Source organism: Arthrobacter sp. SAFR-044 (assembly GCF_051965175.1).
Taxonomy (GTDB): Bacteria; Actinomycetota; Actinomycetes; order Actinomycetales; family Micrococcaceae; genus Arthrobacter.
Genome location: NZ_JBQCMK010000020.1, coordinates 1 through 48,243, shown reverse-complemented (window position 1 = coordinate 48,243; position 48,243 = coordinate 1). Strand labels below are relative to the sequence as shown.

Below are 48,243 nucleotides of genomic sequence, written 5' to 3'. Positions count from 1 at the left end.
ACAAATTTGCAATCTTCGCAGCTTGATTCGGGTCCGGGTCGGTCGCCGTCAGGATAATGATGACAGTCTCCTCAGGCCTGGTGGCCGTGACTTTGCCTACGAGTGCCTGAGCTCCCCCACTCAAATCAAGTTCTTTGGCAACGGCTCCGAGCACCTTAGCGCTCGTTGCCAAGCTAACGTACGACGCAACCCGCTTTTCCGCAAAAGCATTGCTTTCGGACACGTCCGTCGCAGAGGCGGCCCCAATCACCGATAGGAAAAGCTGGGTTTTCGCCTGATATTGAGGGGTCTGCAGAAAAGTGTACCCCGCCGCTAGCGACAGCCCGATGAGGGTGGAGACCAGGATGGCGAGCCACCGCAGTCGAATGACATGTACCCAGTCTTTCAACTCCATCATTTCGCCAGCCTTGTCCGTCGCAAAAGCAACTCCGTTTCAACCGAAAGAAGCTGGACACCATCTCCGAATCGGAGTATGCCACATGGCAAGAATACCTACGACGGCCTCAGACGTCAGCTGTAATAATGCAGGTCGTCGGGACTGGGTACGTCTGGTCGGCGACGTGCGCTCCGCCCCTGGTGCCGTCGATCCCCCGGCTATTGCGCGGCGGGTTTGTTAAGTCTCAAGAAGTATCGGATTTGCTGGCCTCCGTATCTACAGAATGGGCAAGTTTGGTGCCGTCAACCCAGTATGCCGACACTCCTCGAGACTGCGCCGAATACGAACCTGCTGGAAGCTTGATAACTGGAACCGGATCCAAAATCCCCTACGTACCGGCGGGGCTCCGTAGAAGGCTGGCAAAGCCGACGTTTCCGCTTAAACTATTCGTCGAGGTTTTGATCGTGCCAGTCCCAAGCCTTAGGAGTGTGCCCACGTTCTTGCCGACGTTGTTCCGTACATTCAATTCCGAGGTGGCGCCAGTACCCGCAACCAGGATAAATGCGTCCTGTACCGTTCCGTTTTTGACGATACTGTTGTCGTCGACGGTAATTCGGTCGCCCACATTGATGTTGATGACGTAACCGGAGGATGTCCCGCAGTCTGCAAAGTTGTTACCCAAGATACTGACGTCTTTCATCGTGCCGGTATTTTCGTAGCCCAAACGAACAATTTCGCCGGGCCAAGAGCTAAAAGTGTTCCGTTCTATACGGACGCCGAGCAAGCCGTTCAGGATGAATCCGGGCCCGGTATTACCCGCGCCAGGGGCATTGATGATGTTGTCGTGGACGTGAATGTCGATGTAAGGGTCTGTGTCTGCAGCCCGGTGATCGTGCCACTCGAACTTAAAAGCCGCTGCTTTCGATCCGGAGAAGGTATTCCCAGCAACCTCCCAGCGCTTCGACGTGAAGGTGGGCGGCACCAGCGATACGCCGACATCGGCTGCGAAGCCGCCACAGTCCTTGAAGGTGTTGTTGATGATCCGGATGTCGTTGCAGATTGCCGTTGTGTCGAATACGTTCGGTTCCACGTCGATAGCACCAGGCATGGTCGGGGCCGCAAGCCGGGTAAAGGTGTTTCCTTCGATAAGAACGTTCTCACCGGCTATGACAGTTACTCCATTCCGTCCGGCGTAGTTCACGCCGTCAAACAGATTGTTGAAAATGCGCACGTCACGATTACGGACTCCGGTATCCGTTCCTCCGACGCCAGTGCGGGCGATGGTAATAGCATCGCCCTGCATGTTGAGGAACTGGCAATTGCTCACTACAAGTCCATTGACCGCGGACATGTGCAGAAGTGCCTGATTCTGGCTAAGCTTTCCAGCACCCACAAATATGAGGTCAGTGAAAGTAATTCCGCTGTCGTTTTCAGACGGGTTGGCGGTCAGATTCCAGCCGATAATGGGATCTACCTCGCCGGCGCCAGCGCGGTTGTAATGCAAAGTGGAGGCTCCTGGTACGCCTCGGAAGGTGACGTTCGATTTTCCTGTACCCACAACCTTGCGACACAGGTACGTTCCGGCAGGAAAGAAGACGGTAGTGCCAGGACCAGCGGCATTGAGAGCAGCCTGAATAGATGCGCTGTCATCAACCGCGCCGCCGCCCGTAGCGCCGTAGTTCTGGACGTTGAGCACGAGTTCGTCCTTGCCGGTAGGCACGGCATCCTCGTGCAAGGGTTTCCGTAAGGCGGCAACGCTTGCCACGGAGATGCCAGCGAAGGCCGCGGCTCCGGCAAGGATCACGCGGCGGGGGAGCCCTGACGACGGAGCGGTCGCTGAAGTGCGGTCTGGACGGTCCATCCTTCTCTCCTCTGGATTACAACTTCGGGGAACGCGACAGGGGAAGATACTCCTGGTTATGGAATTCGGCTTATCGCCACGTGTGGGGCGTGAGCGGCGGATGTCCGCGTACCAATATCGCTTGCCTTTCATGCTTAATTATCAAGGATGGCCAGTGCTTGGGCACCCCTAACTTGAGGATGTAGGGGACTAGCCCGTACCGCTGGCCTATCGGCGTTGAAGCCCGTACAGCACTAGGAATGCGCGCCGGTGCGTGATCACACGCTTGGTCGGGAGGCGTTTTACCGGAGGTTGCCGTCTTCGAGCGACTCCGTTATCGAGGAGCAACGCACTCAGACCCCCGGATACCTAACGTGGGTAGTAGGCTCTTCGTGGTTCGTGGGGAAATGGATTCCTGGAATGAGCGGCATGCCGCCACCGGACGGCACTTCTCAAGAGAATTAGCGATCTGAAGTTGGCGGCGTTGCGGTACCCGCGGGCGGTTCTCTTGATGTTCTTGATCGCTGTGTTGTTGGCCTCAACTTTTCCGGTCGTAGCCCGGTAATAATCAGCACCTCAATCTCTTTCAACCACCTGCAGACGGCGCGGTAGAGCCTGTTCGCCTCGGTCCGGGCTGCCGCCTTGACGAGCACCTCGAGCTTTGTCTTCGCTGCCGCGGCGTCCTCCAGAGAACCGGCGCGCAGGACCGGAGTAGTTTTTTGACCTTCCAGACCGCCCGAAGGGTGCAGGTCGGATCATCGACGGCGAAGACTTCCTCGAGCCTGGCCGCTGCCCTGCAGCTGAGCGTATCGCGACCAGGCAGCAGCATGGTCGGCCAGGGCGTATCGACGGCCCGACCGCGTCGGCCCTTGACCTGCTGGCAGAGATTCTGCCCGGTCTCCGTCACGGGCTGGTTAACCAGCGAGACCAGGTGGAAGTGATCAACCGCAACAGCAGTGCACGGAAGCCACATCCAGCGACGTTCCTTCCGTGGGGAGGCGTCGATACCGCAGCTCGGGCAGCCCAGTGGCTGGTCGGTTTCAATGACGACTTGCCGGCGGCCGGCGGTAATGCTGGTGGAAATTGACATGAAAGCCGGCAGGTTGAAGACGATAGTCGCAGCGTCGGCTGCAACCCCGGTAGGCTCGTTCAAAGGCTCGGGGTCTTGTTCGAAGTTGAATGCTAGACACACTCATCCCAGCAAGTCCACGCGCCCCATTGTCTTCAACGACACGAACTCATTTCCCCACCAACCACGAAGAGCAGGGCACGACGGCGAGCGCGCCCGTAGTGCTCCTCACGTTCTACGGCAGGATCAAACTGGTCCAACTACCTCGAGGGCGGACAGTCTAAATTCTCCCGGCGGGTTAGCTGAGCCGCGTTATGAAGCTGAGTTCATGCGGGCGTTAGGGAAAAGAAGGAAGAGGGCTTTGTGCCGCTGCCAGGGCCTCGCGGGCGGAACTACGGCAGCAGTCTTGGTAGTCCCTGTGGTCAAGACGACAGGTTGCCGCAGGCTTTCGTGCCAGCACAGGGAACTCCAACCGCGAAGCAGCACTAAGACGCGTCGGGTCCGTGTGCCCCTTCGATCAGGTTGCCATGGGTGGCACAAGCCGCCGGCGCTGCCCAACCCATAAAAGCTAACTCCCGTCCTTGAACTGACGGCAATTAGACTGCGCCGTCACCGATTCGATGTAGAAAGCGCGGAACTTGTCATCAAACGATCAACTTCGACATCGATCAGATCCCCGTCGAGCTCCGCCAGACCCCGGCCCAGTGGTCGAAACTGTACTTCTCGCTAATAACATCCCGCGCGTGTTTTCCTAACGCTGATCGGTCGGCATCCTCGGACGCAATGAGGTCTAGAAGAGCCTGCTCCCAATCCTGTTTTGTAGTGGCGTAGCGTCCGCCCATAGCTTCCAAGACTCCGCGATTCGCTCCCACAGGGCTTCCAACGGTGGGCAATCCTGACGCCCCGTACTGAAGCAGCTTGTAAGCGCACTTACCTCGAGCGTATAAGGAGTCGTCCAACGGCATGATGCCTATATCTGCTTGCGCCAGGACCGACCCGAAGCTCTGTGGTGACCAAGCCACCCGCTCGACAATTTTGTCTAGTTCACCAAGCGACCTACTTCCAGCGCTGACTACGAGCAGTCGTATACTTCTTTCAGAGTGAACCGCCAATAGGGGCTCAGTGATTTGCTGCAAATAGGGCTCAGTTGCAGGTGATCCCATCCAGACTAAGGTCGGCACCTCGGCCAGGGCATAGTCAGATTTCGGAACATAGTCTGGTGGATTCACGCAACTCGGGATAATGACGACGTCCGCGCGAAGCTTCGCCGCATGTTCGGCCAGATATTCGTTGCCGGCGATAACCACGTCGGCTGCTGTTATCGCGGCGGACCACACCTTTGCTTTGTTCCATAATTTTCTGGGTCCACGAGCATGAGTGTCAAAGATGGCGTCGTCGAAGTCGTAAATGCTACGACTAGCGCCCGTTAACAGAGATGATTCCAGTCCTCCATTGCTGAAAGGCGATGCCTCCCTACTCAGGAGAAGAGTCGACGTCTTTACTTCCCTGGCGAGCCTCCTCAAATTTAACTCGGCATGGACCAGTCTTGGAAGCCCTCGGATAATGCTCCGCAACCCGTTTTCGCCGCCACCTAGGTAGTCATGATGGACCGCCTCGATATCTAGGAAATGCAGCCAGTCATGAATTCGCACTCTAGCGCTACCACCGGTAACTCCATACGTGGCTACAGTAACAAGGGGGTTTCCGTCTTTTGTTGCCAACGCACTTTCCTTTCGAATGCAGTGCCTGCCGCTTGTCCCTCGAGCTGCCATGATAAACAATGACACTCGCCCAGGCGCCGGGACCTTATCCACCCGCAAATGTAAAATAAAACCGGCCCACTTACTTGAGAAAGCAATATGGCTACCCTTAGACAGCGATATATGCATACATGAAGAACCACATAGACGCTAAGAAATCCTTTTCTATTAGGCTAAGCCGGGAGGTGTCATTCGCACCGGTTACAGTTGCCCCCCCCCCCCCAATTTCTATGGTCAGCAAATCGACGCCAAAACACCGGGCCTGAAGTCTTTATGCCCCACGCAATAGCAGTCAGGACAACAGTCTCGTTCTGTCGCCTATGCCACTACCTGTTCCGACTGCGCCTGCGTGGCCATCAGAACCGGGGGCGAGAACCCGGCCGAATATGCTTGGGACCAGCTGGAGCCCTGACGCTTACGGTGGCGTCGCTGGTTATGAAGGGTGTCGATGCTTCGGTGGCCCCACCGAATTGTATGAACTGCCCCTTAGTTACAATTTTTCTATGTGGTCAAAACATAACTTGTTCTTGGTGTCGAGTAGGGGAAGATATGAAGAGGCTAACAAGGTCAAGTCGAGATCGTCGTGATCCGTGATGAGAACCGCAATGTCGGCCGCTGAGACTGCAGCCTCATCGAGGGCTACCTTTGTTACTCCTGGGGGCCAGCGGTGCGCCTCAATGTGCTCGTCCACTGCGATGAGTTTTGCCCCTGCGCCAAGAAGTAGTTCAATGAGGCGGAGGGAAGGGGCCTCGCGAATATCCCCGGTATTCTTCTTGTAAGCCAGTCCAATCAGCAGGACAGTAGATCCAGAAATGGAACGCTGATCGCTGTTGAGCATTAGCATCAGTCGCTGGACGACGTAGTCCGGCATATGGTCATTTACGTCGTTCGCAAGTTCGACGAACCGAAAGTTCTGTCCCAACTTGCGGCGGACCTGCCATGACAGATAGCTCGGGTCCACTGGCAGGCAGTGCCCTCCAACGCCGGGCCCAGGGGTAAACTTCATAAATCCGAATGGCTTTGACGACGCCGCTTCAATGGACTCCCAAATGTCCACGCCGAGCTGATGCGCGTAGATTGCCAACTCGTTCACCAAGGCTATGTTTACGTGCCTGAAGGTGTTTTCTAAGAGCTTTGTCAATTCGGCTTCCTTCGGACCGCGGACGGGAACTGTCTGATTGACAAGCCTTCCATAAAAAGCTTGAACTCTTTTTAACGACTGGGCATTAATACCCGAAACGACCTTCGGGGTTTCGACGAACCCCCAGCGTTTATTACCTGGGTCGATCCGCTCCGGGCTGTAGCCTACATAGAAGTCTTTTCCGGCTTCAAGCCCTGAGCCCTCCTCCAGTATCGGGACGAGAAGTTCTTCTGTTGTGCCTGGATACGTCGTGGACTCGAGAACGACAGTCGCGCCGGCCCGCACGAGAACGGCCAATGATCTCGCCGATTCTTCGATGAAAGTCAAGTCTGGAAGGTGCTCACGCAGAGGTGTGGGAACTGTGATCACGGCGATGTCGAAGCCAGCAGCCTCCCGATAGTCAGTAGTGGCTAAATAACGTCCGGATGCGAGCGCCGTCCGCAGTGTTTCCTCATTGATATCGTCAACGTACGAGCGACCGGCAGACAGCTGATCGATTCGGCGCTTGTCCACATCCACACCAACGACGTCGTAACCCACTTCGGTCGCCCGAATGGCCACAGGTAGGCCAACATAACCCTGACCGACTATAACGACTTTTTCCTGCTCGGTAGCCATAATTGATTTCCAATCAGTTTTGAATTATCGGTCTAAACAATTCCAGGCTACAAGTATTGGTCGCTGCTTTTGATGACACTTTTGTGTTTACAAGTGCAAATTTGCGGCCTGGTTACGGCGGCGGATTTATTGTTTTTTCAACGATAATGGCACCATTCGAGGGTGAAGCCGGCCTGGTCCTGCCCTCCAATGGCTTTTGCCACCTTGGGCGGGAACTGACGAAGGTGGCATCGGTTTTCGCCTTGAGTTGCGATGCAGATGTCTGAGGGGTGGCAAAATGGACTCGACTGCGGGTTCTCTAGCCACCCTCTTCATGCCCCCTCATGGGAAGAGGACCGCTTTTTTCAGGGAAAAGGTTGCGACTCTGGCTGGTCTCTTCTTGCTCTTCCAACCAGGCTTGAAACATGAGTATGGTCCACAACTGATGTTGGTGGTTGCGCTTGCCCCCAAGATGGTCCGACCATATGCCTCGGACTACTTCAGGGCGAAAGTATCCCTCCCGTCGCAATCGTTCCTCGTTAAGCAGCAACTCAGCCCAATCACGAAGCGGGCCCCTGAGCCAGCTGTCAAGGGGCAATCCAAACCCCATTTTGGGACGTTCGATAAGCCGTTTGGGTACGTGCCGGTAAAGCACTTGTCGAAGCAACCATTTCCCTTCTCCCCCCCTCACTTTCTTATCGATTGGCATACGCCACGCAAGCTCAATAACGGATGGGTCCAACATGGGTGCCCTCGACTCCAGGCTCACAGCCATGGACGCCCTATCAACTTTCACCAAAATGTCGTCGGGCAAGTACGTCAGCGTATCCATCGCCATCATCCACTCCACAAAGTCGGATTTTTGGGGCCACTGTCGTCTGTCGGTCATTATCGTCGCCGGTTCAGCACCGCCCAGAACAACCCTCGCCGGATCGTCCCAATGGCTGGTGAGCTGGCGGTAGTAGTTTGCCTCACTAGCGGTATTTAACACTCCGGCTAACTTCTGCGCTTTATCGCCTAGGGTGGTCATATGCAGCCGTTTGGGCAATAGGTTGCTGAATTTTTCAGAAAGCGAGTCCCACGCAGCGGGTGGGACTGTCGAGAGCCCAGCGGCAGTAACTCGCCGCAGGGGCGACGGGAGACGGGCGATACTCGACCACACCGTGCGAGCGGCCAAATAGCGGTTATAGCCGCCGAAGACTTCGTCGCCACCGTCGCCAGTTAGGACGACTTTCACGTGCTTGCTAGCGAGTTCACTGACTAAGAAGGTCGGGATTTGTGAGCTGTCGCTGAATGGTTCGCAATACATGGAAGGCAGTGCCGGAATAATGTTCAGACCATCTTCCGGCCGCAATATGAGCTCTGTATGGTCGGTACCCAAGTGCTGAGCCACAGCCTTCGCATGAAGGGACTCGTCGTACTGTGAACTGGACGAACCGATGGTGAATGTTTTGACCGGCCGCGCCCCCAAAGCCTGCATAAGTGCAACGACCGTGCTGCTATCCACACCCCCGCTCAGGAACGCGCCCAAGGGCACATCGGCAGCCATCTGCCGCAGCACACTGGCCCCTAAAACGGTTTCCAACGCATCCGTTGCCTGAGCATCACTACCAATGAATGGTTCAATCTGCCCCTGGCCAAGAAGTTCGCTGAACTGCCAGTATGGAACCGGCTCGGGTGACAGCAGCTCCTCTAGAGCAATGTGCGTCAGAGTCAGATAATGCCCTGGGCGAAGCTTATACACACCTCTGTAGATTGAATATGGAGCCGGGATGCAGTTATGCCGAAGCAGGAGACACAAGGAGTCTCGACTGACTTCATTTTCGAATGCGGGATGAGCTTTCAGCGCCTTCAATTCTGAACCAAAAAGAAACGTCTCTCTTTGCCAACCAAAGTAGAGAGGTTTCTCACCGAAACGATCGCGGGCCAGCGTCAAAGAACCACTTGATCTGTCCCAAAGGGCGAGTGCAAACATTCCCTCGCAAGCCCTCAGTGTCCGCTCAATTCCCCAAACGGCGAAGCACTCGAGAACTGTTTCCGTGTCCGAATGACCTCGCCATGCAATAGTCTTCTCGGCGTCCAACAAGGTGCGCAGATCAGCATGGTTGTAGACCTCGCCATTGAACACAATTACAAAGGCTCCGTCAGCAGAGACCATGGGTTGGGCACCTGCGTGGCTCAGATCCAGAATGGACAGCCTTTGGTGCCCCAGTGCGACGCCTGCCGCCTCATCCACCCAGACTCCGCTAGCATCCGGCCCCCGATGACGGATTCGTGCAGTCATTGCTGCTGCCACATCAGCCCTCGGTTGGACCGAGTATCTCTCGTAAAATCCGCTGATTCCGCACATCGCTGCCCTAAATCCTGCCTGTCTGTGTTATCGATTTTGCCTAGGGATCCCGTCGCCGCAGCCACCCGGCCGGCCATGGTTCATTACTGCCGCGGTCGGCGACACCAATTCGCATAGCCCGAAATTGTCGGACCCAACCGACGCCACCGCGGGTGCCCTCCTCCGCAGAGCCAGGCTGGCAAGATGAAGACACAGCCCAACTCTTGCCTTCTTCGTTGAACGCGAAAGCAACGTCCGGACTTGATTAGTCTGTGCCCGCGAGTACTTCCGGCTTTTCACGGGTGCGCAACCTCTAAACGAGTCGAGCTCGTTTACTGACACTGGCCGAAGTGTGGCGCCGTATTGCAATGGAACCAGAGGAGATCGTTGGGGTTCCCTCAATATTCAGCGCTCCTCAGGGTAGTTTCAACGTCGTCGGCCGGTTCTAAAAGAAGCGACCGGGCGTAAAACTCCTCCAGTAGGCCCCAAACAAGTGGCTGCCGAAAATAATCGTGAGCCCGTTGCCTGGCGGCTTCTCCCATCCTTTTCCGGAGGCTGGGATCTTCGATTAGCATGGCCAGGGCATCCGCCAACTCAAGCGCCGAGTCCATTTGGGTGATAATCCCAGTTTCGCCGTCTATAACTGAGTCGACCGCCCCAGTTGCATCGGTTGTTACTGTAGGGACGCCTGTGGCAGAAGCTTCCAAGACAACGTTGGGGAAGCCTTCCCTGCGGGTCGGCAAACACAAGAGGTCCATTAGACGGTAGTAGGGTGCGGTATCACGAACATAGCCCGTTAGGCTTGGATACCGGCCGCTACGCTCCAACGCTTGCAGAGCGGCTGGTGCCTCGGAATCGTCGACTCCTCCGACGATCAACAACTGGTGGTCTACTCCCCTGCTATGCAAAATGTCTCGAGCCTTGGCTAATTGCGCTAGACCTTTATCGACTGTCAACCGGCCGACAAATCCTATTACGGGGACGTTGAAGTCCAGCCCGAGCGTCATGGCGAGGCTATCCCTGTTCGCGCCACAACCGCGCTGTGTTTTAGGTTCTATTGACTTGAAATGAAGAAGATCCACGCCGTTGGAGCTTCCTGCACCTAGGACGATGACTTTCTCGGAGGGGACCAGACCCAGCCCGACGGCCCGGGCTCTTAAACTCTGGCTCACGGCCAGAGCCTTGTGGGCGGTAGCGAATGCTAATTTTTCCGGAAACATAAGCATCTTGAATTTGATGCCCTCAGCAGTCTCTAAACGAAGGCCGCGCAGCAGGTAGATACGAGTCGGGACTCGAGTGAGCCAGGCCGCGATTCCACCGAGAAGACCGGCCTTCGGAGTCCCCACAGAGGTAATGTCGGGCCTAATACGTTGCAAAAGAAGGACCCACCGACCTAAGGCTACGAGGTCCGCAATGGGTGCTGGCCTACGTGCCATCACGATGCGATGCGTGGTTATGCCTGGTTTGTCATCCAGCTCGTCCAATAGCGGGCCGGGCGAGCTAACGACATGGACGTCCCAACCGCGGCTGGAAAGATACTGCGGGAACCCGTCCATTAGACCGAGGGATATGTCGACGGTGACGCCAAGCAAAATCTTGCGTTTGTGTAGTGCCACTAACTCACCTGCTCGCCTTGAAACCATTGGATGGTCTTAGCAAGTCCCTCATCGAGGTCTACGGGAGTGATGGTCGGAAAGAGTTCCCTGATTCGCCGACCGTCGGACTGCGAGGCGCGTACATCTCCGGGTCTGGACTCAACGTGCTGCACGTCAATTTTGTGGCCTAATGCCACTTCCATGCGTCCAAGCAAATCCATAAGTGTGGTGTTAGTGCCAAAGGCAAGATTAACCGGATCCAGCGAGTAGATACCTCGCTGGACGGCGTCAAAAATAGTCGCGCATACGGTCCTGACGTAGGTAAAATCGCGGGACTGAAGCCCGTCCCCGTGCACAGTGACTGGTCGGCCGTTAATCGCTGCGTCCAAAAAGCGTGGAATGACCGCCGCGTAATCATGGTTTGCCGGCTGCCCAGGGCCAAAGACGTTGAAGAATCGGAACGCAAGGGTCTTCATCCCATATGAGAACCCATAGGCGATGGTGTAGCCCTCGGTTGCATGCTTGCTCACTGCATATGGGCTCATTGGCCGCGTCCAGTCAAACTCAGACTTGGGGAGAGCCTTGTTGCTGCCGTAAACCGAGCTCGAGGAAGCTACAGTCACCTGCGAGGTTCCACACTCACGAGCCACTTCAAGAACGTTTAGAGTACCAGTGGCATTGGCATCATGGCTCGGTCGGGGCGCATTTACGGAACGTGGAACACTTCCAATCGCCGCCAAGTGAATGACAGCGTCGACCCCGCGAGTGACATCACGGAGCAACTCGTAGTCAAGAATGGACCCTTTACTGAAGGTAGCCTCGAGACCATCCAAGTTTTCAATCCGGCCGGTACTCAGATCGTCGATCACACTCACCTCGATAGCAGGATCTCGGCGATTGAAGTAGGCCACAAGATTCGAACCAATGAAGCCCGCCCCGCCAGTGACTAGAACTTTCAACGCAGCTCCTGGGGAGTAACTTGCCTGTGCCGACGCCGAAGCCACGGACGTGCGCACTCATCCATGCAACTGCCCTAAGAACACGGAACGAATGTTCACCCGGAGAATCCTCATGGTGAAACGCTAGATTCCCCGAACTGAGACAAACCAGCGTAGGAACTACCCGTTTTCGGGACCCCCCACTACTCGGCGAGAGTCCGTTCGATTCACCGCCGCAAAACGCTTAATTGGTACCACCCTTTACCGAGTCGCCCTGCGACCATTAGGCGGCCATTGCACTGGCAAGCAGCAACGCCACCAGGTTGCTGAGGTGGAGAAACGACGATTTCGGACCAACGGATTCATCGCGCGATGGCGCGCAAGGTGCGGAAAATGATGAGCAGATCGACCCAAAAGCTGCGTTCGCGAACATAGCGAACGTAGTACTCAAGCTTGGCGGGCAGGATGGTATCGATGTAGGCCTGTTCGGGGTCCGGCGCCTGCCCAAGAATGGCGCTCTCATCCTTGTACAGAATCGATGCCCAGTCGGTCACGCCAGGCTTGACCGACAGCACCAGATCACGTTCGCGGGGCGGGTAGCAGGCAACATAGCGAGGCACTTCCGGTCGCGGGCCCACTAGGCTCATCGTACCGTGGACCACATTGAACAGCTGCGGCAATTCGTCGAGCTTGTACTTGCGCAGGAAGTGGCCGGCCCGTGTGATGCGCTTATCACATCCGACGGTCAGGAGGCGCTGCGGGGTTGGCTGCACCGACATCGTGCGGAACTTGAGTATGTGGAATAGCTTGCCGTGCCGCCCGACCCGAACTTGGCGGAACAGCACCGGTCCCGGCGAATCGAGCCGAATCCAGAGTGCGATCCCGGCTAGGAGCGGTGACAAGAACAGCACGCCGATCGTGGCCGTACACAAGTCGAAGACACGCTTGATCATGACAGCAGCGCACGAAGGGCATGGATGACGCGCTCCTGGTCGGCGTCCAGCATGCGGGTATAGAGCGGTAGGGTGAGCATCGCGCCAAAGGCGGCCTCCGCGACCGGGAAGCGTTCAGGTTCGGACGCGCAGTTCGCGCGCCAGTAGGGCTGGCGGTGCAGAGGGATAAAGTGCACGCTGGTGCCGATACCCAGTTCCGACAACCGCAGGATGAGCTCGTCGCGGCGCAGCGGCGCGACATCCAGCACGCGCACAACATACAGGTGCCAGGCGTGCGTGCTCGTGCCCTGTGGGCGGGGAGGCAGGACCAAAGGCAGCTGCTCCAGTGCAGCATCGTAGCGCGCCGCCAGGACCTGGCGCCGATCGAGGAACCTGTCGATCTTGCGCAATTGTTCGATGCCGATGGCCGCGGCGATGTCGGTCAGGTTGTACTTGAAACCGGCCGCCACGACCTCGTAGTACCAGGCCGGCGTCTTCGACACGTAGCGGTCGAATGCATCCTGGCTGATGCCGTGCAGCCGCATAAGGCGAATACGGCGCGCCAGCTCGGGATCGCGCACCACCACCATTCCACCTTCGCCAGTCGTCATGGTTTTGTTGGCATAGAAACTAAAGACTGTGATGTCGCTGTCCAGGGTGCCGACCAGCTGGCCCTGGTAGCGGGTTGGAAAGGCGTGTGCCGCGTCCTCGACTACGTGCAAATGAAAGTGCCGCGCCAGTGCAAGAATGGCGTCCATGTCGCAGGCCATGCCGGCATAATGGACGGGGACGATGGCGCGAGTGCGCGCAGTGATCGCGGATTCGACGGCCTTGGCGTCCATGTTCAGCGTAGAGCTGTCGACGTCGACCAGCACCGGCTGGGCGCCGAGGTAGCGCACCACCTCGGCGGTAGCGGTGAAGGTAAGGGTCGGCACGATGACCTCGTCGCCCGGCCCGATGCCGAGGCTCTCCAACGCCAGGTGCAGTCCTGCCGTGGCCGAGTTGACGGAAATCGCCTGAACGTTGGCACCGAGGTAGTCGCGAAAGGCCGTTTCGAAACGACGTGCAGTCGGACCGGTTGTGACCCAGCCCGAACGCAGGCAGTCGACCACGGCAGCAATTTCCTCATCACCGATGTCGGGCAAAGCGAAAGGGAGGAAAGGAGCAGCTGTTTCGCCAAGCTGGTGGTCATCCATGTTCGTCAATCTCCCGCACATCGGTCCGTAAGGGTTGTCCGAGTACCTGGTAGGTGAGGTGGTCGATCGTTGCCGCAAGCGAACGTGCGTTTTCGTGGGGGACTGTACGTCGCCATCGGTGCCCGACACGATGGATTGGGTCAGCTGGTAGGGCATGATGCCGAAGCGATGGAGCGGCTGGCGCTGACAAAGGGGAATACGGAACAACTCTCGATCCCGGTCGCGCACAAGAATCAGCGTCCAAGCGATCGCCTCCTTTGGCATCAGGGCTACACAAGTATCTTCCACAGCGGCAGCAATTGCTAGCGTGTTCATCAGTTCGTTCGCTAAACCTATTCATTCGGCTTAGGCGCGCTAAACGATCGGGCACTGGGATGACCTCTGGATCGTGGCTTGGGGATCCACCCTAATTTGCGGGTGGCCTCCAGGAAGCCTTTGAGCGTCATTAGCGACAACAACGGCACCGCTGGCGAGAAGCTGACGCGAGGCTTGTCCAATTTTGGATTCTGAGGGCAATCAGTCGTCGGTGCTCAACGAAGCCGCCTTCGGCCCCGCCTAAATGTCCGCCAGGAGCGACGCCGGGTTCTCGATGGCGTCGGCCACGAAGCGGAGGAAGCCGCCGGCCGTGCCACCGTCGCAGACCCGGTGGTCGAAAGTCAGGGTCAGTTCGGTGACCTTGCGTACAGCCAGCTCACCGTTGACCACCCACGGCTTGTCGATGATCCGGCCCACGCCGAGGATCCCCACCTCCGGGTGGTTGATGATCGCGGCTGAGCCGTCGACGCCGAACACGCCATAGTTGTTCAGCGTGAACGTTCCACTGCCCAGCTCAGCCGGGGTCGCCTTGCCGCCGCGGGCCACCTGCGTCAGCCGGCGGATCTCCGCGTCAAGCTCCCTGGCGCTGAGCTTTTCGGCCCCACGGACCGAGGGGACCACCAGGCCTCGGTCGGTCTGCGCCGCAAAACCCAGGTTGATGCCGTCGAATGCGACGATCTCCTGCGACCCGTCGTCTGCAGTCTCGATGCGGGTGTTCAGTTCCGGGTACTTCTTCAGCCCCGCCGTGACGAACCGGGCGATGAAGGCCAACAGACCGGGGACCTCGGCGCCGTTGGCTTTCAGTCCCTCGCGCAGCTCCATCAGCGCCGTGGCGTCCACGTCCACCCACACCGTTGCTTCCGGAATCTCGGACCGGCTGCGGGCCATGTTCGCGGCAACGGCCTTGCGCACCCCGCGGACCGGGGTGCGGGCGGAGACGGCAAGCCCCGTCCGCGCGTCGCGGCCCTGGGCTTCGGCTGATTCAACAGGACGCTTCGGCGTCTCAAGCGGCTTCGCCTCCGGCGCTGCCGCGGGCGCTGTCGCAGGCGCGGCTGCCGGCGATGCCGTCCCCAGGGCGGCCTCCACGTCACGGCGCATGATCAGCCCGTTGTCGCCGGAACCGGAGATGTCCCCCAAGTCCACGCCGTGCTCCCGCGCCATCCGCCGGACCAGCGGGGAGATCACAGCGCCAAGCTTCCCGGGCACGCGGGTGCGCAGGAGGGTGAGGTCATCCTCGACGGGCTTTGGTTCAGCGGGCTCAGCGAGGGCGACGGCGGTCTTCCGGGCACGGGTGCGCCGCGCCTGGCCGTGCCCACCGGGAGTACCGTAACCAATCAACACGTTCCCCGATCCAGCTTTTTCCTCTTCCCGATAGGTTTCGGCGGCCGCCGCCGACGCAGCCGGCGCGGATGATGCCGCCCCGGGAGTGGCATCGGGCCTGTCGGAGCCGGACGACATGCTGCTTGCAGCATGGTCGTCCGGCGAAGGGGCGGGGGCGGCATCTTCCGCGTCGGAAACCGGAGAACCCAGGGGCGTCACCGAAATCAACGGCTTCCCCACGTCCAGGGTCTCCCCCGGCTTCCCGTGCAGCTCGGCCACGATCCCGGCGTACGGAGACGGCACCTCCACCGCGGACTTGGCGGTTTCCACCTCGGCGATGGGCTGGTCGACGGCGATCTCGTCACCAACAGAGACATGCCAGGCCACCAGTTCGGCTTCGGTGAGGCCTTCGCCCAGGTCCGGCAACAAAAACACGCGTGGTTCGCTCATGGTCAGTTCTCCCACTGAAGGTCGTCAACGGCGTCGAGGATGCGGTCCACGCCGGGCAGGTAGTACTTTTCGAGTTTGGGTGCCGGGTACGGGACGTCGAATCCGGTGACGCGGCGGATGGGGGCGGCCAGATAGTGGAAGCAGCGCTCCTGGACCCGGGCCACGATTTCAGAGGACACGGACGCGAAACCGTGCGCCTCGGCGATCACCACTGCCCGCCCGGTCTTCCGGACGGACGCAGACACGGTCTCGTCGTCGAACGGGACGATGGTTCGCACGTCGATCACCTCCAGCGAGCGCCCTTCCAACGCAGCCGCTTCGGCAGCAGCCAACGCGGTGGGCACGGACGGACCGTACGCAATCAGCGTCGCGTCGGTGCCGGGACGGGCGACGGCGGCACGCCCCTCTGAGCCAAGTCCCGCCGTCGTACCTTCCTCATGGAGGCGCCGGAGTTCCGAAAGGTCCACCGAGTCCTTAGTCCAGTACATCTTCTTGGGCTCCATGAAGACCACCGGATCGTCCGAGTCGATGGCTTCGCGGAGCATCCGATAGCCGTCCGCCACGGTGGCCGGGGTGTAGACCTTCAGCCCGGCGGTGTGGGCGTAGTAGGACTCGGAGGAGTCGCAGTGGTGCTCCACTCCCCCGATGCCGCCGCCGTACGGGATGCGGATCACCATGGGCAGTTTGACCATCCCGCGGGTGCGGTTGTGCATCTTGGCCACGTGGCTGACGATCTGTTCGAAGGCCGGGTAGGCGAACGCGTCGAACTGCATCTCGATGACCGGCCGCATCCCGTTGATGGCCATGCCCACGGCCATGCCCACGATGCCGGATTCGGCCAGCGGGGTGTCGAAGCAGCGCTGCTCGCCGAAGGTCGCGGTCAGGCCGTCGGTGATCCGGAAGACGCCGCCCAGCATGCCCACGTCCTCTCCGAACACCAGGACGGAGGAGTCGGCGGACATGGCGTCGGCCAAGGCCGTATTCAGGGCTTTGGCCATGGTGACCGGCTGCGGCCCGGCGGCCTCGGCGGACGCGGCGGCCGAAGCTGCAGCACGGGCGGTGGCGGCAGAAACGTTGCCGTTGGCCTCGGACGAGGTGGTGATGGTGGGGCTCACTTGCCGGCCTCCTTCGAATCAGTAGCTGCTGCGTCGCGGGCCAGTTCGTCGGCGAGCATGGCGGACTGTTCCTTCAGCTGCGGGGTTTGCACCGCGAACACGTGGCGGAAGAGCTCCTGCGGGTCCACGGGGACGTCCTCGCCGAGGCCCTCGCGCAGCTGCGCGGCAACCGCTTCAGCGTGGGCGGCGATCCGGGACTCGCCGTCGTCGTCCAACAGCCCGCGCTCGGTCAGATACACCCGCATCCTGTTGACGGGGTCCTTGGCCCGCCACTCCGCGACCTCGGCGCTTTCCCGGTAGCGGGTGTCGTCGTCGGCATTGGTGTGGGCCTGCATGCGGTACGTGTTGGCTTCCACCAGCAGCGGCCCGGAACCTTCGCGGGCCAGTTTCACGGCGCGGTCCAGGACGGCGAGGAGCGCGACGACGTCATTGCCGTCCACGCGTTCGCCCGCCATGCCGTATCCCACGGCCTTGTGCGCGAGCGACGGCGCCACGGACTGGTGCGCCAGCGGCACCGAGATGGCGTACTTGTTGTTCTGCACGAAGAAGATAACGGGCAGATGGAAGACGGCGGCGAAGTTCAGGGCTTCGTGGAAGTCACCTTCACTGGTGGCGCCGTCGCCGCACATGGCCAGCACCACGGTGTCCTCGCCGCGGAGCTTGGCGGCGTGGGCCACGCCGACGGCGTGCAGCAGCTGGGTGGTCAGCGGGGTGCACTGGATGCCCACCTTGTACTTGAGGGGGTCGTACCCGCCGTGCCAGTCGCCGCGGAAGATGGTCATCACCTGCACGGGATCCACGCCGCGGGTCATCACAGCCACGGCGTCGCGGTAAGTGGGGAACATCCAGTCCCCGTCGGACAGGCACAGGGCGGCGGCCACCTGGCACGCTTCCTGGCCATGGCTGGAGGGGTAGACGGCCATGCGGCCCTGCCGGACCAGGGCGGAGTTCTGGTCGTTGACGCGGCGGCCGACGACGAGTTGTTCGTACGCTTCGAGCAGTTCCTTGTCGCCGGGCACGGGGTATTCGTGGCCGGGCTGGGTGCCCTGCTCGCCTTTGGGCTTGAGCCGGCCGTCCGGGTCCACCATCTGGATCTGGTGCCGGGCGGGGAGCATGTAGTCCTCCACCGTGATGCCGAACTTCTTCACAGCTTCCGTCAGCGCATTCTCTGGCGTTGCAGTGCTGGTGGTGTCCGGCGCGGTGTGGTCTGCGGAGATCGTCATTGGTCCGTCCTTCGGTAGCCACTATTCCCTCCCAGTATTGCCCTGAGGCAGGTTTCGTATCCAGCACCTGTGCGAATCGTGGAGAAGCTGCTCAGAAGTGCCTACTATGGGAGACGATTTGTAACTGTGACGTGGATTACCGACGGGAGCCGTGGACAAAATGCCGGGCAAGGCTGCCGCTGCCGAAGTTCCACTGGACGACATCGACCGGCGCATCATCGCCGAGCTGACCCGGGACGGCCGGATGTCCGTGACGCAGGTGGCCGAGAACGTGCACATTTCCAGGGCCCACGCGTACTCCCGGATTGCCCGGCTCACCGGCGACGGGGTGCTGACGCGGTTCACGGCGCTGGTGGATCCCATCAAGGCGGGCCTGAAGTCCTCCGCCTACGTGACGCTGAAGCTGAAGCAGGATTCCTGGCGGGAACTCCGCGACCAGCTGGGCGCCATCCCCGAGGTGCACCACATCGCGCTGGTTGGCGGCGACTTCGACGTAATCCTGCTGGTCCGCGCCGTGGACAACATCGATCTGCGCCGCGTCATCTTCGACCAACTGCAGACCATGCCCGGCGTGCTCGATACCCAGACGTTCCTTGTCTTCGAGGACGTGGACACGCGGTAGGAGCGGGGTCCGGGGGCAGGACTCATTCGGGATATTGGACGCTAAAGGTACTCAAGATTTGCTCAATGTGAGCGCTCCACAGTAGTACCCGAAGCCAGCGGGGACTACTACTTGGGTTGGCCCTTTTCGCTCCGAATCTTCGGGATGTCCAGAGAAATTTCCGGGGCAACGCAGCGTTGAGAGCGCAGGTAGTGGCAGCGCTTACCGAGTACCCGGCTTCTTGAGGTTTCAGAAACTCGGGTACCGGTACTTGTTGTTGCACCTATTTCGCTCCGGCAAATATTGGGTCATCGATCCACCGGAAGGCACCTGGATGGAGCCACCAATGGGGGAACGGGTTCTCAATCACACATTCAAGGAGTCTCTCCATGCGCAAAATGACCAAGAAGAACAAGATCGCCGCTGTTGCAGCTTCCGCCGCGCTGGTGGCCGTCGGCGGCGGTGCCGCTTACGCCTACTGGAGCACCACGGGTAGTGGCAACGGCTCTGCTACTGCATCGGAAGGCACCTCCCCGGTCACGATCAACGTGACCGTGGACCCGGGCGTCGCGCCGGGTACGCCGAAGACCATCACCTACACGGCCACCAACCCGAACTCCAGCAAAACCCCTGTGACGCTGGCCGATCCGGTGGTGACCACCAGCAACGCAGAATGCCTCCCGAAATGGTTCTCGGCCACGGCCCCGACCGGCACCACCACCGTCGATGGCAATGCAAAAGCCACCCCTCTGGGAACCGGAACCCTAACACTCAACGACAGCGCAACCGATAACCAGGACGCCTGCAAGAACGCCACCATCACGGTGACGGTAGCCAGCCACTAACAAGCGAGCGGGCCGGGGGCGGTGCGAATCCGCCCCCCGGCCTGCCGTCATTTGCACCGAAGAAAGAGGGGCACAGGGTGCACGAGCAGGACGGGCATGCGCGGCGTCGCAGGCGGATCGGAATCAAGGCAGCGCTGGTGGCACTGGTGCTGCTGCTGGCCGGCGCCGGATCGCTGATCGCGGCGGCAAACAATCCAAAGCCAGGCATAACGGTGCAGGTCTCCCCCGCAAGCCAGTCCGTCCAGCAGGGACAGTCAGCCTCCTACACGGTGTCCCTGACCTCCACCGGCGGATTCAGTGGCACGGTAAACTTGGCCGCCGCGGGACTTCCGGCCGGCGCAGGCGTCACCTTCTCGCCGTCGTCCGTCAGCCTCAACTCCGGCAGCACCGCAACGGCCACCCTGAACGCCACCACCGCCGCAACGACACCGGCGGGCACCAGCTCAATCACCATTACCGCCACAAGCGGCAAGGTCTCCGGCAGCGCGACGGCCAGCCTCACGGTGAACTACAAAATCTCCAGCTCCTTCTCGATGACTGCCACCCCGGACTCCGTCACCATTCCGCCGGGTGCCACCGCCGTCTATACGCTGCAGCTCAGCCGCAGCAACCTCAGCGGACCCCTTACCTTCAGCGTCCTGGGCGGCCTGCCGGCCGGAGCCACCGCATCGTTCTCGCCTAACCCGGCCACCGGGAACTCCACCACTCTCCAGGTGGTCACCCCCAACGCCTCCCCCACCGGAACCTCCAGCCTCTACCTGGTGGGCACCGGCAAGGACTCCTCCGGGAAGGCGCAATACGCCTACGCGAACGTTCAGCTGGTCCTGGACTCCACCATCAAACAGTTTGGCATCTCCGGGAACGTTCCCGGCACCCTGTCGCCCGGCACCTCGGCGGCACTGAACCTGCAGATCAGCAATCCCATCAACAAGCCGCTGTCGCTGACCAACCTTTCGGTCGCCGTCGCGGGCGTCACCAGGAGCGCGGCCGCGGTGGCAGGCAACCTGCCCTGCACGCCGGCCGACTTCACCGTCACCCAGTACAGCGGCCCCTACCCGCTGGCAGTGCCGGCCACGGGTGGTTCCCTGCAGGGGCTCAACGTCGAACAGACCGCCTGGCCGCGGGTGGGAATGCTGGACACATCCAGCAACCAGGACGGCTGCAAGGGCGTCACCCTCCAGCTCAGCTACTCAGGATCAGGACAGGGGAACTGAGATGACACCCACAAGAAGCCATGGCTTCAAGGCAGCTGCCTTCGCCGGACTCCTCGTGACCGTCGGCGCCGGAACCGCCTACGCCTTCTGGAGCGGCACAGGTGCCGGGAGCGGATCGGCAGCCGCCGGCACCATGCAGCCGGTTACCGTGGATGCCCTCGTCGCCGGGGACAACCCCAGGTCGGCCCTCTTCCCGGGCGGCAGCGCCGACGTCGTCCTCCGCCTGACCAACCCCAACCCCTACTCAGTGCAGGTCTTCAGCGTCACCGGCAACGGCCCTGCGGCGGCCGACGCAGCCCACCCCGGTTGCACCACCACCGGCGTCAGCTTCACCGGGACTGCCGCCCCTCTCACCCCCGCAACCTACGTTGCCGCGAACTCGTCAGCACTCATCACCCTCCCCGGAGCGGCCACCATGGATACCACCTCGCTCGCAGCCTGCCAGGGCGCAACGTTCAGCGTTCCAGTGACGGCGGAGGTCCGCAAATGAGCCTCGCCGCCCGCAACCCATCACTCTTCGTCGGTCGCCGCCCGTCCCGCAGGCTCGCATGGATCATCACCGCGATCCTGCTCCTGCTCGGCTCGGGCACCGCCTACGCTTTCTGGGCCTCCACCACCAGCAGCAGCAAAGCGGCCGCGGCTGCCGACGCCCTGACGCCGGGCTCCAAGCCAGCCGTCAACGCCAACGCCGCTGCAATCTCGGTCACCTGGGCCAACGGGACCACCGTCAACGGCCGGGCCGCCACCGGCTACACGGTGGCCCGCTACTCAACCGCCACCGGCGGGACCGCCATCCCGGCGACGGACGGCTGCGCGGGAAGCGTGACCACACTCACCTGCACGGAGCAGAACGTTCCGGGCGGCACCTGGTACTACACCGTTACCCCGGCCATCGCGCTCTGGACGGGGGCCGAAAGCCCGCGCAGCAACGGCATCAGCAGCGATACCCTCCCGCCCACTGCGTCAGTTTCCGTTTCGCCCACTCCCAACGCCGGCTGGAACAACACCAGCCCCGTCACCGTAACCATCACGGCCGACGACGGCACGAACGGTTCCGGCGTCGCCTCCATTACGTACTCCGTCGACGGCGCGCAGCAGACGGTGAACGCGGCCGTCGCCACCATTCCGGTTGCCGGGGATGGAACGCACACGGTGTCCTACTTCGCGACGGACAAGGTGGGGAACTCCGGACTGGCGACGAGCCAGCCGGTCAATATCGATACCCAGGCTCCCGCGGCTCCGGGACTGACCGTACCGCAGTACGTAAACCTGGCCAGAGTTGCCGGGGTGACAGTCACCGGAACCGCCGAGGCGAATGCGAAGATCACACTCACTGCCACCGACGCAGGTTCTGCCCACACAACTCCGGCTGCTACGCCCACCGCGGACAGCACGGGCAAGTGGACGGCCAGCTTGGACCTGACCAGCCTCAACGAGGGAGCCGTGGCGTACAGGGCCACCGCAACGGACGCCGCCGGCAACACGGGCGCAGCCAGGATCGCCACGAGCACGAAGGACACCAATGTCCCTGATGCGGCTTCAGGCCTAACCGTTCCACCCTACGTCTTCAGCGGAAACCTCAATAACGTGCTCGTGAAAGGCTCCGCTGAGGCTGGTTCAACCCTCAACATAGTCGCGAAGGACTCTGCCGGCAGCACTGCGCAGGGGACGGTGACTACGGTTGACGGCGCTTGGTCGCTCACCCTCAACCTTGGCTCTACTTCCGGTATGGTCGACGGCTCCGTCGCCTATACAGTTACGGTTACGGACGGCGCAGGCAACAGCAGCAGCCCGGCTACAACTACTAACATCAGGGATACTAACGTCTCCCTCACGCTCAATACGCCGCTAAATATCCTGGCGGGCAACGTCAACAACTATGCCTTCAGTGGCACTACCGATTCAGGCTTGCCTGTGAGTGTGAGCGTCACGGACGGCACCACCACCATCCCGGGAGCAGCATCCGGCGCAACGTGGACTACGGGATCACTCAATCTATCTGAGCTGAAGGATAGCTCCACCAGTCCTGTCGTGATTGTTACTGCGACGGCGACCACCAACGATGCCGCCGGCAACAGCACAACCGTTTCTGCAACAGTCACGATGGACACCAAAGTTCCGACCTCAACAGTCTCTCTCTCGAACGGCGGTGGTACCCAAGGCCTGGGCAAAGCAGAACAGGGCGACTCACTGACAATCCAGTTCTCGGAACCCATGGACCCAAGCAAGATCTGCTCCGGCTGGACCACCAAAAACGCACAGACGCTCAGCGGTAATGGCGACATCACAGTGAAGGTCAGTACGGCCAATGTGCTGACAGTCTCAAGCACCTCCTGCCCGTCACTTAACGTAGGTTCCATCTTCCTGGGGAACAACGCCGCGTACGGCTCGGCAGGCGCTCTCAGCTTCAACGGCAACGGAAACAACGCGAGCACGGTCACCTGGAACGGGTCTACGACCCTCTCTATCAAGCTCGGTAAATCAACCGCGGCCACCTCCGGGACGACGGCAACCGGGGACGTCCCCGCCTACACCCCAGGCACGGGCCTGACCGACCTGGCTGGAAACTCCCTCGGAACAGGACCCTTCTCCGGGACCACAGCGTACCGATTCTAAAGCCGTACTGCTCATCCTTCGCAGCAGTCGCCCTGCAGTCCATCCGGCTGCAGGGCGACCTGCATTTACGAGGGGAGCCTCACTTCCGCCGGCGGACCACCAGGACGATGTACACGGCGACGCCTACTGCCACCAAGGCCCCGATGTTGGCCCCTAAGCTTCCACCGTTGAGCATGATCGGTCTACCTTCCTGTGGAGATGCTGTTCCCTTATGCCACATTACCGACACGTATGTTCGGTTTCGCCCCGCAGCCTCCACCTCGCCACCCAGATAGCCTGTGTGCCAACGATTCTGCGTGTCGAATCGGGATGCGCGTCATCTCTCTTCGACGGCGTCGGCTGCGAGCCAGTTCCAGGGGTGCCGACCAGGTTCTGCGGCGGGGCATCAAAAGTTCCCGTGGTTGTACAAGCCCACCACACCGTGCATGTAGTGCGCCCATTGCGGGCCGGGGATAAATGCCCCGTCCACTGCCGGGTAGAACTTGCCGTTGACGGGAATGTTGCGGCCCAGCACGAGCGGCGCCGTCGGTACGCCTTGAACCACGTTCCGCACCAACATATGCTGTGGATCAAACGTTGTTTCCGTGCATGAAAGGTGCTGGAACTCGGCCATCTACAAGGAGTTGGGTCACGTATGCGGGCGCAGGGTGCGGCTGGACATGATGAAGCGCTGGAACGGACCCTCACGGCCTCACGGGCACTGCTCGGACTGGTCGCCCGCTCCCTGGCAGGTGTATCGGACGCCGTGACGCTTCCACAATTCCGCGTCCTGGTGCTGCTGTCTTCCAGGGGGCCAGCGCGCATGGGCGACTTGGCACAGCTCCTCGGCGTCCACCAGTCAAGCTTCAGCAGGACCGCCGACAGGCTGGAAGCGGCGGGGCTGCTGGTGCGGGAACAGAGCCCCGGCAGCCGGCGTGAGGTCAGGGTCTCGGCGACCGCACAGGGACTGCGGATCGTGGAAGACGTGACAGAGGCGCGACGGCGGGAGATCGCCCAGGTGCTGGCCGGCCTGTCGCCGGACGAACAGTTAAAGGTAGCTGCCGGCTTCGAATTGTTCGCTCTCGCCGCCGGAGAGCCATCGGCCGCAGAGAGCCTGCTGCTGGGAATCTAGCTCCCCAAAGGTTCCGGCGGGCCTGCCTACGAAGGGAAAAAGCCATGTGGGAGGAACTGACACTCACGCCGCAGCAGGCCCTTGAAGTGATACTGTCCACGGCCGGCATGTACTTTGCCCTGATGGTTCTGGTCCGTCTGCTCGGGCAGCGGGTGCTGGCACGCGTGGCCAGGTCGGACCTCGCCATCATCGTGGCCTTGGGCGCTGTCATTGGCCGGGCGGCCCTTGGATACACGCCGACGCTGGGGGCCGGTCTATTGGCCCTGCTGTGCCTTTTCGGGCTGCAGGCCTTCGCGGGAAAGTTAAAACGGTGGCGTGCGGCTGAGCGGTTCCTGCAAGACCGCCCGGTGCTGCTCATGTCCGGCAGCACCGTAATCCACGAAAACCTCCACAAAGTGCACTTGGCCGAAGCTGAGCTCTGGCCCACTCTCCGCGTGGCGGGAGTCAGGAACCTGGACGAAGTGGCCTGCGTCGTCCTCGAAACCACCGGGGAAATCAGCGTGCTCAGGCGGGGCGCAGACCTGGACCCCCGGATTATGGCCGACATCCCGGGGGCAGACAGGCATTCACTTCCGGAAGGGTCCCAAATGCACTCCCTCCGGCCGGCGCCGGCAGGGTCTTCGGCATCCTTGGTGGCTACGGCGGGACGCGGGCGGCTCCACCACCTATTCTCCGTTCAACAACGGCACGTATCTGCCCGAGAGCGGCGCGGCTACTACATGGCAGCCGGAGCGCTCGTCCTGGCCGGCGCAGCGCTCTTCGTCCTCACGCTCTGGAGTGTCCTCCACAACGATGGGCTAAGCGCCCTGGACCAACCCGTCCGGCAGTGGCTCCTGTCGCAACGGTCCGACGTGCTGACCGCCGCCATGACGCCCGTGGCGCGTGTATTCGGGCCGGTAGCGATGCCCATCATTGTCCTGGCCGTCACCGTCTCCTGGACCTTCGCGGGAAGACATGCGTGGCGACCCCTGCTTTTTGCCGGCGCCATGGTGGCCGGGGTCATCATTTCGCAGATCATCCTGCCGATAGTCCACCGGTCCCGGCCGCCCGTGGATGCCATGCTCCTGGAACCGGACCCAAGCTTTTCGTTTCCCTCGGGCCACGTGCTGGGCGCCTGCGATTTCCTGCTGGTCCTGGCATACCTCGTCACGTCGCGGCGGAAAGACAAGCGCCTTGCGGCGGCCGTGTGGTCAGTGGCCGCAGCGCTCGGCATCGGATTGGTGACCTTGAGCCGGCTGTACCTGGGGTATCACTGGTTGACCGATGCGTTAGCCTCCGTGTTCCTATCCTTGGCGATCGTGGGTGCGGTCATCGCGCTGGACACGTGGCGCACTGTCAGGGGCGCCGGGGAGGCCTCCCCGGCTCGTCCGGCCGTTGTTGCCAATTAGAGGATGTTGCCCACTCGTGATGCTCGCCCTTCATTCTTGACAGGCTTGTTACGGGCGAAGCATCAAAACGGACCTAACGTTAAAAGCAGCACTGTTCCCGGCGACCTGCGCCGCCGTCGTCGCAGGCCTTCTGGGCCCGGCCGGCAGCGCAGTTCGGATGACACAGCGGCAGTGGCCGCAGCCGCCACCGCCTGACGAAGGTCGGATCTTTCCCGGGCGCCGGACCGGCAAATTTTGAGAGCCCTGGTTCGCTGGTGGTTCTGTGCCCAGCGCTGGCCCGCCGCGGCCACCTGCCACCGATCGTAACTGTTGTCCAGGAGAGGAATTCAAATGTCGTTAAAACGTGTAATCCATTGCCTCAGCTGTATCCTGCTGGTGCTGGGCACAGCCGTGGGGCTGAGCGGGTGCTACAACTCTGGAGTCCAGAACTATAAATCCGTGGCCACAGGCGCCAACCTCGATCTGGAGGGGCTCGAGCTCCGGAGCATCTCGGTGGTCTCTGCCGCGCAGGACCAGCCGGGCCGCCTCCTGGGGATGGTTTTCAACAGCACCGGTGCAGACATTCCGCTGGTGATCAGGGACCGGAACAACTCCGTGGACCTGACGGTCCCGGCCCACGGGCAGATCGGATTCGACACAGCCGAACACATCCTTCAAAGCACGGAGGATCCCCCCGGAGCGCGCACGGACCTGACCATCGAAGCCAAGGGCCGGAGCAAGGTCCTGGACGTTCCGGTACTTGATGGGACGCTGTCGCAGTACGCCCCCTACGTGCCGAAGTAAGGGCGGCCACCCGACTTCCCCAGCCGCGCTCCTCCCTACCCCAGAAAACCGCGATCCATTGCGCTTATGCAACTACTGCGGTTTCATAAGGGAATGGACCGCAGTGAACTGCAGGAGGAGGAGACCTCATGAAATCTTTCAGGCTCTGTGCGGCGGCAGGGGTGAGCGCAGCAGCTCTTGCGCTGGCGGGTTGCACCGGCAGCCCCGGCCCGGCACCCAGTTCCACCGCGGCATCACCGGGCGAATCAGGACCGGCGGCAAGCCAGTCCGGCGGCGGAGGCCTTCCTGCCGTGCCAGGGGTGGTCAAGGAGGTTGAGCCCTCCGTCGTTACGATCCGGACAGACATCGGGCTGGGCAGCGGCGTCATCTATCACAGCGACGGTTCCATCGTCACGGATGCCCACGTGGTGGAGGACCAGCAAAAGAACCCCTTCAAGAAAGTCCAGGTCCAGTTCGCGGACGGCTCCCAGTCCGAAGGTACCGTCGTGGGAGTTGATGATGTCACCGATGTCGCCGTCCTGAAAGTTGACCGGACCGGCCTCCCGGCCGCACGGTTCGCATCATCGGCCCCGGAGGTGGGCTCGATGACGGTGGTGATCGGCAGCCCCCTGGGACTGGAGGAAACGGTCACCGCCGGAATTGTTTCCGGCCTCCACCGGAACATGCCCCCGTCCAAGGAATCCCCCCATGGAGCCATCGACCTGCTCCAGACCGACGCTCCGATCTCTCCCGGCAACTCCGGCGGCGCCGTGGCTGACTCCAGCGGTCAAGTCATCGGACTCTCCGAGGCCTACCTGCCGCCCAGTTCCGGAGCGGTGGCCATCGGCTTCGTGACGCCATCATCGACTGTCACCGATGTCGCAGACCAACTGCTGGCGAGCGGGTCGGTCAAGCACGCCGCCCTTGGCGTGGTGCCGACCGACATCACCCCGCAACTTGCCCAGCGGTTCTCGTTGCCCACCACGGCGGGAGCACTGGTGGTCGACGTGGCGCACGGCAGCCCGGCCGAGCAGGCAGGCATGAAGTCAGGCGACATCATCACCAAATTCGCCGGCTCGGCCGTCGGAAACGTAACGGACCTGCTCGCGGCCCTCAGGAAGCAGGATCCAGGCCAACAGGTGGAGGTGGTGGTGGAGCGCGGCAGCACGTCCCAAAGCCTGCGGGTCACACTCGGAAACCTGGCCGACCAGCCCTGACCCGCCGCGGGTCCCAGGCGGCGCCTACTCCCGCAGAGCCGGCAAAGCCTTGCGCACCTGCAATTGATTTGGTGCCGCGAGTGGAAATCCCCTGCCCGTTTGAGAGTCGGCAACGGGAGGAGCGGTCAGCCCTCGCACTCGGTGCAGTACAGGTGCCCGTCTTTTTCCCTGGCGATCTGCGAACGGTGCCGGACCAGGAAGCAGGAGTGGCACGTGAACTCATCCTCGGCGACGGGCACCACCACTACCGTGAGTTCCTCGGCCACGATTTCGCCCCCGGGGATGCCGAGCGCGTCGGCATCGTCAGGGGCATCCAGCTCCCGGACCACGCTGCGGGCGTCCGGGGCATTGGCGGATTTGAGGTCCTCAAGCGACCGTTCCTGTGTTTCCTTGACGTCGGTCCGCAGTTCGTCGTAGTCAGCAGCCATGATTATCCTCGTTTCCCTTGCAGTTCCGTATCCAACGAACCCACCTCTGTGGTTGTTCCCGCCGGGCCCCGCCCCTACCGCAGCATGGAGGCCGGGGGCGCGGGCATGGACGCCCCCTGGTACTTGGCGGCGGCAGCGTCCATGAGGTGGCCCCACTGGGTACCGGCGATGTTGGCCCCGTCCAGGCCGGCGTAGTACTTCCCGTTGATGGTGATGTCCTGGTTGGCCCACTGGGGGCCAAAGCCCTTGTAACTGCCGAACCATGAGGCGGTGGCGATTCCCGTGGTGGCCCCCACGGTCCACGTTTGGGTGTTTCCGTCAGTGGTGCCTGTCTTGGCGAAGATGTCGTGGTCCTTGTTCACGGGGATGTTGTATCCGGAGCCTTTGACCAGGACGGGTTTGAGGGCGTACGCCACCCCGGCGGCCACCTCCGGGCTGATGGCCTGGGCACAGTGGGCCGAGGGCACCGGGTACTGGCGGCCCTGGGCGTCGGTGACGGATTCCAGGGCCACGGGATCGCAGTGGACCCCGCCTGCCGCGAAGGTGGCGTAGGCGTTGGCCATGTCCAGTGGTGCGACATCCTGGGTGCCAATGAGGCTGGCGATGCTGGACATATCGTACGGCTGGTTCGTATGGCCGTTCTTGACGCCGGCAGCAGTCGCCATTTTCTGGATGTTGCAGAAGTCCAGGCGGGTGGCGGACTGGAACGTGATGGTGTTGATGGAGTGGTATAGGCCCTTCAGCACGCTCATCGGGTAGTAGTGGTACGGGTCGTCGTTGGGCAGCGGGGTCTGCCCGAGTGCCGGGTCGTAGGAGCCGGTGGTGGTGCCGCAGCTGTTCTTCCACGGAAAGCCTGCCTTGTAGACGCGGACTGACCCGTCCAGGACAGTGGCCATGGACCGGCCGGACCTGAGCCATTCGGCGAAGACGAACGGCTTCATGGTGGAGCCGATCTGGAAACCGCCGGCACCGTCCAGGGGGTTTCCGTTGGCGTCCTTCTCCGGCAGGGCGAAGTTGCCGGTGTAGTTTCCGGGTGCTGCCGCCGGGTTGTAGTTGGTGTTTTGCGCCATGGCCAGCACCTTTCCCGTTCCCGGCTGGACGCTGACGAGGGCCGAACCGCGCTGCAGGGGGTCGGTCGCCGGCAGTGCGGCATCGACCTCCTTTTGCGCGACCTGCTGCAGGCCCGGGTCCAGGGTGGTGCGGATGGTGAGGCCGCCCTGATCCAGGAGCTTTTGGCGGGCATCCTCGTCTGGGCCGAAGGCCGGGCTGTTGAGGATCAGCCGTTTGATGTAATCGCAGAAATAGGGCGCAGAGGCCGCGGCGGTGCAGCCCTGGGCACTTTGGTGGACGTCCAGGTCCAGGGCCGAGGCCACGGATTGGTCATGCTGGGCGGCGCTGATGAGGCCCTGTTCGAGCATCTTGTCCAGGACCACATTCCTGCGTGCCACCACGTGGTCGGGGTGCGTGAGGGGGTCATAGTAGACCGGGCTGTTGACCACCGCGGCCAGGGCTGCCGCTTCCGGCAGGGTCAGCTTGATGGCCGGGACACCGAAATACTCCTGGGCCGCGGCCTGGATGCCATAGGCGCCGTTACCGAAGTAGACGATGTTGAGGTACCCGGCAAGGATCTGGTCCTTGGAGTACTTCTTTTCCAAAGCGATGGCGAGCTTCATCTCGCGGAGCTTGTCGCCAATGGTTTTCGACGCACCCGTGGTCACCTCGTCCGCATTGCCGTTGGACACCAGCGATTCGATGATGATGTTGTTGACGTACTGCTGGGTGATGGTGGACGCGCCCTGGCGGCCACCCTGGACCGTCACGGCAAGGGCCCGCAGGATTCCGGTCGGGTCAATGCCCCCGTGCTCGTAGAACCTGGCGTCCTCGATGGAGACGATGGCATCGCGCATGAACGGTGACATTTTGTCCAGGGTGACGGGGACGCGGTTCTGGGAATAGAACGTTGCGATGACGGAGCCATCGTTCGCCAGCACCTTCGAGTTCCGCGCCGGCGGATTCAGTTCCAGCTCGGCCGGGAGCTTGTCGAAGAAGCTGATGGAGCGGCCCGCAACCGTTCCCGCCACCGCGGTGGCGGGAACGAAAAGGCCTGCCGCCAGGATGCCGCACGCTACGCAGACCGTGATGAAGGCCAGCAGTTTCGGTACCAGCGCCTTGTTCACGTGCTGCACATGTTTCCTTTGCTCGTTGGCTGCGCAAATGGAGAAGCGCAGGTGGTTCGTGCCTTCTCCGCGTGCTCCAGTGAGCCTGCCCCGATGTCTTGCCGGCGCAGCGTCCCCCTGCTTACATGTAGTAGTGCATATGTTATTTGCCAGCATACGTTCAATCCCCCGCCCGGATGCAAGTGGCAGCTCCTCCGCGCAGGCGCCGGCATGAAGGCCATCGTGGCGGGCGCCGGGATCGCCGGGCTCGTCGCGGCCCGCCAGCTGGCCCTGGCCGGCTGGGACGTTGAGGTGCTGGAAAAGTCCCGGGCGCTGCGGCCTGACGGCTACATGATGGACTTCTTCGGCCCGGGGGTGGAGGCGTCGGAGCGGATCGGGCTGTACCCCCGGCTGGCAGAGGCGGCGTACCACATCCAGTCCGCCGACTACGTGGACACCGCAGGCCGCACCACCTGCAGCATCGACTACCTCCGGTTCTCCAAGCTGGCCGGCGGGAAAGTCCTGAGCCTGCTGCGCCCGGACATTGAGGCAGCGGTCCTGGCGGCGCTGGAAGACGCGGCCGGCAGGGTGCGGGTGCGTTACGGGGCACGGGTGGTCAATGCGCGCACCGACGCAGATGGCGCACACGTCCTCGTAGAGGCCAACCAGGAAATGAGCGCCGATGTGCTGGTCGGTGCAGACGGCATCCATTCAGAGGTGCGCGCCGGCGTCTTCGGGCCCGAGAGGGACTTCCTCCGGCCGCTGGGCATGCGGGCCGCGGCGTTCATCGTCACCGATCCGGCCCTGAATGCGCGCTTCCGGGGCCGGTTCATCCTCACCGACACGCTCAACCGGATGGCTGGGCTGTACGGCATCCGCCAGGACGAGGTGGCCGCCTTCCTGGTCTACCGGGACGCCGTGTCACCGGGGAAAGAGGCAGTAACGGCCCGCCAGCGGCTCCGCAGCGAGTTCGCCGGGCTGGGGGACGCGGTGGACAGGCTCCTTGACCTGTGCCCCGCGCATCCTTATGACGACACCGTGGCGCAAGTGGTCATGCCCCGCTGGCACACGGACCGCGCAGTCCTGGTGGGTGACGCCTGCGGCGCCGTGTCGCTGCTGGCGGGCCAAGGCGGTTCGCTGGCCATCGCCGGGGCTGCGCTGCTCGGTGACGTCCTGGGACCGGTCGCCACGCCCAGTGGCATCGGCGCGGCGTTGGCGCGGTTCGAGCAGCAGTGGCGCCCCGTGGTGGAGATGGCGCAAAAATCGGGACGGCGGACCGCAGCGACGTTCCTGCCCAGGAACACTACCCAGCTCCTGCTCCGCAGGTGGGTCATCCGCGCAACCCGACTTCCCGGCGTCGACCGCCTGGTTGCACACCAAATCCTGCGCAGCATCGCCAAGTAGGGCGCGCCTTGGGGCGGTCAGCCCGTGCCGGACGTGGGCTGGGCCGTCGCGCCGGCGCCGGGATCCACGGTGGGTTCCGTTGTGGGGTAGTCAACGGACGACGTCGGCTGCCCGCCTCCCCCATATTGTCCGGCCGGCGCCGTGGGCACCTCAGTCGCGGCAGGGGCGGGTGCATAGGTTCCGGCGGGTGCCGTTGCTGGAGCGGTGGAGCCGCCCGAAGCAGGCGATGAGGCAGGAGCAGGGACCGTACCCTCACTGGCGCCGGCTGTCGCGGGCGACGTTGCGCCGGAGGTACCCCCGGCAACCGACGCACCCTTGACGATGGCCGTGATCTGCTCCTTGAACCCGTTGAGCGTTGCCTGGATCTCAGAGAGCGGAACGTCCTGGAGGTGCCGGCCGTACTCGGCGATCCGTGCCCACAATGCCTCGAGCTGCTGCTTGCTGTCCCCGTCCAGCGGCCCGTCGAGGGTCAGGACCAGCTGGCTGGCCAGGGCGTAGGTGAGGCAGTCCAGGCAGTTGTAGTTGGCGGCCGCGGACAGGTTCTGCGGCACGATCACGTCCGTCTGCCCCACCACCAGGACCACCTGGAACCCCACAGCCACCGCCGCGCAGCCCGAACAGTTGGCGAAGGCATAGGCCTCGTTGGTGGTGGTGACGGGCTGGCCGTCCTCGGCCCACACCAGGGCGAACGCCACGCTGTACTGGACGGACCCGTCGGTGGTGTTGACGGCGAGCGCCTGGTTTCCGTCGCCCTCGGGAGCCGCCGGCCGGTCGAACGGGAACACCCAGGACGGTGCCACCGGCGCCGCAGCGGAGGAAGCGCCACCGGCAGGCGGCGTCCCGGAAGCCGAGGCAGCCACCGGCACCAGCACCATGCTCAGCTGCGGATTGTCCCGCGTCGGCTTGGCGGTGCCGGCAGGCCACAGCGCAACGGTGCGTCCGGCAGCGCCCTGCCGCAACGCCCCGCCGTCGTTGTTGCCCGCGGGAAGGATCGCCCGCGTGGCGTCGCCCAGCGTCCCGCGTTCGTAGGCCTGCACCGGACGGTATGTCCCGCCGTCGGGCCACCATGCCCAGGCGAGTCCCGCCAGCAGTACCCCTACAGCGCCCATGGCCACCAACCGCTGGGCAAGCTTGCCGCGCGTCTTCTGCCACAAACCGGTCACCAGTTGCCGCAGCAGCCGCACCACGATGTACAGCACGCCCAGCACCGGCACGGCCACCACCACAATGGCCAGCGCCCGCACCGCCACGCCCAGGACATCTCCGGAGGCAAGGCTTGCCGCCAGCGCTTCCTGCTGCTTGACCACACTCGCCCACCCCGTGGCCAGCAGCCGCGGCAGGGACAGCACCATCATCACCATGCTGAACAGCAGCACCGGCACCGTGACCAGGACCCAGGCGGTGACCACGGCCCGCGCCCACGGCTTCAGCACCTTGCTTTCCGGGTTTCCCCACCGCCACGGAAGGATTCCCAGGAGGGTGGGCTTGATCCGCTGGAACAGGTCCGGCACCCCGGTGGCGTCGGCCAGGATGTGGTAGCCGTCGTACTTCACCAGCGGGATCAGCTGGCGGACCATCTGCAGGATCTGCGTGACCACCACCAGCAGGAGCGCGTCGAAGCCGGTGGCCCACCACAGGCCCATGATGGCCACCGCCACGATCGCGTTAAAGTACAGCCCGCCCAGATCCGTGCGGATCCTGCCGCCGCGGCCCAGCCGGTAGGAGTCCGTGACGTCCGTAAAGAACGCGGGCCACAGCAGGTACAGCCCGGCACCCATGGCCCCGGGAGTCGCGCCGCCCTTGCGCGTGGCGGCGGCATGGCCGAATTCGTGGAAGCCCGCGGAGAGGATGGTGACGGCGAGGATCAGCAGCAGGAGGGCAGGCTGTTCGAAGGCCTCGTGCGTGGCGGAGCCCAGGCCCTTGACCATGAGCACCCACCAGCAGGCGGCAAGGAACGCGGCCGTCACGGCCACCACGATCAGCGGGTTGAACAGCACTGCGAACGGTGCCGTGATCCTGCGCGTGCGCTCGGGATCGGAGACGATGTAGCGGAACCGCAGGCCCAGCAGCGGGTTGGCCTTCCTGACCTCGGGCTGGCTGCCGTCGGCCAGCCGGAGCAGGCCCATCGGCAGCAGCTGGGAGTCCATCAGCGTGCGGACGTTGTCAGCGCTGACCAGCCGCCCGGAGCCCTCGCTGGCATGCCGGGCGATGGCGTCCAGATTCCGTGTGCCGTCGGCGGCCTCCAGCACCAAGTACAGGAGCCGGGTCAGCTGCAGGGTCTGGCCGTCGGCGCGGCGCACCAGGGACGGCGGCTCCCGGTAGCCGGAGCCCTCCGCTGTGCCGAGCAGCTGCACGCCGTCGGCCAAGGCAGGAAGGTGGGCACCCGCCGTCGTAATTTGGCCCGGCGGGACTTCGCCCGGCGGAACATGGGCAAGGTCAGGGTACGACGACGGCTGGCCCGCCTGGGAAGGCGGGCCGCCATGGGTCTGGGTCATCTGGGCTTACTGCTGCAGGTCGGACTGCTGGCCGGCGGTGGCATTGGCCTCGCCGTCGATGTGCTGCGAGATGGTGGCGCTCTGGTCCGAGATGGCGTAGGCCTGGCTGTCGATGGAGCCGATATTCGCGGCCACGGCGGCGTCGATGGGAGCAGCCACGTTGGCGTTCGCGGCCACGGCACCGTTGATGGGGGCGGCAATGGCGGCGTCGGCGTCGAGGTTGACGTCGACGTTGAGCAGGTTGCCGTTCAGGGCGCCCGCTGCATCGGTGAGCCCACCGGTGCTGGTGGGATCTGCGACGGTGCCCGTGGATCCGTCCGTGGTGCCGGCGTCGGCGGTGCCCGCGTCAGTGGTGCCGTCGGCCTGGCCGATCACGCTGTCCTGCGTGGAGTCGGCGTTCGCGTCTGCGGTGATGCCCTGGTCGATGGCGGCGTCCTGGCTGGACAGTGCCTGCGCGTCGGAGCCGAAGGAGAGGATGTTGGCCGAGGCGGCGGCATCGATGGGCGCGGCCACGTTGGCGTTGGCGGCGACGGCGAGGTCGATGGGTGCCGCGGCGTTGATGCCCAGGTCCAGGTCCGCGTTCAGGTCCAGGACGGACGCCACTTCCTTGTCCGGCAGGGCGGTGGCCTGTTCGGACATCAGTTCTTCATCAGTAAGGGGACGCATTTCGTTGTCCATGCTTTGAGAGACCTCCGGTGCGGCGCGGGTGCTCTGCCCCCAGCGGGCAGCCCACGCTCCACAATAGTAAGCATGATTAGTTGTTTTGCGAAGCTATTCGGGGCAGCGCAGGCTGGCGCCAAGGTTGGTGGCATAAGTTAGGCGCATGCACCCCTTCATTCCGGCCGCTTCCGCCGCCGCCGTCCAGGTAACAGGCCTGCTGCCCGGATGGATGGATCCGAACCAGTTCCTCCGTGACCCGGCCCTGGCCCCCTGGCTGGTCCTGCTCGTCTGCGCCTTCCTTTTCGTGGAGACGGGCCTGTTGGTGGGGTTCTTCCTGCCCGGTGACTCCCTGTTGTTCACGTCAGGCCTGCTGGCGGCAACGGGAACCATCCACGTCCCCATCGCGGTCTTGGCGGGCGCTGCGTTTCTTGCAGCGCTCGGCGGAGACCAAACCGGCTACCTCATCGGCAGGAAAGCAGGGCCGGCCGTCTTCAACCGCCCCGGCTCCCGGCTCCTGCGTGGTGAATACGCTGACAAGGCCCACAGCTTCTTCCTCAAATACGGCCGCCGGTCCGTGGTCCTGGCCCGCTTCGTGCCAATCGTGCGCACCTTCCTTCCCGTCACCGCAGGCGTGGGAAAGATGAGTTACCGCGCCTTCCTTGCCTACAACGCGGTAGGCGCCCTGCTGTGGGGCGTCGGCGTCACCTTCCTGGGTTTCTGGCTTGGCCGGTATGCCTGGATCGGGGAAAACATCGACCTGATTTTCGTTGGGATCGTCCTGGTCTCATTCGTCCCGGTGGGCATCGAGCTGCTCAAAAACCGGCGGCGGAAGCGCAGCCAGTAAGGGGAATCCACTCCCCTGCATCCCGGTGGCACGCGGCCGCCGCGCCGCCCCTACTCCCCGGCGAGCCGGAGGATCTCCGCCGCGGTGCCGGCCGCTCCGCCATGCTGGACCAGGTGCGGCTTGCCGGGAATCTCCAGGAAGCGTCCGTTGGGCGCGGTGGCTGCCAGCTTCTCGCACCAGTCCCGCGGCGCGATGGGGTCGCGGGAGCCGCGGATCACGGTGACAGGCTGGCTCACCATGGCCAGCCGGGCGTCGAGGTTGTAGTCCATCATGACCGGCAGTTCGGTGAGGTACCAGCGCAGCCCGGAACGGGCGTAGTCGGTGACCACCACCGCATTCGCCAGCGGGCTCTCCTTGAGGCAGTCCAGGCCCAGGGCCAGGGACTGCTGGAGGACGGTCCGACGGGACGGGTCCACCACCGGGCCCAGCAGCGCCACGTGGGACACCAGGTCCGGCCGCTGGACTGCCAGTTCGGCGGCGAACTGCGTCCCCATGGACTGCCCCACCGCCACAACGCGGCCTGCCCCCATCTTTTCCAGGACCCGGGCCGCATGCACCGCGTACTCGGCCACGGTCAGCTGGCGGTCAGGGGTGGGGGTGCCGCCAAAGCCGGGAAGGTCCAAGGCGTACGTGTCACCATGGCCGGCCAGCAGAAGCTGCAGCCGCCGGTAATAGCGGTGGGACATGCCGATGCCGTGCAGCAGCACAAAAGCCGGGCCAGTGGAAGCTGCGGGACCGGCCAGGAAATGCACGTGGGAGGTCAGTCCGCCGCTGGTGACCACCCGGGGCGTGGGGCGGCGCGTGCGGGGCAGCCGCAGCCGGGGACGCGCCGGTTCAGCGCGGGGTGTTTGGTCGTCTGCGGCGTGCACCGGTAGTCCCTTTCAATCCAAATCCTTCATGCGATTCACTACCCTAAAGTGGCCAGCGCGGCAGGTGCGCTATGGACGGTGACCAGCGTGTCGGCGTCGACCGACCTCACCTCACCGTCGATCTGGTACGGGATGGGCTTGAGCGTGGTGAACCCGTAGCTGCTGACGCTGGGCTGGTCCCCCAGTCCCTTGGTGGCCGCCCGGAGTGCGGTCAGCAGAATCCGCAACTTGGACCTGTGGGGGAAGATCACCACTTCGAACTTGCCGTCCGCCAGCTTGCCGTCGGCCTCGCTCAGGGTGGCGTACTTGGCCATCTGGGCGATGTTGGCCAGGACCAGGCTGTCGAACTTCTGCCGCTTGCCGCCGGTGTGCAGGATTTCGAACGGCTTGAACTTGGAGAAGGTGCGCACCACGGAGAAGGTCTCCTTCAGCGCGCCCTTGCTGCCCTTTTCCAGGCCGATGGCCATCACCGGGGTCAGCCCGAAGCCGATGTAGGAGTGGGCGTACTCGTGCGGGGCGTCCCCGGGCTCCCCTGTGGTGATGCGCAGCAGGTCCATGCGCCGGACCTTTCCGGCGGCGATGGCCTGTTCAAGGGGTGCCGTGCCGGTGGTGCGCCGGTGGTCGTTGGCGTTGCCCGCGGCCATGACGGCGCAGACGGCGTCCGGGTTCCCGGCCTGCATGACGCCGTTCACCACTTCGTTGTAGCCGCCGTCTCCGCTGACCGAGACCACCAGTATGTCCCCGCCGGCGGCAGCGGCCTCGCGGGCCAACTGCACGGCATGCCCGGCGTGGTTGGTGGGTTGAAGCCTGATGTCCGCCGTGTAGGGAAGCAGGGCGGTGAGGCTGGTCCGGAGCTCCCCGGCCAGCGCGGGGGCGTCACCGGTGCTGTTGCGATTGAAAATGATGGCGATGGAGCGGAACGTCCGCGGTGTGCTCATGGCGGTTCCTAGCTGTTGCCGGTGTGGACCAGGCTGTCCAGGTCCTGCTGCTGGGCCGGCGCGTCAGACAGTCCGGCCGGGGTGAGGTCGAAATGCTCGACGGCGGTGCGGGGTTCGTGGGCGGCGGGGGCGGGTGCAGTGCAGCTGTTGTTCATCACGTGTGGAGTACTCCTGGGGGATTCACGGGGACTGGGGATATGGGAGGGAAGGGCTGCCACGTGCTCTGCCGTGGTTTCCAGCACCCTCGAGCGGCGGCACCGGGAACAGTGCACAGCCACGGAGATGGTTGATGCGCGGAGGTTCGGGACGGCCGGCGAGTCAACGGACAGGTGGAAGTCGGTGTCGCAGTGTGCACACCAGGGATGTTTCCCGCGTGGCTGGAGGGCGTGGCGGGGGATGTAGCTGTTCGAGGCTTGGGAGGGGTGAAGGGTCACACCAGGGCCCGGTAGCTGCAGATGATGTAGTCGGCAGCTGCCGGTCCCGTCATGCGCAGGCATTGGTCGGGGTTGACGCGCTGACTCATCGCGGCCCAGAAAATGTGCTCGGCCTGGGGCTCCCGCTGGGACAGCTGGCACCAGCTGGTATAGAGCCCGTACAGGGTGTCGTTGTCCAGGGTGCGTCCGGACTCGTGGTCCGGGCAGGTGGATTCTTGGAGGAACTGGTCAAACTGCGAGTGCGCCATAGTGGCTCTTTTCAACGAGGTGCAGTTGTTCGCCGTTCGGCTACAGCGGTTTCAAGCCCAGGGCCTTGCACGGGGTCCCGGGGCGGCTGCCGGCAGCCTCGAGAGGGCCCGGCAGGGTGGATCAAAGTTGGAATGGGGTGAGAAGGTCCGCGTGCGTGGACGTCTGGTTCTCCTAGGTAAGGGTGCGAGCAGCCATGGCGGCCTTGCAAACGCTGATCCCTTTACTGAAACCAAGTCAACAACTTCTCTACACTGTAGACTTTACGGGCAGGCCCCTGCACTTAGCAAACGTCGCGAAGGCCACGGGCCCCAGCACAACACCATGCTCCAGCCGGGAACGACACACGGCTTTGGAACCTCGCCTCGATGGGAAGATAAGCGGGCGCGGCGTGGGTAAGGTCTGATCATGATCCAGGCCGCGGCTGTCTCAGCACTGACGTCCTACCACTGGCTGGGGATTCCCATCGCCGCCGTCGGGGCGGTCCTGCTCGCCCTGGGAACACTGTTCCAGCACCGGGCCGTGGGAGACCAGCCGGCTGCATCCGGACGCGCGGCCGGCAGCATGGGCGGTGGACGCCTTCACGCCCTGATCCGGACACCGGCATGGCTGGCCGGGACGGCGATGCTGGGCGCTGCCATTCTGCTCCAGCTCACCAGCCTCCGGTTCTCGCCCCTGATCGTGGTGCAGCCCATCGGCGCCGTGGCACTGGTGGTGACCACCCTCGCCACCGCCCGAATGAACCGCAGGCGGCCCGGACGCCGGGCCCTTACCGCCGTCGCGCTTTGTGTTGGAGGGGTGGCGGTCTTCGTGGCCGTTGCTGCGCTGTCCGCGGAGGACGTGGAGATCAGCGACCAGCACCTGGTCACCATCCTGATCGTCCTCGCCGTGGTCCTGGCCTGCGTGGCCGCGGCCTATCTGATGTGGCGGCACCGCTCGCACGCGGTGGTCTTCACCGCCGGCGCCGGGATCCTGTTCGGGTTCGTCGCGGCGCTGGCCAAGACCGTGATCGGCCGCCTGTTCCAGGGCGACTTCGAATGGCTGTCCCTGACCTGCCTGGCGGGGCTGGTCATTGCCGGGCTGGCCGGCAGTTTCCTGGTCCAGAACGCGCACAGCCGGGGAACGCCCGAACTCGTGGTCGCGGGCCTGACCGTCATCGACCCGCTGGTGGCCGTCGCCATCGGCATCACCATCCTGGGCGAGGCGGATGCGGCACCGCCGCTGGCGATTGTCCTGTTTCTCGTGTCCGGAGCCATCGCCATCGCCGGTGTCATTTTGCTGGCCACCGTCAAGAAACCGGCCGAACCGGGGATCAAGCGGTAACCACCCAGGGCTCTATTCGTGCTCGCGGACGTATTCCTCGGGGCTGACGTCCTCCGGCTCAATCCCGCCGGCGTGCTCAGATTCGAAAATACTGAACGCCAGGCCCAGGCGGTGCCGCAGTTCCAGGGAGGCGTGCTGCCGGAAGTCGGTCAGGCCCTCACGTTCCTCTTCAGCCATGTGGTCGCCGTTGGCTTCGTTGAGCTTCGCCACCGCCTCCCACCAGTCGGCTGTCCCCGTCTGGTGCCGGGAGACGTCACTGATGGCGTCCCGGATTTCGTTGTGGTCGTGGATGGCGTCGGTGGTCTCGTCAGCGGCGGAGTCCTTTCCGCCTGCCCCCTTCCCCAGTTCCAGCAGCTCCGGGTAAAAAAGTTCCTCTTCTGCCTTGGCATGGACCTCCAGCAGGATGCGCATCCGCTTCCACACCGCTTCCAGGCTCGATGTTTCGCTGGCATGCATTTCATCGAGCAGGGCGAACAGGCGCCGCTGCTCGTGGTGGTCGTTCAAAATCACTTCAACGATGTCCATGGTGGTCCTCTCGGCAGGGTGTGTACGCCCTAACCCTTACCCCCACCGGCCCGTCTTCCACCACCACAAGCTGCAAGGGCAGGTTTCCCACCAGATTCCCACAACCGGTGGGTACCTCATCACCTGAGACGGTGACAAGAATCCGCCGGGCAGCTGCGGCATTCAGCGTTTCCCCAGCATCGGCTCCTACAGTGATCCCGTGCCGGTCCACGCCGTTGAGCGCGGACGCACGCGCAAATTCGGAAGGACACACCGTGGTGAACCCAGCAATCCCGTCAATGAAAACCTGCATCGGCGTCGGAGCCGCAGCGCTCCTGGCTGCCGGCGCCATGGCCGTTGCCGGCGTGGGCGCGGCGTCTGCTTCGCCCAGTTCCACCCCCACCTCAACCGCGTCCCCCGCGGCTGCGGGCCAGGCCAAGGAGGCGAAGGGTGCCGGCGGGCTGCAGGCGTTCCTGGGTATTAACGCTGACAGTCCGCAGGCGGCCGGCGACCGTGCCGCGAAGGCAGCCGAAGCCCTGGTCAACCACCCGCAGCTGTTCGCCAAGCTGCCCGCCGCCCTCCAGGCGGACGTGACCACGCTCAAGGACGCCGCCCCGGCGGACCGGGTAAAGGACGCCTACAAGATCAAGACCACCGCCCTTTCCGGCGGCTACGGCGCCGAGGTCCAGAAGCGCGCCGAAGCGCTGGAAAAGACAGTTACCGGAATCGCCGGCCTTCGCCAGGAGCTGCGCACCGCGTTCAGCTCGGGCAACCCGGGCGCCGGGCTCCAGAAGGTGGCCGACCAGCTCATCGCCCACCCGAAGCTGTTCGCCAAGCTCCCTGCGAACCTCCAGACTGATCTGACCACACTCAAGAATGCGGCCCCCGCGGACCTGGACGCCCAGGCGAACAAGATCAAGGACACCGCGCTGAACGGCGGCTACGGCGCCAAGGTGCAGAAGATGGCCGAGGCGCTGCAGAAAAAGGCGGCAACGCCCAGCACTTAGAGCGTCAGGACGTTTGCGACGCCGCCGCGGATGGGTCCAGGTCGGCGAGCGGGAGCGGGTGGGCTCGTTGGTCCGGGAACGGGACGCAGGTCAACGCCAGGTCCGGGCCAACGCGCACCAGCTCCCCCGGCGGCTTAGGCGCGCCAGGACGTACGACGGCGGGCCCCGCCCAGGGTGGGCACGGCCGGTCCGCGCCCGCAGAGTTAAGCCGGCGGAGTTAAGAAAAGTGCCGCCGCCTCAAACTTGGGGGATGATGAGGCGGCGGCACTGCATCCAAGGTACCCCCGGGGCAGGCCGGGCCGGCCGGGATCCGGGCTTCAGGACGGAAACCTTGACGAATTTTTTACGCCGCTGTTTCCTCCGCCGCACTCCCCACCCTTCGCGCCCCGGGCGCGCTGCTACGCCTGCCCCGTGGGCTCACTCAACGCGTGCGGAACGCCGGATGATGACGATCCGGACGGCAACTCCGGCGATAACCAAAAAGACGCCCAGTGCCATGAGGCTCCAGACAGGGACGGAATCGGCATCGATGTTCTTGTAGCACACGGCCGCCGCCCCGATTCCGGCCTTCTGGAGGCCTATCAGTTCAGCCGCATGGCTTTCCCGCAGCAGCGGGCTGCCGCAGAGGGGACCCGAGGGCTGGAGTCCTATGACGAAGCCCAGGATGTACACGTCCAAACCCGCGGCAACGATCCACATCCACATCCGTCGCCGCCACAGCCCTCGATTCACGGCAGTCATGGGCTTCGACGGAGAATCATGCATCGCCATGGTTCGAGCATAATCGCAGCAGCCGGTCAGCGCCCGATGGCCATGAGCACCACCGCAACGGTGGCCACGGCCAGGAGCGCCAACCCGACGTAGGACAGCGTATGCAACCGCCGCCGCCGCAGTTCCCGGCGTGAATAGCGGACATCGTAGCTTCCCCTGTATTTACCCATGGGCCACAGATTAGGAAGGCAACCTCAACGTTCGCTCAAGACGGGTGCTTTGTTAAGAGGCCGGCCGCGCAAAGACCAAGCTAGCGGTCGGGGCCGGCCGTTTTTTCCAGGTGCTGGTAATGGTCAAAGCAGTCGCGGCAACAAAATTCCGCAGTCGGAGTAGGCGGTAGCGGGCCGCCGCAAAACCTGCATTTTGGAGCGGATCGGAATATCCCAAACACGGTCTTCAGCATGGATGCAGGCTAGGCGCCCGCCAGGCAAATTTGACCAGTAACTGATACCTGATTTTTACCGCCCGGATACCTGCCGGCGGCGCCTCTCGACGGTGGGTGTACCGCCCCGGAAGAGTCTTGAAAAGGCTACGCGAGGGCCGCCTCCAAGTGCTCCCTGGTCCGTTGGCCGGAGTGCACGATCCTGCGCAGGTATTGTGCAGCAAGGCTCGGCAGCACGGTGGCCGGGTCCGGGCCGGCCGCAGCGCCGCGCACTGCGTGTTCCAGTTCCAGGGACAAGTCGGCCAGCAGCCGGGCCCCCACCATCTGGGCAGAGGTCCGGAGGCTCAGAATGGCTGTCAGCGCGCACGTGGCGTCACCGCTGGTCAGCGTGCTGCGGAGCTTCTCGATCCTGGGCTGCATCTGATCGATGAAGTTCCGGACGAAGAGCCTCCAAATTCCGTCGTCATCCTCGGTTTCGGCGCGCAGCCGCGCCAGCACGGAGGCATCCAGCAGAGGCAGTGCAGGGCCGCCGTCCTGGATCACGGACGGCTCCAGGCCAGCCGGCCAGCAAACTCTCCGCAGCCCGACGGCGGGCAGCACCAGCCGCCGTCGTGATGCTTTTGATGCGGGCCCCTCAAAGCCCACGGCTTTCCGCCCATGTCCATGCTCCCCCTTGCAAGTCGGTCCAGTTGCGAACCGATTCCGAGGTTATGCGGCCGCGGCAGAAGGGCACACGAGTAGTGTGTACTCGAATTCGCTCCCGGGGGCTTAAACCGGGTGGGTCAGCACTGCTGCCCGAACTTCTTGAGGCTCAGCGAGCGGGACCTGATCCCCTCGATGTGGTTGTTCATCGCGGCCGTTGCCGCGGCGCAGTCCCCCGCCTTGAAGGCATCGATGATGGCCTGGTGCTCCTGCACTGTGTGGTCGCCGCTCATGTCGTTGTGCACCATCAACCGGAACCGCTGGATGTGCCCTTCGATGGAGCCGTAGGCCCGGAGCAGGAACTCGTTGTCGGTGGCCTCAACGATGCGCCGGTGGAAGTTCTCGTCCGCCTGCCAGTAGGCCCGGTATCCGGCAAAGGTGTCCCCGCCGTGGCGTGACGCCTCCAGGTCGCGGTGGAACTTTTCCAGGTCCGCCACGAGTTCCTCTGTCGAGTTGGTGCAGGCAATGCTGGTGCATGCGGGCTCGAGGATCTGCCGGGAGGTCAGCAGCGCCGCGATGTCGCTGGCGGTCGGCTCCGGCGCCACCTTGTAGCCCCGCAGGGCCTCCCGCCGCACCATGCCTGTCGTCTCCAGGCGCGCCAGGGCTTCCCGCACAGGGGTGGAGGAGACCTTGAACCGCTTGGCCAGTCCGTCAATGCTCAGCGGTGATCCGGTGGAGATCTTGTCGTCCAGCAGCAGGGACAGGATCGCTTCGAACACCTGGTCCACCAGCATGGGCCGGCCGGGGATCAGGACTTCTTCTTCAGGCGAAGCGGCGTTCATTTCGGAATCCTATGTGAATTAAGGGTAAGGCGGAGGGCAGCCAGCAGCAGCGCCCCGTCACAACCCCGTCAGCTCGAAAGGGTGTTTGCAGAAGATCGTGCATGATGTACGGTACATGATACCGGACAGCAAAGTGATCTGTACCACAACTAAGGCTGCCCACCCAGGTTGGAAGCTCTCCTACCACCCCTCCTCCCCCAAATTCCGAAGGCGTGTAGATGATTCAGTTTCGATCGATGCTGGCAAGCGTCGCCGCAGTGTCCATGGCCGGCGTGCTTCTCTCCGGATGCTCCAATCCCAGCATGACCTCCTCTGCCCAGTCCGAGACCCCCAAGCCCTCAAGCTCCGCGGAGGCCGTCAAGGTCGACGACGCCGCCGCGGCAGCACTTCCCAAGGAAGCCAAGGACAAGGGGACGCTCACCATCACCATGAGCCAGAGCTCCCCGCCCCTGCACTTCATGGCCCCGGACGGGACCACCACGGTTGGCGTGGACCCCGAGATCGCGATGGCCCTGGGGCAGACCCTCGGCCTGAAGACTGAGGTCAAGAGCGGCCCGTTCGATGGCATCATCCCCGGCATTTCCGCCGGGAAGTTCGATATGGCTATCTCCCAGATGTCACCTTCAACCGAACGCATGAAGGTGCTCGACTTCGTGGACTACTACCAGTCAGGCAGCGGCATCGGCGTGGCACCGGGCAACCCGCAGCACCTCACCATTGACACCCTCTGCGGCAAGCGGGTGGGCGTGCTGAAGGGTTCCTTCCAGGACCTCAAGCGACTTCCCGCCCTGTCCAAGGCCTGCACGGACGCCGGCAACCCGGCCATCGAAGCCATGACCTACCCGGACATGCAGGCCCCCAACCTGGCACTGACCGCCGGCCGCATCGACGCCGTCTACATCGACGGCCCGACGCTGGGCTACGCCATCAAGCAGGGCGGCCAGATCGAGCTGCTCGGCGAAAAGGACGTCTCCCCCGTCAGCATCGGCTTCAAGAAGGGCGCCGGCCTGGAGAAGGCCATCGAGCTCGGCATGGAATCCCTTGCCAAGAGCGGCAAGTACAAGGAGATCCTGGACAAGTGGGGTGTAGGCAGCGGTGCAATCTCTGACTTCGCCTTCAACAAAGCGCAGTAGCAGCATGGCCAACACAGCCACGGAACCGAACGCCAAGGCACCCGCCGGGGACGGACTGGACCGGCAGCTGCTTATGGGCCGTCCGCACCAGCGCCACGGAGGTTTGTGGCTGACGGCGGCAATCGTCCTGTTCGCGGTCTTCCTGGTGGGCTATTCCCTGGTCACCAATCCCCGCTTCGAGTGGAACGTCGTCTTCGGCTGGTTCACCTCGGAGCGCCTGTTCACGGGCCTGCTGCGGACGCTGGGACTGACGGCCATTTCCATGGCCGTGGGAATCGTCGTCGGCGTTTTGCTGGCGCTGGCCCGGCTCGCGCCGAACGCCATCGTCGCGGGGACCGCCGCCTTCCTGGTGTGGCTCTTCCGCGGGGTGCCGGTGTTCGTCCAGCTCCTCTTCTGGGGCTTCATCGCCGCCATCTACCCGCGGATCGCCGTCGGGGTGCCGTTCGGGCCGGAGTTCTTCTCCGTGGATGCCAACGTGCTGATCACCCCGTTCATGGCGGCCATCCTGGGGCTGGGCCTGAACGAAGGTGCCTACATGTCGGAGATCGTCCGCGCCGGGCTGCTGAGCGTCAACCGCGGGCAGACGGAGGCGGCCACGGCGCTGGGCATGCGGCGCTTCCACATCCTGTCCCGGATCGTGCTGCCGCAGGCCATGAAGATCATCATTCCGCCCACCGGCAACCAGACCATCTCCATGCTGAAGACCACCTCCCTGGTCAGCGTCCTGGCCTTCCCGGAGCTGCTGTACTCAGCGCAGCTGGTCTACAGCGCCAACTTCAAGACCATCCCGCTGCTCATCGCCGCAAGCATGTGGTACCTGCTGGTCACCAGCATCCTGAGCCTGGGGCAGTATTTCATTGAACGGCACTTCAACCGGGGCGGCATCACCGCAGGACGCAGCAGCCGGCGCCGCAAGGCCAAGGCGCCCGGCTCCCCCACCACACCACAGGAGGCCCGGCCATGACTGACGTGATGATCGAGGCACAGGGGGTCACCAAGAGCTTCGGCGACCTCGAGGTCCTCAAAGGCATCGACCTCACCGTCCCCAAGGGCAGCGTCACCTGCATCATCGGGCCGTCCGGGTCCGGCAAGTCCACGTTCCTGCGCTGCATCAACCAGCTGGAAACGCTCGACGGCGGGTACATCCTTGTGGAGGGACAGCCGGTTGGCGTGAAGATCAGGAAGGGCCGGCTGCACGCGCAGAACAACGCCGAGGCGGCCAGGATGCGCGAGAACGTCGGCATGGTGTTCCAGAGCTTTAACCTCTTTCCACATATGACGGTGCTCGAGAACATCTGCGAGGCACCGGTCAGGGTGAAGAAGGAAAACCGGAAAGCCGTCCAGGACCGGGCCCGGGTCCTGCTGGAACGGGTGGGGCTGTCCGAGAAGGTCCACGCCTACCCTGCGTCCCTGTCCGGCGGCCAGCAGCAGCGCGTTGCCATCGCCAGGGCGCTGGCCATGGAACCGCGGCTGATGCTGTTCGACGAGCCCACGTCCGCGCTGGACCCGGAGCTGGTGGGCGAGGTGCTGGACGTGATGCGCAAGCTCGCGGACGGCGGGATGACCATGATCGTGGTCACCCATGAGATCGGCTTCGCCCGGGAAGTAGGCGACCACCTCATCTTCATGGACGGCGGCGGCATCGTGGAGCAGGGCGACCCCCGCACCGTCCTGCGGGAACCGCAGCATGAACGCACCAAGCAATTCCTGGCGAAAGTAATTTAGACCTTCACATTGGAGCAGGACCCTTGAGAAACAAATGGATTGTCAGCATTGATGACTACCGCCGGGCTTCCCGGAAGCAGCTGCCCAGGATGATCTCGGATTATCTGGAGGGCGGTGCGCTGGATGAGACCACCATGCGCGCCAATGAGGACCGGTTTGATGCCCTGATGCTCCGCCAGCGTTCCATGGTGGACCTCCGCGGCCTGACCACCTCCACCACCGTGCTGGGCCATTCCCTGGCGATGCCGCTCATGGTGGCGCCCATGGGCATGCTCACCATCTTTCACCCGGGGTCCGACCCGGCCGTTGCCAGGGCTGCGGTCAGGGCGGGCTCGATCTTCATCCACAGCGCCTGGGCCGGCTGCTCGTTGGAAGAGGTGGCCAAGGTGGCGCCGGACAACCTGTGGGCGCAGATCGCCTTCTGGAAGGACCCGGCGGAAACGGCCAGCTACATCAGCCGGGCACGGGCCGTGGGCGTGCAGACGCTGGTGGTGGCGGGCGACGTCGGGTCCTCCAGCAAGCGCGAACGGGACCTTCACCACGGGCTGTCCATGCCGCCGCGCCCGCCGGTGGCGGACTACTTCAACGCCGCCACCCGCCCGGCCTGGCTGTGGCGGTGGCTTACCGGCCGGAAGATGACGTACGGGAATTACCAGATCAACGGCAGGCCGCTGCGCATGGATGAGATGAACAACTGGATGGCGTCCAACAAGAACCCGGGCGCCAACTGGGAGGACTTCGCCAGGCTCCGTTCCGAGTGGAAGGGGAACCTGGTGATCAAGGGCATCATGGACGCCGAGGACGCGGCCCGGGCCGTGGACGAGGGCGCGGACGGCATCTTCGTCTCCAACCACGGCGGCCGGCAGTTCGACTCCCAGCCCGCCACCATCGACGTCCTGCCGTTCATCGTGGACGCCGTGGGCGGCCGCGCGGAGGTCTACCTCGACGGCGGCATCCGCCGCGGGCACGACATCGTCAAGGCAGTCGCGCTGGGCGCCAAGGCCGCCCTGGCCGGGCGTCCGTTCGCCTACGCCCTGGCCACCGGCGGGGAGCCGGCCGTGGACCGGGTGTTCGGGATCCTCCAGGAGGAGTTCAAGGGGGCGATGGGCTTCGTGGGGAAGTCCTCGGTGGCGGACCTGGACAGCAGCATCTTTGCGGGGCACGCCCAGCGCGCGGCGGCTGAGAGCCTGCTCGTCTAACCAAAAGCTCCACGAAAGGTGCCCGCCCCGTTCGTTCGGCGGCGGGCGCTTTGCGTTAAGCGAGCATCGAACGTACGACGGCGGCGGGCAGCTTTTCCGGTCAACGCGCACGGAGGCTGTACCCGAGATCTGCGAAGCTGGTTGCGATTCAAGGAGCGGCGGATCGTAGATTCGCCCACGTCCAACATGCACTTCTACCTCTGGCGCAGGTCGGGTGTCAATGGCCATTAGTTTCTGCCCACTGACGGTCAGTTAATGTGCCCGCTGGTGGCCAGTAAAACTGCCCGGTGA

At 63.4% G+C, this 48,243-nt stretch carries 44 protein-coding genes; 17 read left to right on the top strand and 27 right to left on the bottom strand.

Annotation, left to right across the window (positions count from 1 at the left end):
• From ACTHQS_RS20390 to pdhA, 13 genes are all read right to left on the bottom strand, one after another.
• The coding region (locus ACTHQS_RS20390) for a YveK family protein (protein ID WP_440172530.1) at window positions 1-397 on the bottom strand (397 nt) is incomplete at its 3' end.
• 367 nt (window positions 398-764) lie between these two features.
• Window positions 765-2,237: a glycosyl hydrolase family 28-related protein gene (locus ACTHQS_RS20385; protein ID WP_440172528.1), complete on the bottom strand. Its 1,473-nt coding sequence runs from the start codon at window positions 2,235-2,237 to the stop codon at window positions 765-767.
• Between the two features lie 348 nt (window positions 2,238-2,585).
• Window positions 2,586-2,729, bottom strand: a complete 144-nt coding sequence (locus ACTHQS_RS20380; RefSeq protein ID WP_440172534.1) for a hypothetical protein — start codon at window positions 2,727-2,729, stop codon at window positions 2,586-2,588.
• Between the two features lie 1,224 nt (window positions 2,730-3,953).
• Window positions 3,954-5,006, bottom strand: a complete 1,053-nt coding sequence (locus ACTHQS_RS20375; RefSeq protein ID WP_440172526.1) for a glycosyltransferase — start codon at window positions 5,004-5,006, stop codon at window positions 3,954-3,956.
• Between the two features lie 529 nt (window positions 5,007-5,535).
• Complete coding sequence (locus ACTHQS_RS20370; protein WP_440172524.1) at window positions 5,536-6,804, bottom strand: nucleotide sugar dehydrogenase; 1,269 nt, start codon at window positions 6,802-6,804, stop codon at window positions 5,536-5,538.
• Window positions 6,805-7,102: 298 nt separating this feature from the next.
• Window positions 7,103-9,133, bottom strand: coding sequence for an asparagine synthase (glutamine-hydrolyzing) (gene asnB, locus ACTHQS_RS20365; protein ID WP_440172522.1), 2,031 nt, complete (start codon window positions 9,131-9,133; stop codon window positions 7,103-7,105).
• 377 nt (window positions 9,134-9,510) lie between these two features.
• Window positions 9,511-10,728: a glycosyltransferase family 4 protein gene (locus tag ACTHQS_RS20360; protein WP_440172520.1), complete on the bottom strand. Its 1,218-nt coding sequence runs from the start codon at window positions 10,726-10,728 to the stop codon at window positions 9,511-9,513.
• Entirely contained in the window at window positions 10,728-11,666 is a 939-nt protein-coding gene (locus ACTHQS_RS20355) for an NAD-dependent epimerase/dehydratase family protein (protein ID WP_440172518.1), read from the bottom strand. Before ACTHQS_RS20355 ends, ACTHQS_RS20360 begins: the two co-directional genes overlap by 1 nt.
• Before the next feature lie 341 nt (window positions 11,667-12,007).
• Complete coding sequence (locus tag ACTHQS_RS20350) at window positions 12,008-12,598, bottom strand: sugar transferase (protein WP_440172516.1); 591 nt, start codon at window positions 12,596-12,598, stop codon at window positions 12,008-12,010.
• A complete protein-coding gene (locus tag ACTHQS_RS20345; RefSeq protein WP_440172514.1) occupies window positions 12,595-13,773 on the bottom strand; it encodes a DegT/DnrJ/EryC1/StrS family aminotransferase in 1,179 nt (392 codons plus the stop codon). The genes ACTHQS_RS20350 and ACTHQS_RS20345 overlap by 4 nt, the downstream gene beginning before the upstream one ends.
• A gap of 555 nt (window positions 13,774-14,328) precedes the next feature.
• The gene (locus ACTHQS_RS20340; protein WP_440172512.1) at window positions 14,329-15,858 is read right to left on the bottom strand and encodes a dihydrolipoamide acetyltransferase family protein; all 1,530 of its coding nucleotides are present in this window, start codon (window positions 15,856-15,858) and stop codon (window positions 14,329-14,331) included.
• A gap of 2 nt (window positions 15,859-15,860) precedes the next feature.
• Complete coding sequence (locus ACTHQS_RS20335; protein WP_440172510.1) at window positions 15,861-16,973, bottom strand: alpha-ketoacid dehydrogenase subunit beta; 1,113 nt, start codon at window positions 16,971-16,973, stop codon at window positions 15,861-15,863.
• Window positions 16,970-18,196, bottom strand: coding sequence for a pyruvate dehydrogenase (acetyl-transferring) E1 component subunit alpha (gene pdhA / locus ACTHQS_RS20330; protein WP_440172509.1), 1,227 nt, complete (start codon window positions 18,194-18,196; stop codon window positions 16,970-16,972). Before pdhA ends, ACTHQS_RS20335 begins: the two co-directional genes overlap by 4 nt.
• A 160-nt stretch (window positions 18,197-18,356) precedes the next feature.
• Between pdhA and ACTHQS_RS20325 the strand changes: the two genes are divergently transcribed.
• From ACTHQS_RS20325 to ACTHQS_RS20305, 5 genes are all read left to right on the top strand, one after another.
• The gene (locus ACTHQS_RS20325) at window positions 18,357-18,818 is read left to right on the top strand and encodes an Lrp/AsnC family transcriptional regulator (RefSeq protein ID WP_440172532.1); all 462 of its coding nucleotides are present in this window, start codon (window positions 18,357-18,359) and stop codon (window positions 18,816-18,818) included.
• 368 nt (window positions 18,819-19,186) lie between these two features.
• Window positions 19,187-19,642 (top strand): hypothetical protein, encoded by a 456-nt coding sequence (locus ACTHQS_RS20320; RefSeq protein ID WP_440172507.1) that lies wholly within the window; start codon window positions 19,187-19,189, stop codon window positions 19,640-19,642.
• Window positions 19,643-19,719: 77 nt separating this feature from the next.
• A complete protein-coding gene (locus tag ACTHQS_RS20315; RefSeq protein WP_440172505.1) occupies window positions 19,720-20,856 on the top strand; it encodes a COG1470 family protein in 1,137 nt (378 codons plus the stop codon).
• 1 nt (window position 20,857) lies between these two features.
• Window positions 20,858-21,346 carry a hypothetical protein gene (locus ACTHQS_RS20310; protein WP_440172503.1) on the top strand — a complete coding sequence of 163 codons (489 nt, stop codon included), beginning with the start codon at window positions 20,858-20,860 and terminating at the stop codon, window positions 21,344-21,346.
• Window positions 21,343-23,472, top strand: coding sequence for an OmpL47-type beta-barrel domain-containing protein (locus ACTHQS_RS20305; protein WP_440172501.1), 2,130 nt, complete (start codon window positions 21,343-21,345; stop codon window positions 23,470-23,472). The genes ACTHQS_RS20310 and ACTHQS_RS20305 overlap by 4 nt, the downstream gene beginning before the upstream one ends.
• Window positions 23,473-23,857: 385 nt before the next feature.
• Here ACTHQS_RS20305 and ACTHQS_RS20300 read toward each other — a convergent pair whose 3' ends face one another.
• Window positions 23,858-24,025, bottom strand: coding sequence for a hypothetical protein (locus tag ACTHQS_RS20300; protein WP_440172499.1), 168 nt, complete (start codon window positions 24,023-24,025; stop codon window positions 23,858-23,860).
• An 81-nt stretch (window positions 24,026-24,106) separates the two neighbouring features.
• Between ACTHQS_RS20300 and ACTHQS_RS20295 the strand changes: the two genes are divergently transcribed.
• The 4 genes from ACTHQS_RS20295 (at window position 24,107) to ACTHQS_RS20280 (ending at window position 27,950) form a co-directional block, all read left to right on the top strand.
• Window positions 24,107-24,583, top strand: coding sequence for a MarR family transcriptional regulator (locus tag ACTHQS_RS20295; protein ID WP_440172497.1), 477 nt, complete (start codon window positions 24,107-24,109; stop codon window positions 24,581-24,583).
• Between the two features lie 44 nt (window positions 24,584-24,627).
• Window positions 24,628-25,971, top strand: a complete 1,344-nt coding sequence (locus tag ACTHQS_RS20290; protein ID WP_440172495.1) for a phosphatase PAP2 family protein — start codon at window positions 24,628-24,630, stop codon at window positions 25,969-25,971.
• A 330-nt stretch (window positions 25,972-26,301) separates the two neighbouring features.
• Window positions 26,302-26,754: a hypothetical protein gene (locus tag ACTHQS_RS20285; protein ID WP_440172493.1), complete on the top strand. Its 453-nt coding sequence runs from the start codon at window positions 26,302-26,304 to the stop codon at window positions 26,752-26,754.
• Window positions 26,755-26,882: 128 nt separating this feature from the next.
• Complete coding sequence (locus tag ACTHQS_RS20280; protein ID WP_440172491.1) at window positions 26,883-27,950, top strand: S1C family serine protease; 1,068 nt, start codon at window positions 26,883-26,885, stop codon at window positions 27,948-27,950.
• 125 nt (window positions 27,951-28,075) lie between these two features.
• Here ACTHQS_RS20280 and ACTHQS_RS20275 read toward each other — a convergent pair whose 3' ends face one another.
• Window positions 28,076-28,378 (bottom strand): DUF4193 domain-containing protein, encoded by a 303-nt coding sequence (locus ACTHQS_RS20275; RefSeq protein WP_307424373.1) that lies wholly within the window; start codon window positions 28,376-28,378, stop codon window positions 28,076-28,078.
• A gap of 74 nt (window positions 28,379-28,452) precedes the next feature.
• Window positions 28,453-30,564 carry a transglycosylase domain-containing protein gene (locus ACTHQS_RS20270; protein WP_440172488.1) on the bottom strand — a complete coding sequence of 704 codons (2,112 nt, stop codon included), beginning with the start codon at window positions 30,562-30,564 and terminating at the stop codon, window positions 28,453-28,455.
• Between the two features lie 201 nt (window positions 30,565-30,765).
• Between ACTHQS_RS20270 and ACTHQS_RS20265 the strand changes: the two genes are divergently transcribed.
• Window positions 30,766-31,938 (top strand): FAD-dependent monooxygenase, encoded by a 1,173-nt coding sequence (locus ACTHQS_RS20265; RefSeq protein WP_440172487.1) that lies wholly within the window; start codon window positions 30,766-30,768, stop codon window positions 31,936-31,938.
• A 17-nt stretch (window positions 31,939-31,955) separates the two neighbouring features.
• Here ACTHQS_RS20265 and ACTHQS_RS20260 read toward each other — a convergent pair whose 3' ends face one another.
• Both ACTHQS_RS20260 and ACTHQS_RS20255 read right to left on the bottom strand, forming a co-directional pair.
• Entirely contained in the window at window positions 31,956-34,433 is a 2,478-nt protein-coding gene (locus ACTHQS_RS20260; protein ID WP_440172485.1) for a hypothetical protein, read from the bottom strand.
• A 6-nt stretch (window positions 34,434-34,439) separates the two neighbouring features.
• Window positions 34,440-35,099, bottom strand: a complete 660-nt coding sequence (locus ACTHQS_RS20255; RefSeq protein WP_440172483.1) for a peptidoglycan-binding protein — start codon at window positions 35,097-35,099, stop codon at window positions 34,440-34,442.
• A gap of 157 nt (window positions 35,100-35,256) precedes the next feature.
• Between ACTHQS_RS20255 and ACTHQS_RS20250 the strand changes: the two genes are divergently transcribed.
• Entirely contained in the window at window positions 35,257-35,937 is a 681-nt protein-coding gene (locus tag ACTHQS_RS20250) for a VTT domain-containing protein (protein WP_440172481.1), read from the top strand.
• A gap of 50 nt (window positions 35,938-35,987) precedes the next feature.
• Here the strand turns inward: ACTHQS_RS20250 and ACTHQS_RS20245 are convergent, their stop codons facing one another.
• The 4 genes from ACTHQS_RS20245 to ACTHQS_RS20230 all read right to left on the bottom strand — a co-directional run bounded on the left by ACTHQS_RS20245 (window position 35,988) and on the right by ACTHQS_RS20230 (window position 38,426).
• Window positions 35,988-36,806: an alpha/beta fold hydrolase gene (locus ACTHQS_RS20245; protein ID WP_440172479.1), complete on the bottom strand. Its 819-nt coding sequence runs from the start codon at window positions 36,804-36,806 to the stop codon at window positions 35,988-35,990.
• Window positions 36,807-36,844: 38 nt separating this feature from the next.
• Entirely contained in the window at window positions 36,845-37,744 is a 900-nt protein-coding gene (locus ACTHQS_RS20240; RefSeq protein WP_440172477.1) for a diacylglycerol/lipid kinase family protein, read from the bottom strand.
• Window positions 37,745-37,752: 8 nt separating this feature from the next.
• Window positions 37,753-37,902: a hypothetical protein gene (locus ACTHQS_RS20235; RefSeq protein ID WP_440172475.1), complete on the bottom strand. Its 150-nt coding sequence runs from the start codon at window positions 37,900-37,902 to the stop codon at window positions 37,753-37,755.
• 272 nt (window positions 37,903-38,174) lie between these two features.
• Window positions 38,175-38,426, bottom strand: a complete 252-nt coding sequence (locus ACTHQS_RS20230) for a hypothetical protein (RefSeq protein ID WP_440172473.1) — start codon at window positions 38,424-38,426, stop codon at window positions 38,175-38,177.
• 406 nt (window positions 38,427-38,832) lie between these two features.
• On the opposite strand from ACTHQS_RS20230, the gene ACTHQS_RS20225 reads away from it, so the two are divergent.
• Window positions 38,833-39,747, top strand: coding sequence for a DMT family transporter (locus ACTHQS_RS20225; RefSeq protein WP_440172471.1), 915 nt, complete (start codon window positions 38,833-38,835; stop codon window positions 39,745-39,747).
• A 12-nt stretch (window positions 39,748-39,759) separates the two neighbouring features.
• Here the strand turns inward: ACTHQS_RS20225 and ACTHQS_RS20220 are convergent, their stop codons facing one another.
• The gene (locus ACTHQS_RS20220; protein WP_440172469.1) at window positions 39,760-40,272 is read right to left on the bottom strand and encodes a hemerythrin domain-containing protein; all 513 of its coding nucleotides are present in this window, start codon (window positions 40,270-40,272) and stop codon (window positions 39,760-39,762) included.
• A 254-nt stretch (window positions 40,273-40,526) separates the two neighbouring features.
• Here ACTHQS_RS20220 and ACTHQS_RS20215 point away from each other — a divergent pair, with 254 nt between their 5' ends.
• Window positions 40,527-41,258 (top strand): hypothetical protein, encoded by a 732-nt coding sequence (locus ACTHQS_RS20215; RefSeq protein WP_440172467.1) that lies wholly within the window; start codon window positions 40,527-40,529, stop codon window positions 41,256-41,258.
• A 417-nt stretch (window positions 41,259-41,675) separates the two neighbouring features.
• Here ACTHQS_RS20215 and ACTHQS_RS20210 read toward each other — a convergent pair whose 3' ends face one another.
• From ACTHQS_RS20210 to ACTHQS_RS20195, 4 genes are all read right to left on the bottom strand, one after another.
• Window positions 41,676-42,029 (bottom strand): hypothetical protein, encoded by a 354-nt coding sequence (locus tag ACTHQS_RS20210; protein WP_440172464.1) that lies wholly within the window; start codon window positions 42,027-42,029, stop codon window positions 41,676-41,678.
• Window positions 42,030-42,055: 26 nt separating this feature from the next.
• Window positions 42,056-42,199 carry a hypothetical protein gene (locus ACTHQS_RS20205; protein WP_440172463.1) on the bottom strand — a complete coding sequence of 48 codons (144 nt, stop codon included), beginning with the start codon at window positions 42,197-42,199 and terminating at the stop codon, window positions 42,056-42,058.
• A 359-nt stretch (window positions 42,200-42,558) separates the two neighbouring features.
• Window positions 42,559-43,056 carry an Hpt domain-containing protein gene (locus ACTHQS_RS20200; RefSeq protein ID WP_440172461.1) on the bottom strand — a complete coding sequence of 166 codons (498 nt, stop codon included), beginning with the start codon at window positions 43,054-43,056 and terminating at the stop codon, window positions 42,559-42,561.
• Window positions 43,057-43,193: 137 nt separating this feature from the next.
• Window positions 43,194-43,895 (bottom strand): GntR family transcriptional regulator, encoded by a 702-nt coding sequence (locus ACTHQS_RS20195; protein ID WP_440172459.1) that lies wholly within the window; start codon window positions 43,893-43,895, stop codon window positions 43,194-43,196.
• Window positions 43,896-44,113: 218 nt separating this feature from the next.
• Between ACTHQS_RS20195 and ACTHQS_RS20190 the strand changes: the two genes are divergently transcribed.
• From ACTHQS_RS20190 to ACTHQS_RS20175, 4 genes are read left to right on the top strand one after another with little or no spacing between them, the layout of a single operon-like run.
• Window positions 44,114-45,028, top strand: a complete 915-nt coding sequence (locus ACTHQS_RS20190) for an ABC transporter substrate-binding protein (protein ID WP_440172457.1) — start codon at window positions 44,114-44,116, stop codon at window positions 45,026-45,028.
• A 4-nt stretch (window positions 45,029-45,032) separates the two neighbouring features.
• Entirely contained in the window at window positions 45,033-45,992 is a 960-nt protein-coding gene (locus tag ACTHQS_RS20185) for an amino acid ABC transporter permease (protein ID WP_440172454.1), read from the top strand.
• Window positions 45,989-46,753 carry an amino acid ABC transporter ATP-binding protein gene (locus tag ACTHQS_RS20180; RefSeq protein WP_440172452.1) on the top strand — a complete coding sequence of 255 codons (765 nt, stop codon included), beginning with the start codon at window positions 45,989-45,991 and terminating at the stop codon, window positions 46,751-46,753. Before ACTHQS_RS20185 ends, ACTHQS_RS20180 begins: the two co-directional genes overlap by 4 nt.
• A 23-nt stretch (window positions 46,754-46,776) precedes the next feature.
• Window positions 46,777-47,952, top strand: a complete 1,176-nt coding sequence (locus ACTHQS_RS20175) for an alpha-hydroxy acid oxidase (protein WP_440172450.1) — start codon at window positions 46,777-46,779, stop codon at window positions 47,950-47,952.
• Window positions 47,953-48,243 lie beyond the last annotated feature (291 nt).

Excerpts from the sequence above, each read along its gene's own strand:
- pdhA (WP_440172509.1), bottom strand. The coding sequence starts at position 18,196 with ATGACGATCTCCGCAGACCACACCGCGCCGGACACCACCAGCACTGCA.
- ACTHQS_RS20290 (WP_440172495.1), top strand. The coding sequence starts at position 24,628 with ATGTGGGAGGAACTGACACTCACGCCGCAGCAGGCCCTTGAAGTGATA.
- ACTHQS_RS20180 (WP_440172452.1), top strand. The coding sequence starts at position 45,989 with ATGACTGACGTGATGATCGAGGCACAGGGGGTCACCAAGAGCTTCGGC.
- ACTHQS_RS20255 (WP_440172483.1), bottom strand. The coding sequence starts at position 35,099 with ATGCGTCCCCTTACTGATGAAGAACTGATGTCCGAACAGGCCACCGCC.
- ACTHQS_RS20295 (WP_440172497.1), top strand. The coding sequence starts at position 24,107 with ATGCGGGCGCAGGGTGCGGCTGGACATGATGAAGCGCTGGAACGGACC.
- ACTHQS_RS20370 (WP_440172524.1), bottom strand. The coding sequence starts at position 6,804 with ATGGCTACCGAGCAGGAAAAAGTCGTTATAGTCGGTCAGGGTTATGTT.
- ACTHQS_RS20185 (WP_440172454.1), top strand. The coding sequence starts at position 45,033 with ATGGCCAACACAGCCACGGAACCGAACGCCAAGGCACCCGCCGGGGAC.
- ACTHQS_RS20210 (WP_440172464.1), bottom strand. The coding sequence starts at position 42,029 with ATGGCGATGCATGATTCTCCGTCGAAGCCCATGACTGCCGTGAATCGA.
- ACTHQS_RS20285 (WP_440172493.1), top strand. The coding sequence starts at position 26,302 with ATGTCGTTAAAACGTGTAATCCATTGCCTCAGCTGTATCCTGCTGGTG.
- ACTHQS_RS20195 (WP_440172459.1), bottom strand. The coding sequence starts at position 43,895 with ATGAACGCCGCTTCGCCTGAAGAAGAAGTCCTGATCCCCGGCCGGCCC.
- ACTHQS_RS20230 (WP_440172473.1), bottom strand. The coding sequence starts at position 38,426 with ATGGCGCACTCGCAGTTTGACCAGTTCCTCCAAGAATCCACCTGCCCG.
- ACTHQS_RS20305 (WP_440172501.1), top strand. The coding sequence starts at position 21,343 with ATGAGCCTCGCCGCCCGCAACCCATCACTCTTCGTCGGTCGCCGCCCG.
- ACTHQS_RS20240 (WP_440172477.1), bottom strand. The coding sequence starts at position 37,744 with ATGAGCACACCGCGGACGTTCCGCTCCATCGCCATCATTTTCAATCGC.
- ACTHQS_RS20190 (WP_440172457.1), top strand. The coding sequence starts at position 44,114 with ATGATTCAGTTTCGATCGATGCTGGCAAGCGTCGCCGCAGTGTCCATG.
- ACTHQS_RS20260 (WP_440172485.1), bottom strand. The coding sequence starts at position 34,433 with ATGACCCAGACCCATGGCGGCCCGCCTTCCCAGGCGGGCCAGCCGTCG.
- ACTHQS_RS20250 (WP_440172481.1), top strand. The coding sequence starts at position 35,257 with ATGCACCCCTTCATTCCGGCCGCTTCCGCCGCCGCCGTCCAGGTAACA.
- ACTHQS_RS20220 (WP_440172469.1), bottom strand. The coding sequence starts at position 40,272 with ATGGACATCGTTGAAGTGATTTTGAACGACCACCACGAGCAGCGGCGC.
- ACTHQS_RS20325 (WP_440172532.1), top strand. The coding sequence starts at position 18,357 with ATGCCGGGCAAGGCTGCCGCTGCCGAAGTTCCACTGGACGACATCGAC.
- ACTHQS_RS20280 (WP_440172491.1), top strand. The coding sequence starts at position 26,883 with ATGAAATCTTTCAGGCTCTGTGCGGCGGCAGGGGTGAGCGCAGCAGCT.
- ACTHQS_RS20350 (WP_440172516.1), bottom strand. The coding sequence starts at position 12,598 with ATGATCAAGCGTGTCTTCGACTTGTGTACGGCCACGATCGGCGTGCTG.
- ACTHQS_RS20345 (WP_440172514.1), bottom strand. The coding sequence starts at position 13,773 with ATGGATGACCACCAGCTTGGCGAAACAGCTGCTCCTTTCCTCCCTTTC.
- asnB (WP_440172522.1), bottom strand. The coding sequence starts at position 9,133 with ATGTGCGGAATCAGCGGATTTTACGAGAGATACTCGGTCCAACCGAGG.
- ACTHQS_RS20205 (WP_440172463.1), bottom strand. The coding sequence starts at position 42,199 with ATGGGTAAATACAGGGGAAGCTACGATGTCCGCTATTCACGCCGGGAA.
- ACTHQS_RS20385 (WP_440172528.1), bottom strand. The coding sequence starts at position 2,237 with ATGGACCGTCCAGACCGCACTTCAGCGACCGCTCCGTCGTCAGGGCTC.
- ACTHQS_RS20265 (WP_440172487.1), top strand. The coding sequence starts at position 30,766 with ATGAAGGCCATCGTGGCGGGCGCCGGGATCGCCGGGCTCGTCGCGGCC.
- ACTHQS_RS20275 (WP_307424373.1), bottom strand. The coding sequence starts at position 28,378 with ATGGCTGCTGACTACGACGAACTGCGGACCGACGTCAAGGAAACACAG.
- ACTHQS_RS20310 (WP_440172503.1), top strand. The coding sequence starts at position 20,858 with ATGACACCCACAAGAAGCCATGGCTTCAAGGCAGCTGCCTTCGCCGGA.
- ACTHQS_RS20225 (WP_440172471.1), top strand. The coding sequence starts at position 38,833 with ATGATCCAGGCCGCGGCTGTCTCAGCACTGACGTCCTACCACTGGCTG.
- ACTHQS_RS20340 (WP_440172512.1), bottom strand. The coding sequence starts at position 15,858 with ATGAGCGAACCACGCGTGTTTTTGTTGCCGGACCTGGGCGAAGGCCTC.
- ACTHQS_RS20320 (WP_440172507.1), top strand. The coding sequence starts at position 19,187 with ATGCGCAAAATGACCAAGAAGAACAAGATCGCCGCTGTTGCAGCTTCC.